This window comes from Pedobacter frigiditerrae (assembly GCF_032678705.1).
Lineage (GTDB): Bacteria > Bacteroidota > Bacteroidia > Sphingobacteriales > Sphingobacteriaceae > Pedobacter > Pedobacter frigiditerrae_A.
Genome location: NZ_JAVTSS010000001.1, coordinates 1,614,804 through 1,672,474, shown reverse-complemented (window position 1 = coordinate 1,672,474; position 57,671 = coordinate 1,614,804). Strand labels below are relative to the sequence as shown.

General features: G+C 36.7%; 45 protein-coding genes (2 of these 45 cut by a window edge). 23 read left to right on the top strand and 22 right to left on the bottom strand.

The annotated features are described in order from the left end of the window. The 3 genes from R2Q59_RS06675 to R2Q59_RS06665 all read left to right on the top strand — a co-directional run. Positions 1–513: the final stretch of a DUF1080 domain-containing protein gene (locus R2Q59_RS06675; RefSeq protein ID WP_316784613.1), read on the top strand. 924 nt of this gene lie to the left of the window's left edge; the window shows 513 of its 1,437 coding nt (coding positions 925–1,437); its start codon lies off the left edge, out of view; its stop codon occupies positions 511–513. Between the two features lie 11 nt (positions 514–524). Continuing rightward, positions 525–2,498, top strand: coding sequence for a c-type cytochrome (locus tag R2Q59_RS06670; RefSeq protein WP_316784611.1), 1,974 nt, complete (start codon positions 525–527; stop codon positions 2,496–2,498). A 77-nt stretch (positions 2,499–2,575) separates the two neighbouring features. After that, positions 2,576–4,930, top strand: coding sequence for a TonB-dependent receptor (locus tag R2Q59_RS06665; protein ID WP_316784610.1), 2,355 nt, complete (start codon positions 2,576–2,578; stop codon positions 4,928–4,930). Between the two features lie 162 nt (positions 4,931–5,092). Here R2Q59_RS06665 and R2Q59_RS06660 read toward each other — a convergent pair whose 3' ends face one another. After that, positions 5,093–9,250 carry a two-component regulator propeller domain-containing protein gene (locus R2Q59_RS06660; RefSeq protein ID WP_316784607.1) on the bottom strand — a complete coding sequence of 1,386 codons (4,158 nt, stop codon included), beginning with the start codon at positions 9,248–9,250 and terminating at the stop codon, positions 5,093–5,095. Positions 9,251–9,631: 381 nt separating this feature from the next. Here R2Q59_RS06660 and R2Q59_RS06655 point away from each other — a divergent pair, with 381 nt between their 5' ends. The 10 genes from R2Q59_RS06655 to R2Q59_RS06610 all read left to right on the top strand — a co-directional run bounded on the left by R2Q59_RS06655 (position 9,632) and on the right by R2Q59_RS06610 (position 29,303). Continuing rightward, positions 9,632–12,748 carry a glycoside hydrolase family 2 TIM barrel-domain containing protein gene (locus tag R2Q59_RS06655; RefSeq protein WP_316784605.1) on the top strand — a complete coding sequence of 1,039 codons (3,117 nt, stop codon included), beginning with the start codon at positions 9,632–9,634 and terminating at the stop codon, positions 12,746–12,748. Between the two features lie 245 nt (positions 12,749–12,993). Further along, a complete protein-coding gene (locus R2Q59_RS06650) occupies positions 12,994–16,014 on the top strand; it encodes a TonB-dependent receptor (RefSeq protein WP_316784603.1) in 3,021 nt (1,006 codons plus the stop codon). Positions 16,015–16,034: 20 nt separating this feature from the next. Then, complete coding sequence (locus R2Q59_RS06645; RefSeq protein WP_316767131.1) at positions 16,035–17,825, top strand: RagB/SusD family nutrient uptake outer membrane protein; 1,791 nt, start codon at positions 16,035–16,037, stop codon at positions 17,823–17,825. A gap of 27 nt (positions 17,826–17,852) precedes the next feature. Continuing rightward, positions 17,853–18,839, top strand: a complete 987-nt coding sequence (locus R2Q59_RS06640) for a BT_3987 domain-containing protein (RefSeq protein ID WP_316784601.1) — start codon at positions 17,853–17,855, stop codon at positions 18,837–18,839. Positions 18,840–18,932: 93 nt separating this feature from the next. Beyond that, positions 18,933–21,692, top strand: coding sequence for a glycoside hydrolase family 2 protein (locus R2Q59_RS06635; protein ID WP_316784598.1), 2,760 nt, complete (start codon positions 18,933–18,935; stop codon positions 21,690–21,692). Between the two features lie 32 nt (positions 21,693–21,724). Next, on the top strand, positions 21,725–22,993 hold the full coding sequence (locus R2Q59_RS06630) for a PQQ-dependent sugar dehydrogenase (protein ID WP_316784596.1): 1,269 nt from the start codon (positions 21,725–21,727) through the stop codon (positions 22,991–22,993). A 107-nt stretch (positions 22,994–23,100) separates the two neighbouring features. Then, a complete protein-coding gene (locus R2Q59_RS06625) occupies positions 23,101–25,104 on the top strand; it encodes a sialate O-acetylesterase (RefSeq protein ID WP_316784594.1) in 2,004 nt (667 codons plus the stop codon). Then, positions 25,101–25,781, top strand: a complete 681-nt coding sequence (locus tag R2Q59_RS06620; RefSeq protein ID WP_316784592.1) for an SGNH/GDSL hydrolase family protein — start codon at positions 25,101–25,103, stop codon at positions 25,779–25,781. The genes R2Q59_RS06625 and R2Q59_RS06620 overlap by 4 nt, the downstream gene beginning before the upstream one ends. 22 nt (positions 25,782–25,803) lie before the next feature. After that, the gene (locus R2Q59_RS06615; protein WP_316784590.1) at positions 25,804–27,957 is read left to right on the top strand and encodes a GH92 family glycosyl hydrolase; all 2,154 of its coding nucleotides are present in this window, start codon (positions 25,804–25,806) and stop codon (positions 27,955–27,957) included. Positions 27,958–28,505: 548 nt separating this feature from the next. Next, entirely contained in the window at positions 28,506–29,303 is a 798-nt protein-coding gene (locus tag R2Q59_RS06610; protein WP_316784588.1) for a class I SAM-dependent methyltransferase, read from the top strand. 699 nt (positions 29,304–30,002) lie between these two features. Here R2Q59_RS06610 and R2Q59_RS06605 read toward each other — a convergent pair. Further along, complete coding sequence (locus tag R2Q59_RS06605; RefSeq protein ID WP_316767115.1) at positions 30,003–30,161, bottom strand: hypothetical protein; 159 nt, start codon at positions 30,159–30,161, stop codon at positions 30,003–30,005. 61 nt (positions 30,162–30,222) lie between these two features. Between R2Q59_RS06605 and R2Q59_RS06600 the strand changes: the two genes are divergently transcribed. Further along, entirely contained in the window at positions 30,223–32,244 is a 2,022-nt protein-coding gene (locus tag R2Q59_RS06600) for a M1 family metallopeptidase (protein ID WP_316784586.1), read from the top strand. A gap of 62 nt (positions 32,245–32,306) precedes the next feature. Here R2Q59_RS06600 and R2Q59_RS06595 read toward each other — a convergent pair whose 3' ends face one another. Both R2Q59_RS06595 and R2Q59_RS06590 read right to left on the bottom strand, forming a co-directional pair. Continuing rightward, entirely contained in the window at positions 32,307–33,221 is a 915-nt protein-coding gene (locus R2Q59_RS06595) for a hypothetical protein (protein ID WP_316784584.1), read from the bottom strand. Positions 33,222–33,268: 47 nt separating this feature from the next. After that, positions 33,269–34,801, bottom strand: a complete 1,533-nt coding sequence (locus tag R2Q59_RS06590; RefSeq protein WP_316784582.1) for an FKBP-type peptidyl-prolyl cis-trans isomerase — start codon at positions 34,799–34,801, stop codon at positions 33,269–33,271. Between the two features lie 197 nt (positions 34,802–34,998). Between R2Q59_RS06590 and R2Q59_RS06585 the strand changes: the two genes are divergently transcribed. Together R2Q59_RS06585 and R2Q59_RS06580 are read left to right on the top strand one after the other, a co-directional pair. Then, positions 34,999–35,595 carry a GDSL-type esterase/lipase family protein gene (locus R2Q59_RS06585; RefSeq protein ID WP_316784581.1) on the top strand — a complete coding sequence of 199 codons (597 nt, stop codon included), beginning with the start codon at positions 34,999–35,001 and terminating at the stop codon, positions 35,593–35,595. An 84-nt stretch (positions 35,596–35,679) separates the two neighbouring features. Beyond that, a complete protein-coding gene (locus R2Q59_RS06580) occupies positions 35,680–36,408 on the top strand; it encodes an esterase family protein (protein ID WP_316784579.1) in 729 nt (242 codons plus the stop codon). Positions 36,409–36,511: 103 nt separating this feature from the next. Here R2Q59_RS06580 and R2Q59_RS06575 read toward each other — a convergent pair whose 3' ends face one another. From R2Q59_RS06575 to R2Q59_RS06520, 12 genes are all read right to left on the bottom strand, one after another. Next, the gene (locus tag R2Q59_RS06575) at positions 36,512–36,736 is read right to left on the bottom strand and encodes a hypothetical protein (RefSeq protein ID WP_316784576.1); all 225 of its coding nucleotides are present in this window, start codon (positions 36,734–36,736) and stop codon (positions 36,512–36,514) included. A gap of 105 nt (positions 36,737–36,841) precedes the next feature. After that, positions 36,842–37,624 (bottom strand): HAD-IIA family hydrolase, encoded by a 783-nt coding sequence (locus R2Q59_RS06570; RefSeq protein WP_316784574.1) that lies wholly within the window; start codon positions 37,622–37,624, stop codon positions 36,842–36,844. Positions 37,625–37,699: 75 nt separating this feature from the next. Continuing rightward, a complete protein-coding gene (gene moaCB / locus R2Q59_RS06565) occupies positions 37,700–38,608 on the bottom strand; it encodes a bifunctional molybdenum cofactor biosynthesis protein MoaC/MoaB (RefSeq protein WP_316784572.1) in 909 nt (302 codons plus the stop codon). Position 38,609: 1 nt separating this feature from the next. Next, complete coding sequence (locus R2Q59_RS06560) at positions 38,610–39,053, bottom strand: molybdenum cofactor biosynthesis protein MoaE (protein ID WP_316767099.1); 444 nt, start codon at positions 39,051–39,053, stop codon at positions 38,610–38,612. A gap of 1 nt (position 39,054) precedes the next feature. Next, on the bottom strand, positions 39,055–40,158 hold the full coding sequence (locus R2Q59_RS06555) for a ThiF family adenylyltransferase (RefSeq protein WP_316784570.1): 1,104 nt from the start codon (positions 40,156–40,158) through the stop codon (positions 39,055–39,057). A gap of 1 nt (position 40,159) precedes the next feature. Next, positions 40,160–40,393: a MoaD/ThiS family protein gene (locus R2Q59_RS06550; RefSeq protein WP_316784568.1), complete on the bottom strand. Its 234-nt coding sequence runs from the start codon at positions 40,391–40,393 to the stop codon at positions 40,160–40,162. A 4-nt stretch (positions 40,394–40,397) separates the two neighbouring features. Continuing rightward, positions 40,398–40,895 (bottom strand): molybdopterin-binding protein, encoded by a 498-nt coding sequence (locus R2Q59_RS06545; protein WP_316784566.1) that lies wholly within the window; start codon positions 40,893–40,895, stop codon positions 40,398–40,400. A gap of 1 nt (position 40,896) precedes the next feature. Continuing rightward, positions 40,897–41,637, bottom strand: coding sequence for a sulfite exporter TauE/SafE family protein (locus R2Q59_RS06540; protein WP_316784565.1), 741 nt, complete (start codon positions 41,635–41,637; stop codon positions 40,897–40,899). 3 nt (positions 41,638–41,640) lie between these two features. Beyond that, positions 41,641–42,819: a gephyrin-like molybdotransferase Glp gene (glp, locus tag R2Q59_RS06535; RefSeq protein WP_316784563.1), complete on the bottom strand. Its 1,179-nt coding sequence runs from the start codon at positions 42,817–42,819 to the stop codon at positions 41,641–41,643. Positions 42,820–42,826: 7 nt separating this feature from the next. Next, on the bottom strand, positions 42,827–43,807 hold the full coding sequence (gene moaA / locus R2Q59_RS06530) for a GTP 3',8-cyclase MoaA (RefSeq protein WP_316784561.1): 981 nt from the start codon (positions 43,805–43,807) through the stop codon (positions 42,827–42,829). Then, positions 43,804–44,394: a nucleotidyltransferase family protein gene (locus R2Q59_RS06525; RefSeq protein ID WP_316784559.1), complete on the bottom strand. Its 591-nt coding sequence runs from the start codon at positions 44,392–44,394 to the stop codon at positions 43,804–43,806. Before R2Q59_RS06525 ends, moaA begins: the two co-directional genes overlap by 4 nt. A gap of 3 nt (positions 44,395–44,397) precedes the next feature. Further along, a complete protein-coding gene (locus R2Q59_RS06520) occupies positions 44,398–45,507 on the bottom strand; it encodes an XdhC family protein (protein ID WP_316784556.1) in 1,110 nt (369 codons plus the stop codon). Positions 45,508–45,873: 366 nt separating this feature from the next. Between R2Q59_RS06520 and R2Q59_RS06515 the strand changes: the two genes are divergently transcribed. The 3 genes from R2Q59_RS06515 to R2Q59_RS06505 are packed head-to-tail and all read left to right on the top strand — an operon-like array spanning position 45,874 to position 49,301. After that, entirely contained in the window at positions 45,874–46,524 is a 651-nt protein-coding gene (locus tag R2Q59_RS06515; protein WP_316784554.1) for a hypothetical protein, read from the top strand. 29 nt (positions 46,525–46,553) lie between these two features. After that, complete coding sequence (locus tag R2Q59_RS06510; RefSeq protein WP_316784553.1) at positions 46,554–48,812, top strand: xanthine dehydrogenase family protein molybdopterin-binding subunit; 2,259 nt, start codon at positions 46,554–46,556, stop codon at positions 48,810–48,812. 30 nt (positions 48,813–48,842) lie between these two features. Next, the gene (locus R2Q59_RS06505) at positions 48,843–49,301 is read left to right on the top strand and encodes a (2Fe-2S)-binding protein (RefSeq protein WP_316784551.1); all 459 of its coding nucleotides are present in this window, start codon (positions 48,843–48,845) and stop codon (positions 49,299–49,301) included. 324 nt (positions 49,302–49,625) lie between these two features. Here the strand turns inward: R2Q59_RS06505 and R2Q59_RS06500 are convergent, their stop codons facing one another. From R2Q59_RS06500 to R2Q59_RS06480, 5 genes are read right to left on the bottom strand one after another with little or no spacing between them, the layout of a single operon-like run. Next, positions 49,626–50,855: a PQQ-dependent sugar dehydrogenase gene (locus R2Q59_RS06500; protein WP_316784549.1), complete on the bottom strand. Its 1,230-nt coding sequence runs from the start codon at positions 50,853–50,855 to the stop codon at positions 49,626–49,628. A gap of 21 nt (positions 50,856–50,876) precedes the next feature. Next, complete coding sequence (locus R2Q59_RS06495; protein ID WP_316784547.1) at positions 50,877–51,485, bottom strand: flavodoxin; 609 nt, start codon at positions 51,483–51,485, stop codon at positions 50,877–50,879. 7 nt (positions 51,486–51,492) lie between these two features. Next, on the bottom strand, positions 51,493–52,344 hold the full coding sequence (locus R2Q59_RS06490; protein ID WP_316784545.1) for an aldo/keto reductase: 852 nt from the start codon (positions 52,342–52,344) through the stop codon (positions 51,493–51,495). 57 nt (positions 52,345–52,401) lie between these two features. After that, positions 52,402–52,866: a nuclear transport factor 2 family protein gene (locus R2Q59_RS06485; protein ID WP_316784543.1), complete on the bottom strand. Its 465-nt coding sequence runs from the start codon at positions 52,864–52,866 to the stop codon at positions 52,402–52,404. A 23-nt stretch (positions 52,867–52,889) separates the two neighbouring features. Then, on the bottom strand, positions 52,890–53,357 hold the full coding sequence (locus tag R2Q59_RS06480) for a cupin domain-containing protein (protein ID WP_316784541.1): 468 nt from the start codon (positions 53,355–53,357) through the stop codon (positions 52,890–52,892). A 255-nt stretch (positions 53,358–53,612) separates the two neighbouring features. Between R2Q59_RS06480 and R2Q59_RS06475 the strand changes: the two genes are divergently transcribed. The 4 genes from R2Q59_RS06475 (at position 53,613) to R2Q59_RS06460 (ending at position 57,346) form a co-directional block, all read left to right on the top strand. Next, a complete protein-coding gene (locus tag R2Q59_RS06475) occupies positions 53,613–54,680 on the top strand; it encodes a sensor histidine kinase (RefSeq protein ID WP_316784538.1) in 1,068 nt (355 codons plus the stop codon). After that, on the top strand, positions 54,670–55,425 hold the full coding sequence (locus R2Q59_RS06470) for a LytTR family DNA-binding domain-containing protein (RefSeq protein ID WP_316784536.1): 756 nt from the start codon (positions 54,670–54,672) through the stop codon (positions 55,423–55,425). Before R2Q59_RS06475 ends, R2Q59_RS06470 begins: the two co-directional genes overlap by 11 nt. Before the next feature lie 659 nt (positions 55,426–56,084). Further along, positions 56,085–56,546, top strand: coding sequence for a phage tail protein (locus R2Q59_RS06465; protein WP_316784534.1), 462 nt, complete (start codon positions 56,085–56,087; stop codon positions 56,544–56,546). 53 nt (positions 56,547–56,599) lie between these two features. Further along, positions 56,600–57,346: an alpha/beta hydrolase gene (locus R2Q59_RS06460; protein WP_316784532.1), complete on the top strand. Its 747-nt coding sequence runs from the start codon at positions 56,600–56,602 to the stop codon at positions 57,344–57,346. A 145-nt stretch (positions 57,347–57,491) separates the two neighbouring features. Here the strand turns inward: R2Q59_RS06460 and R2Q59_RS06455 are convergent, their stop codons facing one another. Then, on the bottom strand, positions 57,492–57,671 hold the 3' end of the coding sequence (locus R2Q59_RS06455; RefSeq protein WP_316784529.1) for a GH92 family glycosyl hydrolase. The gene runs 2,748 nt beyond the window's last position; the window shows 180 of its 2,928 coding nt (coding positions 2,749–2,928); its start codon lies beyond the right edge, outside the window; its stop codon occupies positions 57,492–57,494.

Sequence of the window (57,671 nt, the reverse complement as noted above, 5' to 3'; positions counted from 1 at the left end):
TTACTTCATGGTTGGCACGGAGATTTTATTGATGCCACGCCAATGTGGGATGGCCGTGGAAACGGAACATCTCGTCCTCTGGGAAGCGTTACAAGATTTACAAATAAACCGTTATTAGCTATTTCAAAATTAGCAACGGCTCAAAGTGAGTGGGTAAATGATACAACAGGAACAGGTTTTCGTACTAAAGGCTATGTAATGGATAGTCAAGATCGTCCAGAATTTAAGTATATCATCTATGGAACGAAAGTAACTGATGCCATTAAAATCATGGCTGATGGCCGTGGTTTAACCCGTGAGATTACTTTAGATCAACCAGCAAAAGATCTTTATTTCCTTTTAGGTGAGGTTTCAAGTTTCGAAGAAGTTTCAAAAGACCTTTATGTAGTAAACGATAAATCGTTTTACTTACAATTTACAGAAGGTCAAAAGCCTATTGTTAGAGAGGTAAATGGTAAAAAACAACTGATTTTGCCAATCAGTGGCAAATTGAATTATTCAATTTTATTTTAAGGTCAACACAAATGAGATATACATTTAAAACAATTATACTTTTGGCTTTAAGCTTGAGTTTTTCAACGCTTATTGCACAAGAAACACCAAAGGAAGAAGATTTCTTCAAAATAAATAAAATTCGTGTGCCTGAAGGGCCAATTTTAGAGGTTGGCGGTTTGGTAACCTTGCCAAATGGCGATTTGGGGGTTTCTACACGAAGAGGAGAGGTTTATATCGTTGAAAACCCTACAAGTTTAAGACCCTATTTTCGCAAATTTGCCACGGGTTTACATGAGATTTTAGGAATTGCTTATAAAAATGGGGCTATTTATGTGGCACAACGTGGCGAGTTAACCAAGTTGGTTGATAAAAACATGGATGGTAAAGCAGATGTATATGAAACCATTTATGCATGGCCATTAAGTGGTCACTACCACGAATACTCATTTGGGCCTAAGTTAGCCGCAGACGGTACTTTTTTAGTAACGGCAAACGTTGCTTTTGGTGATGAAGAATGGTGGAGAGGCGAAAGTCGTGTGCCAATGCGTGGTTGGGCAATGAACATTACTGAAGATGGAAAGATGACTCCATTTGCCGCCGGATTTCGTTCTCCAGCTGGTATAGGAATGATTGATGATCAGTTTTATTTTACTGAAAATCAAGGTGACTGGGCAGGTTCTGGCGGATTGTGGATGGTGAAAAAAGGAGATTTTATGGGGCATCCTGCAAGTTTAAGATGGAGTAATAGATTTGATTCTCCTGTTAAGCTACAATCAGAGTTTTTCTATTCAAAAATGGATGAACGAAGAATTAAAAATGCACAAGGAAGATACATCAAGCCAGAAAATAGGGTGAATGAAACCTTTAAAACTCTTTTTGAAGCTAAAAAAGACTTTCCAGAGCTACGTTTGCCTTCTGTATGGCTTCCTTATGGTATTCTTGGTATTTCATCAGCAGAACCCGTTAAAATTCCCGAAAATACATTTGGCCCTTTTGCAGGTCAAATACTAGTTGGCGACCAAGGTATGAGTATCATTTCTAGGGTATTTTTAGAAAAAGTGAATGGAGAAGAACAAGGCGCAGCCTTTTTATTTAGAAAGGGTTTTCGTTCTGGTGTATTAAGACTAGCCTGGGGGCAGGATGGATCTTTATTTGTAGGCGAAACAAATCGCGGTTGGGGTTCTGCAGGAGATGCAAACGAAGGCTTAGAACGATTAGTTTACAACAACCAAGTGCCTTTTGAAATGAAAGCGGTAAGAGCAATGCCTGATGGTTTTGAGGTTGAGTTTACCAAGCCCGTAGATCGTAAATCAGCAGAAGATTTAGCTTCTTACAATGCAGAAAGCTTTATCTATAAATATCATCCAGTTTATGGTTCACCACCAGTGAATACAGAAAAATTGAAAATAAGTGGTGTAAAGGTTTCAGAAGATGGCTTAAAAGCTAGAATTATCGTGCAAAATCTTCGTCAATACTACATCCATACACTTACATTGGATGGGATTCGTGATCAAGCAGCTTTTCACTCTTTAATCCACCCTGTGGCTTATTATACTTTAAACCAAATTCCAACAGGTACTAAATTATCATTGAATGAAGTGAGCACAAAAAACTCTGCAACTGAAGTAGCTCCAAAATCAACTACTCCTGTTAAGAAAGCAATAACTCCTAAAGTTACGGTAACAAAATCTGGAGCAATAAAAGCCTCAACAGTTAAAGCGCCAGTAGCAGTTGTTGCAAAAGTGCCTACGTTTAAAGAAGTAGAAGGTTTATTGATGAAAAATACTTGCTTGGCTTGTCACAACCCTACAAAAAGACAAGTTGGGCCATCATTTACCGATATCTCGAAACGTAAATATAGCAACGAAAAGATTTTTCAATTGATTCGTAATCCACAACCTCAAAATTGGCCAGGTTATTCTACAGAAATGGCCCCAATGCCTCAAGTAACAAAAGCTGAGGCATTAAAGATAGCTGCATGGATTAATTCCTTAGATAAATAGATTAATAGTCGGACTAGTAAGATGAAATGGTTGGCGGAAATCGCCAGCCTTTCTTTTTTTTAAGCACAAGAAAAATAATGAAGAAAATAATGTTGTTGATATGCCTTTGCATATTTGCCTATGTTGCAAATGCTCAACAGAAAAATATACTATCGGGAACGGTAAAGGATACTGAAAACCATCCAATTCCTGTAGTAAGCATCCAGGTTTTAAATTCAAATTTAACTGCTGTAACTAACATAATTGGCGATTTTGAACTTAAGGGTTTACCTTCTGGAAATTTAACCTTGCGTTTTAGTGCTATAGGTTATGCCACCATACTTAAAACAGTAACAGGTAACGCTCAAGCCTTGTCAGTTGTTTTACAAGATGCAAATGTAAAATTGGATGAGGTAACGGTTTCAGCACAAAAAACAGATGAAAATGTACAAAATGTTCCATTCAGTATTTCGGCGCTATCTGCTACAAAGGTAAATGATTATCGTATTCAAAACACACGTGATTTAGCCGCCATTATACCTAATTTATACAGTAGTAATCCAGGTGATGGCAGAAATGTAACATCAATTAGAGGTATAGGAACTACATCTTATGATCCTGCGGTTGCTACCTACATAGATGGGGTGAACCAGTTTAGCTTAGATACTTACATTGCTTCTTTATTTGATGTAGAAAGGATTGAGGTATTGCGTGGGCCACAAGGTTCATTGTATGGAAGAAATGCAATGGGGGGTGTAATAAACATCATTACCAAACAACCTACAAACTACACCACAGGATTTGCTGGAATAGACATTGGGAATTATGGTCAGCAGCGCTATAGTTTAGGTCTTCGCACTGCTTTAATAAACGATAAGTTATTTCTTGGCGTAGCTGGACAGTTTAATAAACAAGATGGCTTTTACGTTAATGAATTCAGCAACTCAAAATTTGATAAACTAAATGGCTTTTTGGGGAATTATTACTTGAAGTTTCAGGCTAGCTCGAAGTTTGCTTTAACGCTAAATGTTAAACACAACAACAATAGAAATAACGGGACTTTCCCATTGGTCGGCTCAATTGCAGATGCGTTAGCAAATCCTTTTAAGCTCAATCAAAATGCAGAGACCAAGATGGTTGATAACTTATTTAATGCTTCCTTGTCTACAAACTACTCAGGTGAATCGGTTAATTTTAGTTCTCAAACTGCTTATCAATCTAATTATAGATTTTACAAAAAGCCTATTGATGGAGATTTTTCGCCAATAGATGGTGTGTCAATCATTAACAATTATGGTAAAGATTGGAACAAAGTTCAAGTGTATACACAAGAAATTAAGTTTAGCTCTCCAATCGCTACATCACCTAAGTTAAAATGGTTAGCAGGTGCCTATGGTTTTTATCAGCATAATCCTGTTAAGCAAGGAACCTATTTTGGTGCTGATGCAGCCATGTTAGGTGCCCCATTTCCAAACTTTACGAGTTTAAATACAAATACGAGTAAAAGTTTTGGTTTAGCTGCTTTTGGACAAGCCTCTTATTCACTTACAGCAAAATTAACAGCCACCTTAGGTTTACGTTATGATTATGAGCATAAAAAGCAACAAGCTTTAGGAGAATTTATCATGGACGGAATGGACCCAATGGTAACACAGAATGATACGAGTGCTACTGCAAATTTCAAAGCTTTTTCGCCTAAAGTAAGTTTAGCTTATGCCATTGATCATCATCACCATGTGTATGCTAATTACAGTAAAGGGTATAGATCAGGAGGCCTTACACAATTGGGTTCTGATCCATCTGTATTACCTTTAATTTCCTATAAACCCGAATACAGCAACAACTACGAAGTAGGGTCAAAAAACACATTTTTTGACAATAGATTAGTGTTGAATGTTGCTGCCTTTTATGTTCGGTTAGATCAGGCTCAAGTACCTGTGTTAATTTTGCCAGATGCAGTTACCATTACGCGAAACGCAGGAAAACTAACAAGTAAGGGTATTGAGGTAGAATTAAATGCCAGACCAGTTAAAGGTTTTAATGTAGATTATAATTTTGGCTTTAACGAAGCAAAATATACTGCTTTACAATTACCACAAAATGGAGAAATGGTTAACTTAAATGGAAATAGGCAAGTATTTGCGCCTAATTTAACTTCTATGCTAGCTTTGCAATATAATTATGTGGTAGATGAAAAATCAAAATTGAACGTAATTATAAGAGGAGAGTGGTCGTTTACCGGTGATCAGTTTTTTGACTTGAGCAATAAAATTGAGCAAAAGGGATATGACATTTTAAATGGTAAAATTGGATTTTCTCATAAAAGATTTGACTTGTTTTTCTGGGGAAGAAATATCGCAGATACCAGGTATGTGGACTATGCATATGATTTTGGAGCTTCCCATTTAGGAAATCCTAAAACTTACGGTTTATCATTAACTGGAAGATTTTAAAAGCTATCGATTGTTCTACATAGATATGATGTAGAGAACTAATAACTATAATAATTAATGCCATGTTTATGATATGTTTACAGCATACTATGAACATGGCATTTTTTTATTTATTATATTGATTTGTTCAGTTATAAATTATCAATATTGAAGTGTGATGGATTAAATTTTATGAGATGCCTGTTCTTTTAAAGCTTGGATAAATTGTAATGGAGATTTTCCATACTCCTTTTTAAAAGCTCTTGAAAAATTAGAGATACTTTGTAGACCTACACGTTCTGCAACTTCAGAAATGGACACATCTTCATGGGTCATGATATAGATAGCCTTTTTTAATCTAACTGTCCTTACAAATTCTCCAACAGATTGATTAGAAACACTTTTGATTTTTTGATATAGTTTTGTTCTGCTAATAAAGAGGTGATTACACAAGAATTCTACATCTAAATCTTGAAGTTCAATATACTTTTCAATTACCTCTAAAAGTTTATGAACAAAAGCTTTATCTTTTTCTGAGTGAACTAATTCTGTAGCCTCTGCTAAGTAGTTATCTGCGTATCTTTCTTTTAATTTTTGTCGTTGTAAAAATATATTCTGTACCGTTAACACTAAAAGTTCGGTACTTAAAGGTTTTGCAAAATAGAAATCTGCACCAGATTCCATTCCTTCAATTTTCGAATCTATAGCGTCTTTAGCGGATAGGATGATAAATGGAATATGGCTAGTTTCAAAAGTTTCCTTAACTAGTTTGCAAAATTCTATGCCATTCATTCCGGGCATCATTACATCGCTAATGATAAGGTCTGGAACTTTTTCTATGGCAATATCCATCGCCGAATTTCCATCTCCTGCTTCATAAATAACATATTGTTTTTCGAAGAGCTCTTTTAAGAAATCACGCAACTCGATGTTATCCTCAACAATGAGTATACTTTTGGTAATTTTTGGAAGCTGAGCTTCGGAAGATGATTTACTTTGAGCTAAAGGAATTAAGATGGTATTATCAACGGGCTCAAGTTTAGCCTCAATGATTTGAGTTGCAGGTAATTTTTCATCTTCAATATAGTTTTCTTCCCCCAATGGTATGCCTATGGTAATTTGAGTGCCTTTATTTTTTTCACTATAAACGTAAATATCCCCCTTATGTAATTGTGTAAGGCTTTTAACCAAGGCTAAACCTATACCCGAACCTAAATGGTCTTTGCTGATTCGATAATAACGGTCAAAAATTCGAGTAATGGTATCGCTAGAAATGCCTATACCCGTATCTGAAATGCAAAAGTAAACGTACTTTCTTGCCCTATGCTGGTCGTTTAACAATTTAAACTCTGTTGAAAATAAAGGTTGAAAATTTTCTATATCAGTAAATATTTCAAAAGATACACTTCCACCCTCATTGGTGTATTTAAATGAGTTATTTAAAAGATTGAAAAGTATTTTTTCTAAAATTTGAATGTCGAAAGTGCCAATTAAGGGAGTAGAATCATTTGCGACAGTGTGGTTTTTAACATTAAAGGCAATGTTTTTACCTTTTGCCAAACCTTCAAATTCGTTAGCAAAGTTCTTAAAAAACTGATCTAATGGGATTGGTTGAACTTGAAGATTGATGACCTGATCTGCTACCTTTTTAAAATTCATTAGCTCGCTAATTAAGTTAAGTAGGCGTTTGGCATTTCTATACATCAACTGGTAAGCATTATCTATCGTTAAGTTTTTATTTTCATTGATTAGATTTTCCAATGGGCCAAGTATCAATGTAAGAGGCGTACGAAATTCATGAGAAATGTTAGTGAAAAACATAAGTTGTTGCTGCGAAAGTTCTTCTCGTTGTTTATGCATTTCCTCTCTTTTTTTCTCATTCACTTCTCTAACTGCAATTTCTCTCTTTAAGTGATACCAGCGTGCCTGAAGAATATAAATCCCTGCTAATCCACCTATTAGAATAAAGAAATAAATAGTTTTTGCTGTATTTGATTTCCACCACGGGGGGGTGATGATGATAGCTGTTTCGGCCGTGTCATTGCTCCAGATGCCATCATTATTTGTTGCCTGAACCATGAATTTATAGCTTTTAAAATCGAGGTTGCTATAAGACGCACTAGGATTGTTGCCGTCAGTAAATTTCCAATCCTCATCAAAGCCAACTAATTTATAACGGTACTTGCATTTTGAGGGATTGGCAAAATGCATTGACGAGAAATAGATGATGAAATTATTTTGTTGATAGTTAATTTCTAATTCATCTGAGTAACCTATGGCATTGCTAAGAGATTGAATTGAAGAGTTTTCGGTTTCATAAATTGGTTTCTGATTATTAATTAATATATCAGTTAATATAGGTTTGGCAGCAATTTTATTTGGTTTTATTTCTTTGGGATTGAAATAATTTAAGCCGTTAATCCCTCCAAAATACAATCTACCATCGGTACCTTTAAATGAAGATCCAACTTTAAAGCTATTGCCTTGTAGACCATCATTTTTATCGTATCGGATTAGTTTTTCAGTTTTAGGGTTAAGAAAATCCAACCCGTTTCCGCCCATCCAAATATTTCCATCCCCATCAATTTCTAAACTTTCTACATCATTAAAAACACCATATTTACCACCATAATGTTTAATGGTATAAGCATTGTTTTTGTAGTTAAGGATTAACCTGTTTAAGCCACCACCAATAGTGCCAATCCAATAGGTGCTGTCATTTTGTTTACTAATAGGGTAGGTGTAATCAGAACTTAAGGATAGGGGTTTTGTGCCGCCTCTGTATTCAAAGCTTTTGCTAATGTTACCTTCCTTGTCAATAAGTAAACGTTTTAATCCATTGGTACTCGATACAAATATTTGAGGTTTATCATTATCGGGGAAAATAAAATAACCTTCACCGTAGGATTTTACACCATAACTGCCATCGTTTTTTTTATAAATCACCCCAAACTTATCTGTATGATTACCAAACCAAATGTTGCCAAAATAATCCTTAACTAAGGTTTCGATCACATAACGAGGGAATTTGTCTGAACCTGCTGGAACATATAGTTCTCTTCTTCCTGGCTTTAAGATATCTATACCAGCCTCACTTCCAATCCATAAGTTACGGTCATTATCAAGTGTCATTGAAGTAACGGTTTCATTCTTCAACTTTACAATAGCAGTTTGAGGATTATAAACAGTGAATTTTTTTGTATCCAAATCATAAAGATTTAACCCACTTGTTGTTGTTCCTATCCAAAGCTGATTGCCGTCTGCCAGAATTGAGCGTACATGGTTTCCTGATAAGGAATTTTTAAATTCTGGATCGTGCTGAAGGGTATAAAATAATTTCTGATTTAAATCACAATATTGAACTCCGCCTCCAAAAGTACCTACCCATAAACACCCAGAGCGATCAATCAGTGTTTTAGTTAATCTGTTTGCCTTTAAACTAAGCTGATGACTTTTGATATTTATTGTTTGTATTAGGTTTAGCTCATCATCTAATCTAAAAAGGCTTTGTCCATTATTAACCCAATATTCACCTTTATCAGATTGTACAACATCTTTTAAATCGTTTGAACTTGGAAAAGTGTATTGCTTGACAATGGTTATGGTTTGTGTGGTTTTTTTAATCGCTATAAACAATTGGTTTTTAGATGCGGTAAGTATATGATGTTTATCATCTAAATAAACAAATCTTAAATCTTCGTCATCCAATCCCTCAACATTTACTTTTTTAAGAATTTTTGAAGTGTTTAACGTCCAAATTCCATTGTTACTTGCCAAATACAATATGCCGTTTTTGGAAAGAGTTATGTCAGAAAAAGTTGTATTTGAAGGAACATTTAGTTTTTGTTCTTCTAAATATTGCCCATTAATTGAATACATCCTAATGGACGTTCCTAAAATACCATAGATGTAATTGCCTTTTGGTTTTATGATTTTCGAAAATCGTGGTGAATTATTGGTCTTTGCTACAATTAAATCATTATAACTTTCGAATTTAGGGTCAAATCGTTGCAGGCCATCTTCCGTTCCAAGCCAAATATTGCCCTCTTGATCGGGGTATAAGCAACTTATCCTGTTTTTAAAAGCGTTTTTTAAAGGAAGATTGTTATTGTAATATTTTTTGATGGTGTAGCCATCATATCTATTTAATCCAAAATAAGTAGCTATCCATACATAACCTTTATTGTCTTGTGCTACATCATTTGCATCAGTATGGGATAATCCTTCATCAACAGTAAGGTAATTAAACTTAAAAGGATATGATTGCGCAAAAACATTAAGGTTAATGAATCCTGTAAGAAACAGGCATAAAATGAAGTAAATAAAAAGTCTATTTTTCAAGGTAACATATTTGGTTTGTACGCATCATATTTTTAGAACCTAAAGTAGCGATATCAATTTCTCCTATCAAACTACAGCTCTTATTTAAATTACAAGTTCATGAAGGTAAATATCATCTTATAAGTTGAATAAACCTTGTTCACTTTTATTATATGTACGGTGTGTCAAAAAACATGTATGATATGGTAAGCAGTGTATTCTATTATATAAGGTTATTTGTACCAATCAAAAATATGTATAGCCAAACTAAAATATAGTAAGCATATACAAGTTTAATAAAACCTTTTAGTAAAAGCATTTATGAACCCAAATCTTTTAAAGAAAAAGATCCAGAAGATTATCACTGTCTTAATTTTTTCAAGCTGTTACATTGCGCCTAACATGGCTCAATCTCAAACTGCTAACTTTTTATCAATTACAGATACAGCCAGTGTTCCAAAAGAAATTGAAGATCCTGAAAATATAGGCATAAACAAAGAACGAGCACACGCTACGTTGATGCCGTACGGTTCTTTAACTGAGGCCTTGGTTGCCAAAAGACATGCTTCTACTTTTAGCCGTAGCTTAAATGGAATGTGGAAGTTTAGTTGGGTAGACTGGCCACAAAAACGTCAGGTTAATTTTTATAAAACTAGTTATGATGTTTCGAGTTGGAAAGAAATAAAGGTGCCATCAAATATGGAAGTGGAAGGTTATGGCACACCAATTTATACCAATTTCAATTATCCGTTTAAAAAGGATTTTCCGAGGATCATGACGACTCCTAATGAAAAATTTACTGCTTTTAAAGAAAGAAATCCGGTAGGTAGTTATAGAAGAGATTTTACGGTTCCTGCAAATTGGCAAGGTCGCCGAATCTTTATCACATTTGATGGGGTTGATGCAGGTTTTTTTATTTGGGTAAATGGTAAAAAGGTTGGTTATAGTGTAAACAGTAGAAATGCTGCTGAGTTTGATTTAACCAAATACGTTAAACCCGGTAAAAACGTATTAGCGGTTGAAGTATATAGATTAACATCTGGTAGCTACCTGGAAGATCAAGACATGTGGCGCATGAGTGGCATTTTTAGAAATGTAACCTTATGGAGTGCGCCACAACAACATATTCGCGATTATTTTATTAAAACTGATTTAGACAAGCAATACAAAAATGCAGCAGTTACGGTAAACACTAAAGTAAAAAACTACGGAACAACCGCCATTAAAGCTAGAAGTATCGCTGCTACATTATACAATGGTGCTACTTTGGTAACTGGCTCGGCTGCTAAAGGTATTGTACCTGCTTTAAAACCAGGAGAGGAAGTAAATGTTGAGCTAAAATTCAATGTAAATAGCCCTCAAAAATGGACGGCAGAAACACCTAAACTTTACACTGCAGTTATCACATTAAAAGAAGGCAGTACTTCTTTAGAAATTTTATCATCAAAAATAGGTTTCCGAGAAATTGAGATTAAAGGTCGTTTGTTTACAGTTAATGGAGTACCTATCAAATTAAAAGGTGTAAATCGCCACGAAAACTGGCCAGATAACGGTCATGCTATTACCGAAGCACAAATGATTAAAGATATTTTGCTGATTAAACAAGCAAACTGTAATCATGTGCGTACCAGCCACTATTCAGATGATCCAAGATGGTACGAACTGTGTGATGAGTATGGACTTTATTTGGTTGCTGAGGCAAACGTGGAATGTCATGGTGCAATGAACGATTTTAATGAAGAGCCACGAATTAAAGCTGCTATCATTGATCGAAATGTTGCCAATACCGAAAATTTTAAAAACCATGCATCTGTTGTCATTTGGTCTTTGGGTAACGAAAATGGCAGTGGCGGAACAAATTTTAGAGCTGCTTTAAAAGCAATAAAGGATATTGACCCTACCAGACCAACACATTATGAAGGTTTTGGTGTTGGCAGCAGAAACCCTGCTGATATAGATAGCCAAATGTATACCGATGTATATAGTTTAGAAAGAAGGGCTAATGAAGAAGCACTAACTAAGCCATTTTATCTATGTGAATATGCGCATGCGATGTTCAATTCTATGGGTTCTGTTGATATTTACAATGAGCTTTTTGATAAATATCCTGCGTTATTAGGTGGAGCAATATGGGAATGGCAAGACCAGGGTGTTTACAACAATCGTGATTCAAAACATCAAATTACAGCCTTTGGTGGAGGGTTTGGAGATTATCCCAACGATCAATACTTCATTCACAAAGGTGTAGTGTTTTCTGATAGATCACTTAAGCCACATTATCCAGAATTAAAACATGCTTATCAATGGATTACCATTCAAGCGTTAGATCTGGCAAATGGAAAAATTACCATCAAGAACCGTTATCAAGTAACAGATATCAATACGCTAACTGCAAAATGGGAATTAAGTGAAGATGGAAAGATAATATCTACAGGAAGCTTGTTAACGGGAACAATTAAGCCAGGAGAAAATAAGGCGCTAACAGTACCTTTTAAAGTAAGTGCAAAACCAGGTGCCGAATATTTTTTAAGAATTTCATTTCAGCTGAGCGAGGATAAAAATTGGGCAAAAAAAGGATATGAAGTAGCTGCTCAACAATTTGAACTACCGATACATACTAATGCGACAGAGGAATTGGCTACTGGCAATCTGTCTTTGGATGATTCGAAAAACTTTGCAGTTATTACAGGTAGTGATTTCAAATTAGAATTCAATAAAGAAAAAGGAACATTTACAAAGATTGAAAAAAATGGCACTAACCTTCTTCAAGAAAATGGTGGTCCGATGCTGCATTTATGGCGTGCACCACATAGAAAAGATGACATGTGGGCTTATGGCGATTGGGAAAAAAATGGCTTAAAATCAATTAAGTGGACAGTTGATGAAGTTAAAAGTACCAAGCTTGCTCAAGGTAAGGTTGAGGTTAATGTGAAACTAACAGGGAATGGCAGTGAGAACTTTATCATTCATCACAACATAGTTTATACCATTTATGGAAGTGGGGTGATAAATGTTACGAATGATGTTGATTTCAGTAACCCAAAACTGATACTGGCACGAATTGGTGTTCGCATGTTTTTAGCCAAAGACTTAGATAAAATAGACTATTTAGGTAGAGGACCAATGGAAAACTATGCTGATAGAAAGAGCGGTTCAGACATTGGACATTATTTCAGTAGTGTAGACAAACAAATGACACCTTACGAAAAGCCAATGGAAAGCGGAAATCATGAAGATGTGAGTTGGGCAAATCTAACTTCCGCAAAAGGGCCAGGTTTAACCGTGAAACATTTAAATGAGCGCTTTCAGGTGGCTGCCCTTCCATATAGCGATGAAGAATTAGAGAAAGTAGAATACCAAATAGATTTACCAAAAAGCAAAGGTACAGTGCTTTGCATTAGCCATAAAACCTTGGGTGTTGGTTCATGGGGCTGTGGACCAAAGCCTTTAGAACAGTACATGGTATATGCAAAACCAACCTCCTTTAGCTACCAATTAAGATTAACTAATCATAAATAATTATCCCATTATAATAAGATATGATTAATAACATTCATGAGAAAGGAGGGTATTCATGATAGTATAAACTCCTAAAATAAGTCTGAGCTTATTATTAAAAACCTACGATAATAAGCTCAGAACAACAATACCTAACCAAATATTAAATAAACCTAACTAAAATGTGTAAAAAATTTACTCTCTTTCGATGTGGAAAACATTTTCCCATCAAGCCGAAATTCTTTTTGGCTTTAAAACTAGTTCTGTTGCTAGGACTTTTAATTCCGGCAACAGAAATTTTCGCCCAAACATTTCAAATAACTGGCAAGGTAACTGATGAAACAGGAGCTGGAGTACCAGGAGTTTCTGTTAAATCAAAAACAGGAACAGCTTCATCTACTACAAATACAGATGGTACTTATGTTATTGGAATTGCAAATGGCAATGGTACCTTAACTTTTTCTTATGTTGGCTTTGTTGCGCAAGAGGTTGCTGTAAACGGACGTAAAACAATCAATGTAACACTTAAAGAAGCCTCTACTACACTTGATGAAACAGTTATTGTGGCTTACGGACAACAGAAAAAGATAACCTTATCTGGTGCAATAAGTACAGTAAAAGCCGAAGATTTAAAACAGCCTGTAGCCAACCTTACTAACGTTTTGGCTGGTCGTGTTGCAGGTGTTATTGGTGTACAACGTAGTGGGCAACCAGGTTATGATAACTCCGAAATTTATATCAGGGGTATATCTACTTTTACCAGTAGTAGCCCATTGATACTTGTAGATGGTGTACAAAGGGAGTTTGCTAATATAGACCCAGAGGATATCGCAAGTTTTAGTATTCTTAAAGATGCATCTGCTACTGCAGTTTATGGTGTGCGTGGCGCAAACGGTGTAATCCTTATTGAAACTAAAAAAGGTAAAACAGGAAAGCCACTTATAAATGTACAGTATGATCAAGGTGTAACGGAATTTACTAATATTCCAGAATTTGCTGATGGGGTTACGTATTTGCAAATTGCAAACGAAGCCTATAAAAGCAGCAATCCAGCCGATCCAAACCCAAAATATTCTGCTGATAGAATTAGCAAAACTGCTTCAGGGGTAGATCCAGATCTATACCCTAATGTAAACTGGTTTGATGAATTATTTAACAAAACCGGACAAAACCGTAGGGCAAGAGTAAATGCAAATGGTGGCTCAGAAAATGCTCAATATTATCTTTCATTAGGATATTATGATGAAGAAGGTCTATTTAAAACCGATGAATTGGCAAGCTATAATTCTGCTATTAAATTTACCAGGTACAATTTCACTTCTAATCTTACACTTAATGTTACTAAAACAACTAAGGTAGATTTTGGAGCATCAGGCTGGATCAGCAACGGGAATTATCCTGGAAGTTCAAATGAATCAATATGGGGTTCTGCTTATATTATGCCTCCAATTTTGATCCCTAAAGTTTATTCAAATGGTTTAAATTCTGCAATAAGAACAGGTGACATTGCCAACCCATATACTTTATTAACTCAAACTGGTTATGTTACAGAATTTAGAAGTCAATTATGGAGTAACATTAGGGTAACACAAGATTTAGCAATGATACTAAAAGGGCTGTCTGCAACTGCGATGTTCTCTTTTGATAATTATAATTCACACAATATTCAAAGAACTAAAAGTGTTGATGGTTATTTAGCTTCGGGTCGTAATGCGACTACTGGTGCTCTTGTATTAGATAAGGTTTCAAATGGTACGAGTTTCCTTGGCTATGGCAGAACCAATGGTGGTACTAGACAATTTTCTACAGAAGCCCAGATCAATTATTCTCGTAATTTCGGCAAACATACTGTTGGTGCAATGACTATTTTTAATGCACAAGATAGAGTGGATGCCTTTGCAGGAGATTTTATTGCGTCTATTCCATATCGTTACTTAGGTGCTGCAGGTCGTGCTACTTATGCTTATGATAACAAATATCTTGCTGATATTAACTTTGGTTATAATGGTTCAGAAACATTTGCACCTGGAGATCGTTTTGGTTTTTTCCCTGCTTTTAGTGTGGGATGGGTATTATCTCAGGAAAAATTCTTTGAACCAATAAAAAATATCATACAGTTTGCTAAAATCAGGTATTCTTGGGGACAAGTGGGTAACAGTAGCATTGGTGGTCGTCGTTTTGCTTACATCGGTACAGTTGATGGTGGTAATGGTAACTATTCATTTGGTAATGGCCTAGACCAAAACATTACTGGTTATGATATTGGCGATTATGCTGTAGGTGTAGCTTGGGAAAAAGCAACTAAACAAAACCTTGGTCTTGAGATTAAAACGCTTAATAATGACTTATCAATTACAGCAGATGTATTTCAAGAGTATAGAACCGGTATTTTCCGCGAACGTGGAGATGTACCTGAGTCTGTAGGTATTAGAAAACTACCTTTCGCAAACTTAGGAGAAATTCACAATCGTGGTGTTGAAGGAACTATTGATTATAACAAACGTATTGGTAACGATTGGCAATTGGGTTTTAGGGGATCGTTAACCTGGACAAGAGCCATGGTAATTAATGATGCAAATGCACCTTGGCCTTTTCCTTGGCAACAACGTATTGGTCGTAAATATGGGCAACGTTTTGGCTATACTTCTTTAGGTCTATTTACAAGTGCTGACGATGTGGCTAATAGTCCTTACCAAACTGGAACCAATAAAGCTGGTGATATTAAATATAAAGATTTAAATGGCGATGGCAGAATTGATGGTTTTGATCAAGGGCCAATTGGGTATGGAAGCATACCGGAAATCGTTTATGGTTTTGGTCCAACAATTAACTATAAGGGTTTCGCAATATCAGCATGGTTTAAAGGAATTAGTAATGTAGATATCAGTCTTAATGGTGATGGTTTACAGCCATTTAGTCAAGGTGGTGAAAGAGGTAATTTACTTAAACAAATTACTGATAGATGGACACCAGAAAACCCTAGACAAGATGCGATGTATCCAAGACTTACTTACGGTAACGATAACATGAACTATGCAAATAGTGATTGGTGGGTTAGAAATGGAGCTTTTTTACGCTTACAAACAGCTCAATTAAGCTATGATTTTGCAAAATCAAACTGGCTTAAAAAAACAGGTATGTCTAACTTAAGTATATACTTTATTGGTTATAACCTTTGGACTTCTAGTGACTTTAAGTTATGGGATGTTGAGTTAGGTGATGGTAAAGGGGCTAACTATCCTTTATTAAAAACGTATAATCTTGGTATTAAAGCCACATTTAAATAACCTAGGATAAATTTAAAGAGATGAAAAATAAAATTATTAAAATCAGCACGGTAATGTTTGCTATAACATTACTATTTAACTCTGGCTGTAAAAAATATCTTGATCAAGTACCCAATGACAGGATTACCATTAATCAGGTGTTTCAAAAGAAAGGTCCATCTGAACAATTTTTGGCAAATGTATACAGCTATGTAGACGATATCTCAAACATCTGGGAAAACACTCCTTGGGAAGGGAATTCTGATGAAGTTGATGTTACTTGGTCTAAATACGCTAATTACAGTTTAAATATTGGCAACATCGGCGCTAGTAATGCCTTGTTCGACAGATGGGGATATTATTACAAGGGTATCCGTTCAGCAACCTATTTCTTAAATCATATAGATGGAAATGCCGAGATACTTGCATTGAATGGGCAAAAATTAATAGATCAATACAAAGCTGAAGCACGCTTTTTAAGGGCATATTACTATTTCTTATTAATGCGTCAATACGGACCAGTGGTACTAATGGGCGAAACGGAGATTCCAGTTGACATAGAATCGGCTGAAATGCAGTTCCCACGTAGCAGTTATGATGAATGTGTTAATTACGTGGTTAGCGAATTAGAAAAAGCTGCCGCTGTATTACCAAATGTTCCATCAAGCAATGGTCAGCCAAGTAATAACGAATTTGGTCGTGCTACAGTTGGTATGGCGCTGGCCGTAAAAGCAAGGCTATTATTATATGCTGCAAGTCCTGAATTTAATGGTAATACCGATTTTGCAAATTTCAAGAACAAAGATGGAAAGGTACTTATCAATCAAACATACGATGCACAAAAATGGAAAAGAGCTGCCGATGCTGCTAAAGCCGTAATTGATCTTGGTCTTTATAACCTATATAAAGATGCAAGTAACGACCCTATAAAATCTTATCAAGGCATATTTTCTCAGCAATGGAATTCAGAACAGATATTCTCTAGAAAAACAAATCAGTTAGCAGATTACGATACACACAGTATGCCTCGCCAAGCTGGGGGGTGGAATGGACTTGGTGTAACACAAGAGCAGGTTGACGCATATTTCATGAACGATGGTAAAACAATTTCCGAATCTGCATTATATTCAGAAATAGGGTTTACAACTGTAAATAACGTTAAGGTTTATAACATGTATTTAAATCGTGAACCTCGTTTCTATGCTTCTGTAACTTATAACAATAGCATTTTTCAAGGAGGTAACATGAGTGCAGCAGCTCCAATTTCATTCTTTTTCTTAGGCGGAAGCGGTAAAAACGGACACGCAACCGATTTTACGAAAACAGGTTACTTGGTAAGGAAGAATGTTAATCCAACAACAAATAATGGTTCTGGAGGTAATGGAACTAGAGCAACCCGTACTTTATGTTTATTTAGGTTAGCAGAGGTTTATTTAAATTATGTTGAAGCACTTAATGAGTTTTCTCCAGGCAACGCAGATATTTTAATATACCTTAATAAAATTCGCGAACGTGCTGGTGTACCTCAATATGGCAGTGTAAACTTACCTGCTCCTTCAGATCAGGCAACCATGCGTTCTCGTATTTGGCAAGAACGTAGAATTGAATTGGCCTTTGAATCACATCGTTGGTTTGATGTTAGACGTTGGAAAATTGCTGCCCAAGTAATGGGTGATATGCATGGTATGGATGTTAATAAAAATGATGATACTTTCTATAAAAGAGTAGTGGCAAGTACACATTTATTCCGTAGCCCAGCATCATATTTCTTTCCAATTAGACAATACGAGATGGATAGAGCAAAGCTTGTGGTTCAAAATCCGGGCTGGTAAAATTTCCTTATAATTAAATTTTTAGTCATGACAACTCAAAAAAAATATAAAATACTATTTATCCTTTTAGGGTTAATAAGTTCGGCCTCTTGGTATGGCTGTAAGGATGAAGTAGATCTTCCCGACCAGCCCCTAGCAAACTATGTTAATGTTTACATGCCTCAAGGAGTTAATGGTGCGGTAACCACAAATCTAAAAGTAAAAGACAACCTTGTGCAAACTGCGGTTTTTGGTGCTGATTATGGCGGGTATGGTTATCCTGAATCAGATATTCCAGTATCTTTTGAAGTTGATAATTCGTTAGTAGCAACATATAATACAGCTAACAAAACTACTTATCAGATATTGCCATCAAGTTCTTATACACTATCGGCTACAAGTGCTGTTATTCCAAAGGGTGGATTAAGCACTACGCCTTTAAAGATTAACTTTAAGGCAACTGGAGTAGGAGCAATGGATGCTTTTACTACGTATTTGTTGCCAATTACCATGTCTTGCCAAAGTGTTAAGGTTAAGGGATCACTTAAAACGGTATATTATGTGGTAAGGGCTTTACCAGATTTAGCTGATTATCCTAATTTCGACAGGTCAAAATTCTCTATAGTGGGTTTCTCATCACAGGAAGCCAATGGCGAAGGGCCTAATAATGGTAGAGCAATTTTTGTTTTAGATGGTGTTAATAGTACCTTTTGGCATTCTCAATGGCAAAATGGTACAGCTAGTCCTCCTCATTCTTTAACAATAGATTTAGGTGAGGTAAAAACATTTCATGGTTTATCTTTCTTAGCAAGACAGAGTGGGGATAATGGGAAACCAAATGAAGTGAATCTTCAGTTAAGTACTGATAATGTAACCTGGACTGATGCAGGAACACTAAACTTGCAAAATACGCAAAGTCTTCAACCAGTGTTTTACCCAGCTGGTTTTAACAAGCAAGCCCGTTACTTTAAGGTTACTATAAATTCATCTTACGGGTCAAACGTTACTCATTTAGCCGAGTTGTACGCTTTTTAAGCGAGCAAATTTAGCCAGCAATAAAAATTGCTGGCTAATTGCTTTTATTGCTAAAAATATATGAAATTGCAGCTCATCCAAATATTGTTAAAAATGAAAAAATTACTTCTGCTTTGCTTGCTTTCTGTTTTTTGCTTTAATGCATTTTCACAACAAACTATTGTAAGGTATCTATCAGGAATAGATAAGGATCACACCGTTCTATGGGATTTTTACTGCACAGCAGGTAGAAAAAGCGGCATATGGACAAAAATTCCTGTTCCTTCAAATTGGGAACAGCAAGGTTTTGGTACTTATAATTATGGACATGATAAGGATAAAGCGAGTGAACAAGGTCTTTATAAACGAGAATTCTTTTTCGAAAATTTAACAGAAAAAAAAGTTTTCTTGGTTTTTGAAGGGGCGATGACAGATACTAAAGTAATGATAAATGGTAAACAAGCTGGTGATATTCATCAAGGTGGTTTTTACCGCTTTAAATATGATATCACTTCACTAATTAAACCTAATAGCAAAAACTTATTAGAAGTCACGGTTAATAAAATGTCTTCAAATGAATCTATCAATAAAGCTGAACGTACAAGCGATTTTTGGGTATTTGGAGGGGTTTTTAGGCCTGTTTATCTCGAAATTACACCAGAAATTTTTGTCGATAGAGTAGCAGTTAATGCTAAAGCAGACGGCAGTTTTGAGCTGGATTTATATCCGCAAAACTTAAGGGGAGATGAAGTTATTGAAGCGCAAGTACGAACTATAAAAGGAGCAAATTTTGGAAAACCATTTTCTATAAAATCAGATATTGGTAAGGAAAAATTACAATTGAAAAGTAACTTCGATAAACCACTTTTATGGAGTGCCGAATTTCCTAATTTATACGATGTTTTAATAACGATTAAAAGAAACCAACAAATCATTCATCAAACAAAACAGAAATTCGGATTTAGAACTGTTGAAGTAAGAAATAATGATGGGTTTTATGTAAATGGCGTTAAAATCTTATTAAAAGGTAGTAATCGCCATAGCTTTTGGCCAGAATCTGGACGTACATTAAGTCATAATCTGCATGTAATGGACGCCAGCTTAATGAAGCAAATGAACATGAATGCGGTTAGGATGTCTCATTATCCACCAGATCAGGATTTTTTAGATGTTTGTGATTCTTTAGGTTTATATGTTATTGATGAGTTAACTGGTTGGCAAGCAAAATATGATACTACTGTAGGTCGCAAATTGGTTAAGGAATTGGTAGTTCGTGATGTAAACCATCCATCGGTTATTCTTTGGGCAAATGGTAACGAAGGAGGTTGGAATAGGGATTTGGATGGCGATTATTCATTATATGACCCTCAAAATAGAACAGTTATTCACCCGTGGGAGAAATTTAATGGTACTGATACTAAACATTATCCTGATTATAATTACATGGTTAAAGCTGCTACTACTGGCCAAGAAGTTTACTTCCCAACGGAATTTATGCATGGGCTTTATGATGGTGGAGCAGGGGCGGCCTTAGATGATTTTTGGAATCAGATGCTTAAACATCCACACGGTGCTGGTGGTTTTGTTTGGGCTTTTGTAGACGAAAACATTATCCGTACTGATAAGAATGGCATATATGACGGTGATGGTAATCATGCACCCGATGGAATTGTTGGACCTCACAGAGAAAAAGAAGCAAGTTTCTTCACCATAAAGGAAATTTGGTCGCCAATCTATATCAATGTTCAACCAATAGATAAAAACTTTAATGGTAAAATTGAGATTGAGAACAGATACAACTTTACCAATATTAATCAATGTACGTTTAAATGGAAACTTGTTAAGTTACCAAATGCAAAAGCAAAAACTACATTAGCCACTACAGTATTAGCAGGATCAGCAACAGCCATTAACCTTAAGCCAGGTGGAAAAGGTATAATTAGTTTAGGCTTACCACAAGATTGGTTAAAAAGCGATGCACTTTACCTTACCGCTTATGGCGCAGACAAAAAGGAAATTTTCACTTGGAGTTGGACTATCAACGCTCAAAACAGTGCACTAAAACAATTGGCTGCAGTAGCACCTAAATCTACCTTAAAAGCAGTAGATGCAACTTCTATACTTCAAATTACTTGTGATGGAATTAACTATTATTTTGATAAAACTACAGGTTATATACAAAAAGTATCAAAATCTAATGGAGTTAATATTTCCTTATCAGGCGGTCCGGTTTTAGCTGGAGTAGCCACCACTTTAAAAGCATTTTCTTATCAGGCAGTGAAGAACCAATATGTAATTGAAGCAAGTTATGAAGGTGCTGGTACTTTACATGTTAAATGGACGTTTGAACCTGGTCGTAAGGCTAAGCTTGACTACGAATACAGTCAACAAGGTGAGGCTGATTTTATGGGGATAACATTTAATTACCCAGAAGAAAAAATTACAGGTATGAAATATCTTGGTCAAGGTCCTTACAGGGTTTGGAAGAATAGACTTAAGGGGCAACAATTTGGAGTTTGGCATAAAAACTATAACAATACCATCACTGGTGAAACTTGGGGTTTCCCTGAATTTAAAGGTTATCATGCACAAGTGAATTGGGTAGTAATAGAGAATAAAGAAGCGCCATTTACGGTTTATACCAGCAATAAAAACATGTATCTGCAAATGTTTCAACCCGCAAGAGAAATGGCTGCTCTAAAGAATAATAATGTCGAACCAGCATTTCCATCAGGAAATATTGGCTTCTTAAATGGCATTAGCGCAATAGGAACCAAGTTTCAAACGGCTACTGTACTTGGTCCACAAAGTCAAAAATATAAACTAAATGGAGAAACGATACGCGAAACCATATGGTTTGATTTTGGCAATTAATAGATGTTAAATTAATTAACTGATTAAACGTAATGATGAATAAATTTTTTAAACTGTCGCCCATATGGGGATTTATAATACTTGCAGTGGCATTAGCCTTTGCCTTTTTTTTCTTTTCATCTAACACGCTAAAAAGAGCAAGAACAACTAAAAAACAAAATAGCACTGCAACAATCAATCTAAAAGTTGCAACAATCAAACTAAAAGTTGCAACAATAGCTACAAATTTGCAAGCACCAACTGCTATTGCTTTTCCTAGTAATGGAGAGGTTTGGATTACCGAACAAGGTGGTAAAATCAAGGTGATAAAAAATGGTAAAGTTAGCGATGTACCTATTCTCGATTTAAAAAGTAAACTTAAAAAGTTTTTTGAAGGATATGATGAACGTGGTTTATTAGGAATTACATTACATCCACAGTTTAAAACTAATAAAAAATTCTATGTGTTTTACAGCGTTAATTCTACCCAAAAATCAGATCATACAAGTGTAATTGCCGAATATCAATATACAGATGGTCTAGCTCCTCTAGATCCAAATAGTGGGAGGGTTATATTCACGATTGAAAATCCTCAATCAAATCATAATGGGGGTTGCTTACAATTTGGCCCAGATGGTTATTTATATATTTCTGTTGGTGATGGCGGTGGACAAGGAGATAAACATGGAACAATAGGTAACGGACAAGACATGGATACTTGGCATGGCAAAATTTTGCGAGTTGATGTGAACACTGAGTCTACCTATTTAGTGCCTAAAGACAATCCTTTTATAGGTAAAGAAGGATATAAACCTGAAATTTGGGCTTATGGTTTCCGTAATCCGTGGCGATTCTCTTTTGATAAAACCACTGGGCAATTATTTGTTGGTGATGTTGGTCAGGATAAATGGGAAGAAGTAGATATTGTTAAAAAAGGAGCCAATTATGGCTGGCGCATAGCTGAAGGAACACATTGTTATAATCCAGCTACTGCCTGTGACCTTAAAGGGATTACCATGCCTATTTCAGAATACCCCCATACCGAAGGCCTTTCTGTTACAGGAGGATATGTATATAATGGAAAACAATTACCAGGCTTAAAAAACAAATACGTATTTGCCGATTGGACAGGTCCTGTATTTTATCTGCAAAAAGTGGGAACGAAATGGAGTAAAGGAAAAATAACATTACAAAACTTTCCCAAAACAGCCAGAATTACAAGTTTTGGCGAAGATCAAGATGGTGAACTTTATGTGTTAACCAATCCCGAAACTGGTCCTGAAAATAAAGAGGGAATTGTCTATAAAATTGTAAAAAATTAAATCTTTATCATAAAACATTAAAGTTGTTTTTTAATTTGGTAAAACGTTTTATATTAAAAACAGCAATGCTTATTAAGTTAACGCTTAAATTATTAGTAATAACAAAAATGAAAAAAATATATAATCTAGGTTTGATCGCATTCGTATGTTTAATATTAATTAACCTAACAGTTAATGCTCAAATTCCTGAAAAAAGAACACTGAAGACTTCAACATTGTTTTCAGACCACATGGTTTTGCAACAAGAAGCCAATGTTGATATCTGGGGATGTTCAGGAACAAATCAAAAAATAACAATTAGCCCGAGTTGGGGCAAACCCGTATATGCTATTACAGATGCAAATGGCAAGTGGAAAACTAAAATAGCCACACCAAAAGCAGGCGGGCCTTATACCATTACCATTAAAAATGAAGTAGAGCGTATTATTATTAAAGATGTGTTAATTGGTGAAGTTTGGTTGGCTTCAGGGCAATCGAATATGGATATCAATTTAAGAGGTTGGCTACCTGGAGATACCATCTCAAATAGTGCGCAAGCGATTAGTAAAGCAAATTTTCCAAAAATTAGATTTATGAAAGTGCCTTTTGGGATTTCTGCTGTTCCTTTAGATTCTGTTAAAGTAAATTGGGTTGCAACATCACCAGAAACAGCTGGCGATTTTAGTGCAGCTGCTTATTTTTATGCACTAAGATTATATCAAGAATTAAATGTTCCAATAGGAATTATTCAATCATCGATTGGCGGTACACCTGCCGAAGCATGGACTAGTAAACAATCTTTAAACAAGCTAAAAGACTTTGATAAAGCCATTGATGGCTTAAAAGACCTTCAAGCCAAAGGCGAACAATGGACAAATAAATGGCCAACGCAAGAAATTCCGAAAACAAATGAGCAATGGAAAAACATTAACTTTTCTGATTTAGGTGCTGCTGCAACAAATTTTGACGATTCGCAATGGACCACATTAAAAATCCCTGGTAGAATAGATTTATTAAGCTCTGGCGAATTTGACGGGGCTATTTGGTTGAGGAAAGAAATAGAAATCCAAGATGTAAGTACTGATTATTTCTTAAAAATTGGAGCTATAGATGATATGGAGGCCATTTACATCAACGGACAATACGTTGGTGGGCTCAATGGTGGTGGCTTCGCAGGCACACCAAGAAGCATTCAAGTTTCTAAAAATATTTTGGTAAATGGTAAAAATGTAATTGCAATTAGGGTAATTGATACTGGCGGTCCAGGCTCTATAAATGGAGATGTTTCACTTGTTAATAATAAGGGCAATGTTATTCCATTAGCAGGTGTTTGGAAAGCTAGATTAGTGGCAGAGATAAAAGACGGTAAATTTTATACTTATGGTCTTAAAGCTAATATTGCAGAACGCCCAAACATTTCTAGGCTTAACAGTAATTCGCCTACGGCACTTTTTAATGCAATGATTAACCCTTTAATTCCCTATAAAATAAAAGGGGCAATTTGGTATCAAGGAGAGTCTAACGTAGGCAGGGCCGAACAGTATAAATATCTTTTTCCAACTATGATAGCAGATTGGAGAAGTAAATGGACTTATGACTTTCCATTTTATTATGTTCAAATCGCACCTTATCCATTTGGAGATCCAAACCAGAAAGAACAATCTCAGAAATTAAGAGATGCTCAAAGTTATGCTTTGAAGTTACCAAAAACAGGAATGGTTTCTACCTTGGACATAGGTTCTTTAAAAACCATACATCCACCAAACAAGCATGATGTAGGGGAAAGATTAGCTCGTTTTGCTTTGGTAAATGAGTATGGGAGAAAAATAACCGCTTCTGGCCCAATCTATAAAGGTCTAATTGTTTCTGGGAGCGATTTGATAATTGAATTTACAGGTGTAGGCAGTGGATTAATGGCAATTGAAAGTGGGTTGACCAATTTTGAGGTTGCTGGAGCTGATAAAAATTACGTTCCTGCACAAGCGAAAATTGCAAATAACAAAGTGGTAGTTAGTGCCAGTTCAGTTGATAACCCAATTTATGTTAGGTATGCTTGGAGCGATACCAGTACTGCAACTTTATTTAATAAAGAAAGATTACCTGCTGCAACTTTTAGTTCTGATCGTAAATGAGAAATTTTAAAAGCATCATCGGTTTATCGTTACTCTTATTGATGTTTAATCTTTCGCATGCGCAAGATTGGGCAAATTTAAATCGATACAAGAGCGATAATGAGACAATTGGACTGCCTAAAAAAGGTGAAAAAAGAGTAGTGTTTTTAGGTAGCTCAATCATAGAATTTTGGAAGAAGGAAATTCCAGATTTTTTTAAGGAAAGTTATATTAATCGAGGTATTGGTGGTCAAACAAGTCCACAATTACTTTTAAGGTTTAAGGCCGATGTTATAAATCTTAAACCGGCAGTTGTAATTATTTTAGCCGGTAGCAATGATATTGCAGGCAACACGGGACCAACCACCATTGAGCAGATTACCGATAATATATTCGCTATGGCAGAACTAGCTAAAGTACATCGCATTAAAGTTGTGTTATGCGCAAATTTACCAGTTTATGATTATCCTTGGAAACAAGGTGTTTTCCCAGCCGCAAAAATCATAGAACTTAACGAATTGATAAGAAAATATGCCGAACGTAATGGATTAGTCTATCTCGATTTTCATTCTGCCTTAAAAGATGAAAGAAATGGAACAATGGCAATTTATACTAAAGATGGAGTGCACCCCAATGAAGCTGGGTATAGCATCATGATTCCGCTATGCGAACAGGCAATAAAAAAAGCAAGAAAATAAGATGATATCAAATTTTAAACACATGGAAACCAATTATAAAAGATTTTTAAGCCTTTTGCTGGTGATGACGTTGGCAACAGCCCTTACAAAAGGCCAGACAAAAACCACTTACACCAAGTTCGTAAACACGTTTATTGGTACTGCGCCACTTACAGATCCAAATATTTTGGGCTATGAATTGCCAAGGGGATGGAGGTCATGGGCGGGGTTAACCTTTCCAGGAAGCTCGTTGCCTAATGCAATGGTACAGCTAAGCCCGATGACAGAATACGGTTCTGGTGCAGGCTATGAATATGAAGATGACATGATCTATGGTTTTACACATACCAATAAGGGGCATTGGAACCTCTGCAACATTCCCATCCTGCCGCTCTCAAATCCGGGTAGTAAATTTGGTTCGAGATTCTCACACAAAAACGAGAGTGCTGCTCCAGGATATTATCAAGTGTATCTTGAGGATTATGCTGTTAATGTTAGCCTGACCTCGACACTAAGGGCAGGTTACCATAAGTATGACTATAAGAACAATGCAAACAGACAAATACTGTTTGACATGGGCAAAGCGAATAGTAGAGTATCCTCATGGAAGATTGAGAAGGTTAGAAATAACGTTATCCAAGGTTTTCAGGGAGGAGAGAATGTATATTTTTATGCAGTATTGAACACCACGATCGAAAGGTTGGATATTACAGATGTTGGTCAACGCACAGGTTACGCCATTGCCCACCTCACAAATGGTACAAATGCACCAGTTGAACTAAAGATAGGTTTGTCATTTGTGAGCATTGAAAACGCAAAGGAGAACCTTGAAAAGGAAATTGGTAACAAGTCCTTTACCACGATAAGGAACGAGGCTACCCAGAAATGGGAAGATCTTTTATCGACAGTACAGGTAAAGGGAGGTACCGATAAACAAATGCAGATGCTTTATTCTTGCCTTTATCGTTCCTTTCTATGGCCAGCCTTAAGAAGTGATATAAACGGGGAGTTTACCGATGCAAAAAGGAACGTGGCAAGGGCTGATTTTGCCTATTACACAGAACCATCCTTATGGGATACTTATAGGAACAAAGATGTGCTTTTAGGTCTTATATCCCCGAAGGTTGCGCTTGACGTGATCAAGTCAATGAAGGATGTTGGCGATAAAAAAGGTTTTATGCCTACCTTTTTCCATGGGGACCATGGCGCTTCTTCCATAGCAGGAGCCTATCTAAGAGGGATTGATGATTTTGATATCAAGGGTACTTATCAGATCTTATTGAGAAATGCGAACGTTGAGGGAGGGGCAAGGCCGTATATTGCCGAGTATATCAAAAAGGGTTATATCTCTGATCCAGATATTGCCAATCCACAGGTAGAGACCAAGGCAAAAGCAGGTGTATCAAAAACACTTGAATATGCTTATGATGACTATTCGGTGGCGCAGATTGCAAAGAAATTGGGCGATACAGCCAATTATAGGATATTGATGGCAAGATCTAATAACTATAAGAACATGTTTGATCCCGCTACGAGATTTATGCGAGGTAGATTGGAAAACGGGAGTTGGATCACGCCTTTTAACCCTCAGTTTCCTTATTATGAGTATATGTACAGAGAGGCCAATGCATGGCAGGTTTCATTCTATGCCCCTCATGACATGAAGGGATTAATTGCCTTGTACGGAGGTGCCAATGGTTTTGAGTCCAAGCTAGACTCATTATTTACAGTACCATGGAATCCCAAGCATATTGCAAGGAACGTAGAAACAATGATAGGCCAGTATTGCCAGGGTAACCAACCTGATCATGAGGCGCCTTTTGCTTATCATTTTATCGGTAAGCCAGAAAAATCACAGAAAATACTGGATAACATCATGAACAACCTTTATGGAATTGGCAGTGATGGATTGGCACTTTCAGGAATGGATGATGCTGGAGAAATGTCTGCTTGGTACGTTTTCAGTGCGCTGGGCTTTTATCCATTCTCAGCCACAGATCCTGAATACCTGGTTACTGTTCCACTTTTTGATGAGGTAAGATGGAAAACATCTAATGGAAAAACCATCGTCATCAAGAAGCCAAATGCTGGAAGGGCATTAAAGGAGATAAGGGTTAACGGAAAGGTGAACAGAGGTTATTTTATCCCACATGATGTGTTTAAAAATGGGGCGGTAATAGACATCATTTCGAAATGATGATTATATATTAATAATATATTAAACACTATAAAAGCCTTGCAGTATATCATGTAAGGCTTTTTGATTCTATTGAATTACGAATGGATAGCATCATCCATTTTATAAACTAAATTAAATAGCCTTAATTATAAAATATCTGTTAGTTCTTGCAATCCTCATTTTCAAATTCCTTTAATCCTAATGCTAAAACGAAAATAAGCTAAGTAAAAACAAGAAAAAAGCTTTTGTAGGGTAGTGACCGGATTTGATTGGATTTGACGGCAATTGACTGGTTTGAAAGGGTGTTTGTTCGAGACTTCTCCCAGCGTTGTTCGAGAAACGTTGCTTTAAAGGCCGATTCTCCGAACGAATCTGGGAGGAATGTGGGAGAAAACACGATTAAATCTTTGCATTTTTTGATTTATTGAGGCTGATTGAATTAGATAAACAATTTAATTTGATATAAATTATACATAACGCATTTAATTTTTCAGTGGAGGTAGGGGTAAAGTCAACTTTGGTTGTATTAGTTCTAATTAACAAAATTATAATATTAATATTCGGTAATGACGAAAGTAACAATGAACCCAAACAAAGTGTTATGGGAAAAAGGTGATTTTACAAAAGTAGCAGCAACAATGCGTGCAAGCGGGGTGGCTTTAGTGGCTAAGTTAGGAATAACAAAAGATTTGGATATTCTTGATCTTGGTTGTGGAGATGGTACTACAGCAATCCCTGCAGCAAAACTGGCAAAAAGTGTTCTAGGAGTTGACATAGCCATTAACCTCGTAAAAGCGGGTAATGAACGAGTAATTGAAGAGGAATTAGCTAACTGCAATTTCGAGGAAGGAGATGCTGCCGACCTTTATAGCATTGCCGATAATAGCTTTGATTTGATCATTACTGTGTTTGGTGCAATGTTCTCATCAAATCCATTTAAGGTGGCAAAAGAAATGGTAAGGGTAACCAAACAAGGTGGCAAAATTGTAATGGGTAATTGGATTCCTGAAGATCCTACACTTGTTGCTCAGATTTTAAAAATTTGTTCTCGTTATACACCAGCTCCACCAGAAGGTTTCGTTAGTCCGATGTTATGGGGTGTAGAAAAAAACATAACAGAGCGTTTTGAAAGTGCAGGTATTGCAAAAGAGCATATTTCTTTTGTTAAAGATACATTTACTTTTAATGCCGACTATTCTCCGGCAGACTTTTTAGGTGTTTTCAGAAATTATTACGGTCCAACAATGAATGCATTTGAGGCTGCAGAAAAAAATGGAAAAGAAGATGAGCTTTATGCAGAACTAGAATTTCTTTTTAAGTCTCAGAATAAAAGCATTAGCGAAAACACTACTTCAATACCTTGAGAGTTACGGTTTATTGCTCCTAGCTAATTTGACTTCTTTTTTTGAAGTTTTATTAACACAAATGCCTTAGTGAAAACTAAGGCATTTGAATTTAATAGCTTTTACATCATTACTAGTTGTGTGATGTGCGTTGTAAATGTGTGTTAAGAGAGTTGAATATTTGAAATTTTTTTAATAAATGTTCTCTAAAATTGTGATTTTTTAAAAATTATGTCGAAAAATAAAGTTAAAATTCTATTAAGTTGATGAAATTATGAATTTGAATAGTTTTTGGAGCTTAAAGTTGGTGTATGTGTTTTTATTATTAACTTAAAATTAACAAATTAATCTATTTTCTTTGACTAAAGAACTAGTTTGTTCTATTTTTTTTGACCAAAAACGAAATTTAAAGCTAAAAATCAGAAATAAATTCACATTTTATTCTATTTTTCTTTAAAGTTTAACATTATTTTAAAATAAAAATAGTTTCTTTGTATTATAATTGTAATATATTCAGCCCCTAAACGTTCTAGACATGACTCAAGCTCCAACTCCACCTAGCAAGCCACGTGAGAAAATCGTTTGTCCTGATTGTAAGCAACCAACAATCGAGAGAATTAGTCGACCAACCTTATTTAAGCTTTTTCTAGGGTGGACCGAAAAAAGACGATTTAAATGTTATAATTGCTATAAAGTCTTTTACTCGTAGTTTTAACATTTTTATTGGTATCCTGATAAGAATTGCATCCCAACATTAAATTGGATTGGGCCTTGAATAAATTTCTCTTTTTTATGCATTCTTCTAGCGCTAAAACAATTTCCATTGCTTTTATCAAATTGTAATATGTAGGTTAGAATTAACAAAGCCTTAGCTTTCATTTATAAGTTTTTAGTAAGTTAGCTATCTCTATTTTTAGCACAAATTTTAACCATTCATTTTATGAATATGCGAATTACCCTTCTCGCTTTACTGACAACCGCTGGCGTTGCTTCAGCTCAACAAACTACAGTTCCAATCCGTAAAAACATTGAAACTTCAAAACGTTCCATCCGATTAGATGTACCCATGACGAATTCTATTCGCAAAGCATTTACTGCAGGGACACGTGATTTTTCGGGCAAACCCGGACCAAATTATTGGCAATTAGAAGCAGATTATACTATTAAAGCTAGTCTTGATCCAGCAACCCAAACCATTACAGGGACCGAAAAAATTAGTGTGCATAACAATAGTAAAGATGAGCTAAGGAACATCGTACTGCGTTTAGATCATAATATTTTTCGTGCTGAAGCCCAACGAGGTGCATCTGTACCTGCTGAAGCAACAGATGGAATGGTTTTAACTGGTATAAAAGTAGCTGGACAGCCTGTGGATCTTACTGCTACACCTTCATTTGGTGGTCGTGGTGGTAATGCTGCTCCGCCATCAAAATTAACAGTGTCTGGATTAACGCAAACTGTTGCTAGTATTAATTTAATTGATCCTATCAAAGCAGGCGCAACAGTAGAAGTAGAAATTGCATGGCATACTAAACTTCCAGGCGGTAATATTGGTAGAGGCCATAGAATGACACAACGATTTGATGATAAACTTTTTCAGCCTACGCAATGGTATCCTCGTTTGGCGAAATATGATGATTTACGTGGATGGGAAACAAGTCCTTATTTAGGCCCGTCTGAGTTTTATAACAACTTTGGTAAATTTGATGTCTACCTTACTGTACCAGGAGGATGGATTGTAAGCGGAACAGGCGTACTTCAAAATCCCAAAGAAGTATTAACGGCAACTGCACAGCAACGTTTAGCTACGGTACTTAACTCAGATGATGAAGTAACTATTGTAGGCGAATCTGAAAAAGGACCAGGTAAATCAACTGCACCTGGTGATAAGTTAACTTGGCATTTTTTAGCCGATAAGGTAAATGATTTTGCTTGGGCAACTGCCGAGAACTTTATCTGGAAAGCCACAAGAGCAACAATTCCTGGTAAAGGTGCTATTCCCATTCACATGGTTTTTGCGCCAGAAAGGGCAAAATCGTTTGAACGAGCTGGTCAAATTTCTCGTCATGCGTTAGAATTTTATTCGAAACTATGGGCGCCTTATCCTTTCCCTCAATTTACTTTGCAAGATGGACCAAGTGCTGGTATGGAATATCCAATGGTAATTAACTCTAACCAAGGTGCAGCAGATCATGAAACAGCTCACCAATGGTGGCCAATGGTAGTGGGTAATAACGAAACTCGTTACGGATGGATGGATGAAGGTTTTAACCAATACATGAACATTCTATCTGGTGCCGATAGCAGACAAAGAGCTTATAGTTTAGATGGACTTGGACAAAGTTATGGTAGAAACAGCGGTAGTGAAAACGAAGCACCAATGATGTGGAGTGCAAACGACGCCGGTAGCGGATATAGCTTTCAAACTTATGGCAAAACACCATTAATGCTTTCTATGTTAGGTGGCATTGTTGGTGATGAAGCCGTAATTAATGCGATGAAAAAATACACGGCAACTTGGTCTTTCAAACACCCATCACCTTGGGATTACATGTTTTTCATGAATAATGAATTGAACCAAGATTTAGAGTGGTTCTGGTATTATTGGTTGTTTACGACTGAGACTGTAGAAGGATCTATACAAGATGTTAAAACAGTTAAAGGTAAAACTACGGTAACGGTTCATGAAGCCGGACAAATGCCATCGCCTGTGGTACTAAAAGTAGAGTTTGAAGCAACAGGCCCAGCGCTTAAAAAAGTGGCAAATGCCAAGATGATTGATGCAACTACAGCAGTAGTAACTTGGCCTGCTTCAGTTTGGTTTAATGGTAATCGTACCTTTAATGCAGTGATGGATTTTGGTGAGCGTAAAATCAAAAAGATAACATTTGATCCTAATGGACGTTTTCCTGATGCGAATGTAGCAGATAACATTTGGCCAAGAGAACAAAGCGTTAAATAGCTTAAAAAGTATAATGTAAAAGAGGCCTTAGTGAAAACTAGGGCTTTTTTATGTTTAAACAATTACTCCCTTACATTTAGCGTATAACTGTGTAGTTTGTTGCCTGGGTAAAGCCTAAAATGTTGATCTAATACAAATAGGACATTATCATCACCCACCAATAGATTGTAGGTTTCTTTTGTATTGGTAGATTTGAGTTGATAAACAAGTGCTTTAGGCTGTGCGGTAATCCCCTTTAAAACTTGCCAATTTCCAATCAGCGTATCTGGACCTATATTGATCCGTCTCATGGTAAAAGTGCTAGGTTTTAATGTTTGAGGATCTCTATTTAAAACAATACTCCATTTTATCTTAAAACAGCCTTCACTCACCGTTAATTTATTGTCAGTTGCTATTTCCTCACAAGGTGTTCTTCCTGCAAATGATAGTTGAATTGCCTTATTATTGTCAGCAAGTTTTGCCATGATGAGTGATGGACTAGTTGAGTCTGTTTTATTTAAGTTGTTGTTATTTAGTGTGTAACTGTAGCCAGAATTACCAACCATTAGCGTTCGTTTAGCAGATAATAGGTGAAAAATGTGTTCGTCAATTTGAAGGAAGGAGAATCTGTTGCCAGTTTTAGTGTCTTTTAACTCATATATTTTACCACTTAAATTTCCAATCTGCCCGGTGTTTGCGGTATAAGTTCCACTTATTTGAGCTTTTTTGCCGCCATTGATAAAACCAGTTGTATTGGGCATACTCTCACCATAATTTAAATCCAATATAAATTGCTGATTGTTTTGGTTTAGATTAAGCTCCCACTTCATGAAATCATATTCGTTAGCAGAACTAACACCAAATGTGGTTTGCAATTCTTTCCCAATAGGAGTACTGGCAACTAGGCTTATTGTTTTGTCTGCTTGTGCCGAACAGGAATTTAAAACAATAAATCCTATGAAAATCTGTGTTATAATACGGATGCGGAATCTTTTCATATTAAATTATTTTTGCTAGATAAATAATAATGGTAAAAAGTAATATTTTAATTCTCTATCCCTAATACATCCACTTCAAGAATGATAGGGTCTTCTGGTGTTAGCATTTCGGACAAAATGTTTCTTCCGAAAGTAAGCTTAGAGGGAACGAAAAATTTGTATTTACTGCCTACTCTCATTAAAGATATACCTTCAGCCCAACCTGGATTACTATTTTTAGGTATGATATGAACATCAGCACTTTTAAATTTAATGCCATTTGTGAAAGTGCCAAGAAAATGTACTTTTACCCTATCTGTAGATAATGGTTTTGCTCCAGTTCCCTCTTTAAGTACTTGGTATTGAAAGCCACTTGCAGTGGTGATCACACCTGGTTTCTTTTTATTTTCTGCTAAAAATTGATCTGCCCTTTCTTTTGCACTTGGAGGTGAAGCAACATATGGTTGCGTTTTTTCGATAACTTTCGCCTGTTGTATAACTTGTTTTTTCTCTGCCATAGGTTTAGTTGTTGTTACTTTTGTTGAATTGCTTGCTGCTCTTTCTACAACGATAACTTGATTAATTCTATAGGCATTTGGAAGTTCTACACGCTGTCCATTTTTCCACAGTTTACCTGTTTCATACCTGTCATACGCTGTTACATATACATCATTGCCGCTTGCAACCATTGAAGTTGGTTGATAAAAACGATTTGTTCCGCCAAGTTCTACTTCAACTCCATTTTTCCAGTAGATACCACCATCTCCATCAGTAACTAATGCATTTCCATCCTTATCCTTATCATAAACTCCTGCCACATATATATCATTGCCTGCTACGGCTACATATTTTGCAAAGCTTATCTGACTAGTAAGTATTGTTGTTTTTCCGTTTTTCCAATAAGCTGCGTGATTGTCGTAATCTCCTACTGCATACGTATGACCACCCTGTTGAGTTATTGTTGTTATTCTTCTAAAACCATCGGTAAGTGTTTTTACATTTTGTCCATTTTTCCAGTAAACAGATACCCAGCCAGCACTTTCTCCAATTACATACACATCATTATCTATTAAACTAATGAATTTGGTATATGCATCAGGAAAGTCTTTACTTAAAAGTAGTAATACCGGCTGTCCATTTTTCCAATACTTAGCTTCATATCTATTTGGACTATTATCTGCTCCAGTAATATATACATCGTTTCCAACAACAGTGATATAAGTGCCAGATGCACCTGCTTTAGAAATAGGTGTTGGAAGTTCTATCGGTTGTCTATTCTTCCAATAAATAGCACGAGGATGAATTGTACCTGTTACATGTACATCATTTCCAGATACAAATATGGATTTAGCTTCCGAAACATCTACCTGTCCATCAGTAAGTCGTATTTCTTCTCCATTTTTCCAATACGTAGCAAAATATTTGCCTGTAATTTTATCTCTTGAAATGCCGGCGGCATATACATCTACTTGCTTTTGAGGAACAATTGCCTTACGTGTGTTATTGGTGGTTTTTGTGTTTTGAGCTTGGGTTGTAAGTGGAAAAAAGCCAATTAAGCTTAGCCAAAATACAAGGTGAGGTAATTGTCTATTCTTCATCATATTTCAATTTTAGACTAATTTTAAATATTTGGTCTTATTTTCAGAACTTCCTATATGCAATATAATGATTTATTGTCTTTAAGGAAAAGAGCTTTTTGTTCAAATCTTCTGGCTAGTTGTATGTCTGTATCAGATGCAACTTAAATTTAACAAAGCCTTAAGATTGGATAAAGAAATCTTTTTTACTTTTACCACCTATGTATTGGTACGAAGAAGAAATAAAAAGAATAGAAAGGATTGACAAGGGATCAAGTCATGAATCTACTGTGCTTTTTTATGGCTCTTCTTCCATCAGGTTATGGGAAGGTTTAAATGCCGATTTTCCTGAATATAACATGGTCAATCTTGGTTTTGGTGGTTCTACACTTGCTGCCTGCACATGGTTCTTTGAGAGGGTAATGCAAGGTTATCATCCTAAAGCTCTTGTTGTTTATGCTGGCGATAACGATTTGGGTGATGGAAGACATCCAGAAGAAATTTTCATCTTTTTTCAGCAATTAATGACTAAAGCCTCAGTTATTTTAGGTGATATACCTTGTTTTTTTGTTTCGCTTAAACCAAGTCCGGCAAGATGGCAAATGGAAGATCAATTTAAGTATACCAATAACTTAATTGAGAATGAAATCATTAAGCATAATGCAAATTGGAAGTTCATCAATGTGTTCAAAAGAATGTTAGATAAATCTGGGAAGCCAATGAGCAAATTGTATGCACCAGATGGACTTCATTTAGGGCCATTTGGTTATGAACTTTGGAGAGAGGCAATAGCCGAGGCATTGGCTAGAGTGCTTTAATGTTTTCTTTTGCTTGTAAGCAAACATGACTTTCTCTTAATCTCAACTTAACAGTAACTCAAGACATTTGGGTAAAATCTGTAAATGGAAAGGGCATACCATAAGTGGTTCAGTGAACACTTACAAAGAGATATGGAACTTTTGGTCTTTGGCCAAAGGGGAAAAGCTGTATTATTTTTTCCAACAAGAATGGCTAGGTTTTATGACTATGAAAATTGGGGAGTAATTAATGCGCTTACAACTCAAATCAATAATGGCGAATTGCAACTTTTCTGTGTAGATAGCATTGATCGGGAGAGTTTTTACAACAAAGATGAACATCCCGAAGTAAGAATAGCTAGACATAAACAATACGAAGATTACTTGGTTAACGAGGTTGTGCAGTTAATCTATAAAATTAACGGAGGTGATTATATTCAAACTGCTGGTTGTAGCATGGGTGCTTACCATGCGGTTAACCTTGCGATGAAATATCCTTGGCTATTTAAAAGAACAATTGGCTTAAGTGGTAGATACGATCTTACCAAACACTACGGCAATTTCAGGGATTTACTAGATGGTCACCATAATGAGGCAGTCTATTTTAGTATGCCGATTCAATATGTGCCAAATCTTGCAGATGGTTATTTACTTTCTGAGCTCAGGGATTTAGAAGTTGTACTAGCTGTTGGGAAGGAAGATCCATTTTTACCAGGGAACTTAGAGTTCGGCAGGTTATTGAATGAAAAGGAAATGCCAAATCAACTACACATTTGGGAAGGTAATGCACATAAGGCAGCCGACTGGATAAAAATGGTGCCTATATATTTTTAACAAATTACTTCCAGCTTAAACTGGAAGTAATTGTTGATTTATCTTTAATACTAAGCTGGAACTTCTTCTTTCTTAGCAGTACTTTTTTTGCTAACAGTTTTTTTTACTGTGCAACTGGAACGGTATCTACGGGTTTTACCGAAGTCTTAATATAGCTAGAGAATTTTTTAGCGAGTTGTTTTGCATTTTTAACAATAACTTTCTCTAGTTTTTTCTGATTTCCTGATGCGTTAACTGTTACGGTGCTCAATGCCGCAACAATTTGTGCAGTTAATTCCTTTTTGGCTAATTTCCTTGATTCTTTAACGATAGCTTTCTTCTTTTTCATAAAACTTGAATTTTTCCAAAGCTATGTTATTTCAAAGTTAATTTCATATTATCTTTATGTTAAGCAACTTAGCATTTCTTAACATATCATTTAAAAAGATATAACTTATTTGGTTTCCCACCAATTCAAAGGGAACTTAATTTCATCAACAGAACTAGCAATCATATCTGGTTTAAAGGCATAATGACCTAAAATATCTTTACTAGATATGCCAGAGAGCACTAATATGGTTTTATAACCCATTTGTACACCTCCCTGTATATCAGTTTCCATGGTATCGCCAATTACTGTTGTTTCTGATGTTTCTAGTCCAAGAAATTTTCTGGCAGAACGCATCATGACAGGGCTAGGTTTTCCAGTCACAAATGCCTTTCTTCCTGTAGCTTCTTCAATCATAGCTGTTGTGGCAGCTATGCCTAGGTTATTCCATCCAGGTTTTTTAGGTGATGGATCCCTATTGGTAGTGATGAATTTTGCTCCTGCTAAAATCATGTCTACCGCTCTTTGTACCATTTCTAAGGTAAAATTTCTCCCTTCTCCAAGTACCACAAATTCTGGATCGGTGTTTACCAACGTAATTCCATGTTCATGTAAACTGCTCAATAAACCTCCTTCGCCTAATACATAAGCTGTACTTTTTGGACTTTGGTCTGATAGAAATTTAGCAGTTGCCATTGCACTGGTATAAACATGACTTTGATTTACAGTAATGCCTAATAGTTTTAGCTTTCGAACCACTTCTAAAGGTGTCCGTTGACTATTATTGGTCATGAATGCAAACGGAATTTTTTTATCGAGTAAATTGGCAATAAATTTATCAGCACCGAATATCAGTTCTTCGCCGCTGTAAATAACGCCATCCATATCTATTAATAAGCCTTGTTTCATAATTGTATGAGTGTTAATTCAAAACTCAAAGATAAGCTTTGCTTGTTTAATTGATGTTAAGTAGAATGATAAGCCTTAATGTTTCTGCCCTTTATTCACATTAAACACATGTAAAACTTGTGGAAATAAGGCAGCCATGTATTCTTCAGCAGCTTTTTTAGCACCAGGGAAAGTAAGCACCAGTGTTTCGCCTACAAAACCAGCTACACCTCTTGATAACATGGCATAAGGCATGCGCTCTTGTCCGTAGTTTCTGGCTGTTTCCATGATGCCATCAATTTTCCTATCTATTAATGGCTCAATTGCCTCTGGTGTCACATCTTTTGGAGAAAGGCCGGTTCCGCCAGTGAATATGACTAAATCACGACCAGCCGCAGAAAGACTTTTCACCTTTTCTTGAATGGTATTAAAATCATCTGCTATGACCATGTAATCTAATGTTTCAATACCCATAGCTTCCAATTTAGCAACTATGATTTTACCAGAAGCATCTTCTCCTAAGCCAGCGGCGATAGAATCTGAACAAACTACTACTGCCGCTTTAAGGTTGGGAAATTGTTTATTCTTAAAGTCAGATTTCCCACCAGATTTTTTCAATAACTTAATGCTACTGATTTCAACTCCCTTATCTATCGGTTTAAGCATGTCATATATCGTAAGGGCAGTAATTGATGCGCCATGCATGGCCTCTACTTCTACGCCTGTTTTGTAAATGGTATGTACCTCTACAGTGATGATTACGCTTAATCCCTCAATTGCATAAGTAATAGCTGTATATTCTATAGGGAGTGGGTGGCAATCTGGAATCAAGTCGCTCGTCTTTTTTACACCCAACAATCCTGCGGCACGTGCAAACTCGAATATATCTCCTTTAGGTACTTTTCGTTGCTCAATGGCTTCAATGGTTTCCATTTTAGATACACTTATCGTTGCTGTAGCAATTGCGATTCTTAACGAGCTTGATTTTTCTGTAATGTTAACCATGTTATTTGTTTTCCTTCCACTGATGTGTTTCGTCTTCAAATACTTCTTTCCCCCAGATGGGTAATTCTGCTTTTAATCTTTCTACTATTTCTGTACAGGCATCTATAGCGGGTTTGCGATGTGCTGATGAAGTAAATACAAATAAACAGATTTCTCCGGCTTTAATGTGTCCTAAGCTATGATGAACGTGCATACAGTTGAGCGGATATTTTTTAAAAATAGCCTCCCTTATCTCATGCATTTTCGTAAGCGCCATTTCTTCGAAAGTGGTGTACTCAATTGCCGAGACCAATTTACCATCAATTTCATCCCTTCTCACTTGCCCCATGAAAATACTATGCCCACCAATATTAGTCTTAGCACTATGTTTGGCTATGCTATCAGCGATAAAAGCTGGTGTGATGGGCCCACTAACAAATATGTTTTTTATCTTTTTCTCGTTCATGTTAATTGCTAAAATAATTGCGCCATTTCACAATTCCACCTTTAAGGCTGTAGATGTTTTTGGTGTTGCCATACTTTTCGGCTAATGCTTCTGCAGCGGCTACACTTCTAATTCCGTGTTGGCAAATTAACACCAAGTTTTGTTCTTCAACATCGGTTGATAAAAAATCAGCAAAACTAGACATCGGTATTTGGCGATAAACAGCTTTGTCGAGCGCTGGAACTTCATGTAGTTCCCTTACATCAATTAACAGCGTTGATGTTTTTTGTTGTAAGTTATTCAACGCTGTTGCATCTATTTCTATCACCATTGGTTCGGTTAAACCAGTTTGATTGTAATTAAATGTCATTAAATCTGCTTCGTTTTGCGGTAGTTGATAATCATTCCCTGCAATAATAGCTAACTCATGTTGCTCATTGTTGAGGAGGTTATAATGTAATAACTTATTAACTAATGGTTTGCCTAAACCTGTAATCAGTTTGATGGTTTCACTAGCGGCCATGGTACCGATTATCCCTGGCAATACACCAATTACGCCATTATCTGCGCAATTAGCAATTTCTCCTGGTTTAGGTGCAATAGGGAAAAGGTCTCGGTAATTAGTGGTTTCTCCTTTTTCATCTGTTACGTTAAATATGGCTAGCTGACCTTCATAATCAGCTACTGCAGCAAAAATCAATGGTTTTTTTAACAAAGCACAGGCATCATTAATCAAATATCTACTTTCAAAATTATCAGAACCATCCAACACAACATCATAATCCTTTAAAATTTCAAGAATATTAATTGATTCAATTCGAAGGGTATGCACCACAAATTGAATCTCGGGATTCATTGTATGCAATCGCTGTGCAGCTACTTTTGCTTTTGATTTGCCGATATCGTTAGTGGTATATAAAATCTGACGATGTAAATTAGATAAGGCCACTTTATCATCATCGGCAATGCCTATTAGCCCGATGCCAGCCGCTGTTAAATATTGTAAAGCAGGGCAGCCCAAACCTCCAGCACCAATTACCAAAACTTTTGCTGCAGTTAATTTTGATTGTGCATTTGCACCAAAACCTTCCAAGATTAATTGTCTATGATATCTTTCCGATGCCATGTTAACCTCCTGAAAATGGTGGCATTAACGCAACTGTATCACCACTTTTTAAAGCTGTGGTTTTTTGAATGATGGTTTTGTTTAATGCCAATTTGTATTTGATGTTAGCCAACTTGGGGAACTCTTTTTCTAGGAAATCTTTCAAATGCGCAGTAGTTTCAACGCCTTTTACTGTTAGGCGTTGATTGGCTATGAATTCTGCAATCTTCCCAAAACTAATGATTTCGATTTCCATTTGGCTAATTTACGCGTAAGATGGTAATTTTGCTCAATCCTTTTACAAATCGTCTACCAGAGGCTTCATCACCAGGTGCAATCATGGCAATGTTTCCCTTTTCAGCTTTTGCTGGATTGGCTTCAAAACTGGTTAATATCAAAAAGTTGTTCATGGTTTTTGAGTTAAAAACCTCATTCCATGAAAGTACAACTTTGTAGTTATCACTTGCTGTACAAACAAGGTAATATTCACTCAATACGGTTGGTGAGGGCGCATCGATTTCTACTTTTGCTAATAAATCTTTCAATAAAACACCCTTTACGTTTTTAAGGACACTCTTACGTACCATTAAATGATTGTAAATGGTCATACTATCAATTGAAACACTTTTGTAGTTTTTTAGCATATTCAGGTTTACCGTCATTTGTTGTTTAACTTTTCCCTCAACAACAAATTGTTTGCTTTCTTGTGCTTTAACTGTTAAACCGAATAATAAGAAAATTGGAATAAGGTACTTCATTTTATGCGTGTGTAAATAATAATTTATAAGCTGCAAGGGCAAGAACGCAAGCCAATACATTTTTTAATATGGTTTGTGGGAACTTTAATGCGCCAAAATAAGCACCGCATATACCTCCTGCAAAAGCAACGGCAACATAAGCAAACATGTGATTGTTAAACTCAAAACCTTTGATGAGTTGTCCGCCCAAACCAGCAACAGAGTTTACAAAGATAAAAGCAGCGCTGATGGCAGCGGTTTGTTTTTGGTCGGCCCATTTTAGCAATAATATAACAGGAGAGAGAATAATGCCTCCACCAATACCAATCATTCCTGATAAGAGCCCAATAATACCACCAACTAACAGTGAAAGCGGAATGTTAGCAGCTTTAAAATCTTTAGGGTCAGTGTTTTTGAAAAAGAAAAACCTGATGACTGGAATGAGTAATAAAACACCCAATATTTTTTTATAAATGGAACTTTCAATAGCCATCATACCACCAATAAAAGAGAGTGGGATGGATGCTAAAGCAAAAGGCCAAAACAACTTCCATTTAAAATGCCCGCCTCTATAAAATTGTATAAAAGAGGTTGATGAAACAAAAAGGTTAAGCAATAGGGCAGTAGGTTTCATTATGGCAGGAGAAATAGCGAAAATTGCCATTAAGGCCAAATATCCACTAGCGCCTCCGTGACCAACAGATGCATATAAAAAAGCAACAACGAAAAGCAGGATATAAAAAAGGATAAAAGATTCTTGCATGGTTTAGTTGGGCAATAATAATATCGTTACCGATTGGTTTTTCTCAAAGCTTTCTTCTTCTTCGGGCAAACAAATTAAACAGTTGGCTTGGGCAAAAGAACTTAACCGATAAGAGTCTTGTGCATTTAATGGAGTTGCCTGTCCGTTTTTATAAAAACCTTTTAAAAAATGTGTTAATCCTTTTGGTTTTTGATAACTAACCGTAAGCGCCGCCTTTAATTCTCCAACAGTATTTTCTTTATGAGATAAATGTTTCAGGCTGGGCAATACATAATTATAATAACAGCTCAATACAGAAGATGGATTGCCGGGAAGTCCGAAGACCAATTGTTGTTCTTTTTTACCGAAATAAAGTGGTTTGCCTGGTTTTTGTTTCACCTTATGAAACAACTGTGCTATGCCACATCTTTGGGAAGCCTCAATTACAAAATCATAATCGCCCACACTTACACCTCCGGTCAACAAAACTACATCGGCCTTTGCCAATGCTGTTGCAAGTACATCAGTTAAAATATCAAGTTCATCATCTGCTTCAAAAACTGAAATCTCGGTAATCCCTTCATTTTTTAAGGCTGCGGTGAGCGAATAAGAATTAGATTCGTACACCTGACCAAAGTTAAGTGGCTGTCCGGGTTTTTGTAGTTCTTTGCCCGTAACAATAATGGCAACTTTAGGCATAGGAAAAACAGAAACCTTGATTATGCCAATACCGGCCAGAAAACCAATAGCAGCAGGCGTTAAAAGATTGCCCTTATTCATCGCTAAATCTCCAGCACTAATCTCAGAACCTTTTTCCCTTGCATTTAATCCCTTTTTAAGATTAATGTCTTGTAATATGATTTTACCATTTTCTACGCTCACTTTCTCTTGCATGATCACCGTATCGGCTCCTTCAGGTAATGGTGCACCAGTAAAAATTCGGTGTGTCTCTCCAGCTTTTAGCGTTGATTTTACAGGAGCTCCTGCAGCCATTTCGCCAGTAATGGTCAATTCTTTTAAGTCCTCCTCGAATTTTAATGCATATCCATCCATTGATGATTGCCTAAATGCAGGGATGTCACAGTTAGCATAAATATCTTCAGCGAGTATATGTCCTGAAGCATTAGCAAGGTTTAAATTGATGGCTGCTAAAGGGGTAATGTTGTTACGGATGATTGTTTTTGCTTCGGCTACGGTAATCATGTTTGGCTTATCCTCCAATGGTAATCATGCTTCTGTTGTGTAGGGTTGTGGTATCAATTTGCTCAAAGTGTTTGTCGAGCTGACCACCTAATTCTTTTTTCTTGCTTAAAATAGAAGCGTGGATAAGCGGTAACACATCTTCATTATTGCGTAATGCAGTTAATAAATCTGTTTCTCCATCGCTAAACAAGCAGTTTTTCAATTTCCCATCGGCAGTTAAACGCATTCTGTTGCAAGTGTCGCAAAATGGAGCAGTCATGGTACTTATAATGGCAAATGACCCTTCGTGACCTGGTATCATGAAACTTTTAGCAGTATCGTGTGGCTCGGCCTTAACAGGAAGAATAGTAAAATCTTTTTCTATCACTTGCAATATCTCAGCTAAAGAGAACATTTTATTACTTGTCCATCTATTTCCGCTGAAAGGCATAAATTCGATAAACCTGATCTGCAAAGGATGATGTTTGGTCCAGTCTATAAAATCCTTGATTTCGTCATCATTTAGTCCCTTCATCACCACCATATTGATTTTTACCTTTAACTTATGTTGTAGTAAAAGTTCGATATTGCTGCGTACCTGATGGAAAAGATCGCGACGGGTAATGAGCATGAATTTCTCAGGCTGTAAGGTATCTAAACTAATATTGATGGATTTAATGCCTGCAGCTAAAAGGGTAGGTAACAGTTCAGCAATTCTTGTCCCGTTAGTGGTAATGACCAATTCGACAGGCAATTTCCCTAGGTTGGAAATGATTTCTGCTGCATCTTTACGAACCAGCGGCTCTCCACCCGTTAACCTTATTTTTTTAACGCCTTGTGCTACAAATAACTTAGCCAAACTTAGAATTTCATCAGGTTGCATTAACCTTGAGGCAGGCGTAAAATCATAATCCTCTTCAGGCATGCAATAAAAGCAGCGGAAGTTACAGTTATCAGTCAATGATATCCGTAAGTAGTCATGCACACGTCCAAAAGAATCTGCTATCATTGTTGTTTGGTTAAATTATCGTAATCTGCCTCAGTATCTATGTCAATAAATCCCTTTTCAAAAGAGATGCTTTTTACCTCATTTGGATGGTGTTTGATGAGGTGTTTCGCTCCAGTATCTCCAGTCAAATTCATTAAATCTGTAAAGTATTTCTTGTTAAACAAAACAGGCGTGCCTATTGTGTTTCTATATTTGCTAGCAATAATATGATAAGCAGTATGCTCTTTCTCTGCTATCAACTGCATTAAGGTTTCTGCGGTTAAAAATGCTTGGTCAGAAACTGTAATGATTACATTCTCCATAGCTGGATTAAGTTTTAGTAATTCAGCTAAACCAGCTTGAATACTTGTCGACATTCCCTTTTCCCAACTTTCATTAATAAAGTAATTGATATTAGAACGTTGATGTGCAGCCGAAATTTCATCAGCATAAGCGCCCAACACCGTTACAATAGCGCTAACTCCTGTTCCTATAGCAGCTTCCGTTGCTATTTCCAATAAGGATTTTCCTTTGTAACTCAACAGTTGTTTGGGTTTTCCCAATCTGCTAGAGTTTCCTGCTGCTAATATAATGATGCCGTTGTCCATTCCTTAATTTATTTCGTGAGTATGAATGGAATTTTTCTTGTTTTTTAATGATGTTGCGCCTGCACCTGCAAAAAATGCTTTGATTTCTGCAATGATGGAGATAGCAATTTCTTCTGCCGTTTCTGCGCCAATGTCTAATCCAATAGGGCCGTGAACTCTATGCTGGTTTTCTTCTGTGTTGAGGTTCAACTCATCTAGCATCCTTACCAATTTTTTCTTTGGCCCGAGTGTCCCGATATAAGGTGCGTTGGTATGTAAAAGCAGGTTTAACAATTCAGTATCATAGTTGTAATTGTGAGTCATTAATGCAAATGCAGTTTGTCCATCAATTTCAACTTTGTTCATTAAATCATTAGGTTTTGCAATTAAAACCCTGTTTGCATTCGGAAAACGTTGTGTTGTTGCATGTGTTGGTCTACCATCCACAACGGTCACTTCCCAACCTAATAAATAAGCCATTTGCACTAAGGGCTGCACATCATTCCCCGCACCTGCAATAATCAAAGAAATAGGAGGGCTGGTATATTCAAAAAAAGCTTCATAAGAAAGTCCATTAATTTCTAAAGCCCCAAAATGGGAGGTCTGACCAAGCAATATTTGTTGAGCTTTTTCAGATATTTCTTTTGAAATTTGATCTGGCACAATTGAACTTATTTTCGCTTTGCGATACAACATAATGCTTCCCAGTTGCTGTTGATGTTCGGTAGCAAATAGCGTAACCAACACAGCACTTTCGCGTTCTGCTACTAAAGCTTTTAATAGGTCGATTGGATTATTGGCTTCCTTACTATTTATAGGTTCAAATAGTATATGTACAATCCCATTACAGCCTAATTGTACACCAAATTTAGCATCGTCTTCATCAGTTGTATCATAGGTAACCAGTTTTTTTTGTTGCTGATGAATAGCCGAAAGTGCTTTTTTCAAGGCATCGCCCTCTAAACAACCACCACTAATGGCACCGGTTAATAAGCCATCATCAGTAACCAACATTCTGGCTCCTGGTCTGCGATAAGAAGATCCTTCTACCTTAACCACAGTAGCTAAGGCCGATCTCTTGTTGTCTTGTTCCGCTTTGCTATAGGCTTTTAATATTTCTGCAATCTCTTTCATCGCTTTTTGCTGCTGGGAATTTAGCTATTTTTTTTACGAATGGCTAGAAAACCTTTCATTTTTACATGATTTGGTCAAAAGCAAATTAAAAGATTTATAATGGCAATTACGTTTTTAATAGACCACTAGAGAGATTTACTAGATAGCTTAAGGTTTTTACGCTATAAACAATATAATGAGTAATTGGTCTATTGAACATAAGCATTCATCTATAAGTTTCCCCGAACCGTCTATCAGTGAAGAAGGAATAAAGAAAAATTTGCTTATTTGTATACTATAAAGTTAACGAATTTTGGTAATTTTAAAGAAGAACAATAAAGGCTAAATAAGCAAATATCTCTAGAGGAGCTCACAAAAATAGATAAAATGGACAACCAAGAAAAAAACAAACATCGCTTTTCAGGCCCTTTAAGAACATTTGCAGTGGTAGGTATCTTGTTATCTGCGGCCGCCCTAATGGCCCTTGGCGCTGGCTCAACTTTGAAGAAAGCCGAAGCAGCAATGCCTGTGCAACAAGTAAAAAAGGACAGCGTGACTTCTGTTAAGGCATTTCAACAAGTTTATCGCGTATTGATGAGCCCACGCTGTATGAATTGCCACCCTGCTGGAGATGTTCCTTTGCAAGGAGAAGATAGCCATTTACACGCCATGTTACCTAAAAGAGGTTTAGATGGAAAAGGTGTTACCGCAATGAAGTGCATGAACTGTCACCAACCGACAAACACTCCTGGGAAAAACACGCCTCCAGGCGACCCAAACTGGCATTTGCCACCTGCAAATATGAAAATGGTTTTCCAAGGACGTTCTGCTTACGAGTTAGCTAAACAATTGCTTGATCCAAAACAGAATGGAAACAAAGATCTTAAAAAATTGATTGCTCATGCTGACGATGGTCTGGTTAAAGCAGGCTGGAATCCAGGTGAGGGTAGAGCATTACCTCCTTTAACCCATGCAGAATTCAAAAAAGCTTGGGTTACTTGGTTAAATACTGGAGCTTATGCTCCAAAAGATAAATAGATTTCAACGAAAGACAAACGAATCCAATTATGGAAAAGACCAATACTGATTACGGCAGACGTTCCTTTCTCAAAGCCTCTGCTCTTGTGGGTGGTGGAATGATGATTCATTTCAGCGGCCTTGCCAAACTTGCACTACCAAAGAATGGTGAGACAGCTGTTCTGGAGCAATGGAGCGAGCTAAATGGTTACATTAAGATTACCCCTGATAATATTATCAAACTCATCTGTCCCAATCCAGAGTTTGGTCAAAACGTAATGACCTCACTTCCAATGATGGTAGCTGAGGAACTTGGTGTAGATTGGAAGCAAGTAATAGTTGAAATGGGACCACATGATAGCGTAAAGTTAGGTGCTCAGTTTACTGGTGGAAGTAATTCCATGCGAATGTACTGGAGGCCATTACGTGAAGCAGGTGCAACAGCTCGTCAGATGTTAATGCAGGCAGCTGCGAATACTTGGGCAGTACCTTTAGAAGAAATCACAACCAAAGCAGGTATCATTTATCATGAAAAAAGTGGCAAAAAAGCGAAGTATGGAGAATTTGCCTCAAAAGCTGCAGTCATAACAGTTCCAAAAGGAGTTAAGTTGAAGTCTGTTAAAGACTTCAATGTGGTTAGAAGCTCTCAGAAAAATGTAGAGGGAACAAAGATCATTACTGGTAAACCGCTATTTGGACTCGACTACAAACACGAGGGTATGTTAATTGCAATGATCCAGCATCCACCTGCTTTTGGAATGAAACTTAAATCTTTTGATGCTGCACAAGCTTTAAAAATGCCTGGCATACGTGATGTATTTAGCATGAAACTTTTTGAAGATGGATTTGAACAAGGTGGTTTTGATGTTCGTACATTCAATGATCTGCTGGTTGTAGTTGGTAAAACGACTTGGGAAGTCATGAATGCAAGAAAGAAGCTCATTGTAGAATGGATGCCAGCAGGCGATACCAAAAACACGATGGGAGGAAGGAATGGTAAGCGAGAAGTTATCGTTCCAGGAGAATTGGAAGATACCAGGGTTCAGCACGAAAAGATGAAGCAATATGCTGCCAAACCAGCCCAACAATTACGCAAGGATGGTGATCCAGAAACTGCTTTCAAAAATGCTGCACAGATTATAGAACGTACTTATACAGCACCTTTTTTGGCTCACAATTGTATGGAACCAATGAATTTCTTTGCCCATGTAACAGATGAAAAGGCATTATTAGTTGGTCCTTTACAAGCTCCAGGTTGGACAGAGCCTACATTGATGAAGGTGTTGAAGCTTCCTGCTGATAAAATTGAAATCCAGATGACCCGTATGGGTGGTGGTTTTGGTCGCAGAGCTTATGGACATTACCTTGTAGAAGCAGCCCTTATTTCTAAAAAAACTAAATCGCCAATAAAACTCATTTATACTCGTGAGGATGATACTACCTATGGAATCTATCGTCCCATGTACACAGCAACTTATAGGGCTGCACTTGACGCAAATAAAAATCTAACGGCCTTTCATCTTAAAGGTGGTGGTATACCAGAACATGCAGTACACGCTAATAGGTTTCCTGCTGGTGCAGTAGATAATTACCTTGCCGAAGGCTGGCAAATTGCATCTAACATCACAGTGGGTGCTTTTAGGGCACCTGGTTCTAACTTCGCGGCAGCAGCAGAACAGTCTTTTTTAGATGAACTAGCTGAAGCAATGGGAAAAGATCCAATAGATTTTCGTTTAGAGTTGCTTAAACGAGCAAAGGAAAATCCGGTAGGAAGAAACAATGATTATAATGTAGATCGTTATGCAGGTGTACTACAATTGGTAAAGGAAAAATCAGGGTGGAATGGACCAGAACAAGGTAAATATAGCCGTGGTGTTGCCGCTTATTTTTGCCATGCTTCTTATGCTGCCCATGTTGTAGACATGACTGTTAAAAACGGACAACCTTATGTGGAGAGAGTATTTAGTGCTGTAGATTGTGGTATTGTTATTAACCCAGATGCGGCTGCTAACATGGTACAAGGCGCAGTTGTAGATGGAATTGGAAACAGTTTATATGGTGGTCTCACGCATAAAGAGGGCTTGGTAGAAGAAAGCAATTTCCATAAGTATAGGATCATTCGCATGCAAGAAGCACCTAAAAAGATAGAGGTTTCATTTGTACAAAACGATATCGATCCAACTGGCTTGGGTGAACCACCTTTTCCACCTGTATTCGGAGCTGTGGCAAATGCGCTATACAAAGCAACTGGCAAACGCCACTACCAACAACCTTTTTCACTAGTACAACCTGAAGTGCCTAATGTTTAATCCTTTTCTATCATCATTAATATTCATTATATGATTACGTTAACCATAAATAAAAAGATACATAAAATAGATGCAGACCCTAATACACCTTTGTTATGGGTGCTGCGGGATATTGTTGGTCTTGTAGGAACCAAATATGGATGTGGAGTTGCCCAATGTGGTGCCTGCGTTGTGCATCTCGATGGTGAGGCTGTTCGCTCATGCGTAACCAAAGTAAGTAGAGCACAAGGCAAAAAAGTAGTTACAATTGAAGGCTTATCAGAAACAGGTACTCATCCATTACAAAAAGCTTGGTTAGATTTAGATGTTTCTCAGTGTGGTTATTGTCAGGCTGGTCAGATCATGTCTGCAGCTGTTTTATTAAAGGAAAATAAAAATCCTACCGAGCAAGATATAGACGATGCGATGTCTGGTAATATTTGTCGTTGCGGCACTTATCTCCGTATTCGTGAGGCTATCCAACTGGCAGCAAAACAGCAAGAAGGTTAGGCATTGAAACGTTTTTGAGAATAATATTTTAAGGCATCCAAAATGGATGCCTTTTTTGTATCTAAATATTTCTAACTGGGAGTTTAACCACCAGCCTTTCCAATAGCATTAGGATTGCCAGACACATATAATAAGTTATGTATATATCTTGCCTACAATAGCATTATGATTGCCAGTCAAGCTGGCAATGACGTAGTTTGTTAGAGAGCTTCGTAAGCCTTCAAAATCCCAAACTTGGAGATGTAGCGTCGGCTTTTAATTTACTTCATTCCAGTAAAAAAGATAATCTTGAAAGATTATGAATACCTATGATACTTAAGTAAACTAATTCTTGTCTATTCGATACAATCTTCCCTGATCTGTAATGGCATAAAGAGCCCCGTCTATTCCTTGGGTAATGTCCCTAAAACGCTGACTTACATTTGCTAGTAGTCTCTCTTCTCCAGTTACTACATTATTGGTGATCACTAACCTTACGATGTGCATCCCACTCAATGAGCCAATGAAAAGATTATTTTGCCACTCAGGTACGCGATTACCACTGTAAAAGGTCATGCCACTTGGCGATACTACCGGATCCCAATAATAAACTGGCTGTGTCATTCCACTCTGTGCCTGTATTCCAGTTAGCACTGGTTGTCCACTATATTCCAATCCATAAGTGATGGTTGGCCAGCCAAAGTTTGCTCCAGGCTGCACACGATTAATTTCATCTCCACCTCGAGGACCATGTTCACTTTGCCAAATATCTCCGCTTACTGGGTGTATGGCTAGTCCTTGCGGGTTTCTATGACCTATTGAATAAAGTTCTGGAAGCGCACCAGCTTGGCCGATAAAGGGGTTGCCTGCTACAGGTTGTCCATCCTTAGTAATTCTAACTACTTTTCCGATAGAAGCATTAGTCAACTGCGCTTGGGCACGAGTAGCATTATCAGCACGCTCCCCAAGGCTTGCAAAAAGATTACCGTTTCTGTCAAATATCACTCTTCCCCCATAATGGTTTACTCCTGAATAGCGGGGACTTCCACGAAAAATAACAGTAGCGCCCTCGATAGAAAGTTCGTTTGTAGCCAATCTTCCCTTAGCTATGGCAGTAACATTTCCACCAGTTCCTGGTTCCGAAAACGACCAATAGACCATGCGGTTGGTAGAAAAATCTGGATCAAGACATATTCCAAGTAAGCCACCTTGTCCACCAGCATTAACAGTAGGAATACCCGTGTTGATTTCACTTACGACCCCAGCGCTAGTTACGATACGCATTCTTCCTGCCTTTTCTGTAATTAGAAAGCGGCCATCAGGCATTGCTGCAATTCCCCAAGGTGCTGTAAGCGAAGAGGTAACTACATTTGTACTATAACTTGTGGTAGTTTTTACAGCCGCTATTCGTGTCTGACCTGTAAAGGCAGGTTTATAATTCGAATTTGGTGGCAAGGTTTCTACAGATGGATTAGTAGGTACAGGTTCTTCAACAGGTGCCGTTTTATCTTTCTTTTTGCAAGATGTGGCCAACATTAAACTGCTCGCCATAAGGATAATAAGATAATTTTTCATATCAATTTATTTTAACTTCCATTACTTAACCAATTTTATTTTCTGCAACCAAGCCTTCACTTCATCTGCTGTCTTTCTTTCTTTATCGCCCTGCATTACAAATTTAACCCCATCTCGTTCAATACCTCCTGTAGTAGAGTAACCTTCTAGTACGGTGCTGTTAGGACTGAGCTGTTTTACCGTTTCAAAACCGCTGCCTACACCATAACCTGCATTTGTATTAAAAGGGATAATTGTTTTACCACTAAAATTATATTGTTTTAAAAAGGTCTTCATAGGAGGTGGTATTTTCATACCCCAGGTTGGAAAACCTATGAAAATTAGATCATAGCTCTCGACGCTGTCGATTTTGGTCTTTAAAGCAGGCAGATAATTACTGTTATTTTCTTTAACAACCTGAGCTACGTGTTGCCCATAGTTTTCTGGGTATGGTGTAACTAACTCTAGGCCTATTAATTTTCCGCCAACTTCCTTTTGTATCCGCTGAGCTACGGCTTCAGTATTCTTGGTTCTAGTCAGGTAAACGATCAATACCTTTTTATCTTTGATAGATGAGGATTGCGCATTAGCTACACTTATCATTCCTGAAATCAGTATTAAAATCAAAAGGTATTTTTGCGCAACTTTCATTTCTTCCTTAATTGCTCAATTTTCTTTCTCCAAGCCATTTTACCATTTTTGGATCGCGATGGTCGAAGAAGCTGCTAGTGCCTGAATCCAAGGTTTTGATTAATTCCATGTCTTGTTCGCTTAGCTCAAAATCGAAAATATCAAAGTTTTCAGCCATACGTTCTTTACGTACAGATTTAGGAATAGCAACTACGCCCCGTTGTGTAAGCCAACGCAATACTACCTGAGCAATAGATTTGTTATACTTTTCGCCAATTCCTTTTAATAATTCGTTGGTAAAAAGATCGTTCTTACCTTCAGCAAATGGACCCCATGATTCAATTTGTACATTGTTTTCTGTTAAGAAATCTTGTGTTTCATGTTGTTGATGAAAAGGATGTGTTTCAATCTGATTTACAGCAGGTAAAATTTCATTATGGATGATCAGGTCAGTTAACCTATCGGGATGAAAATTGCTAACCCCAATTGCCTTTATTTTGCCTTCTTTATATAGTTCTTCCATCGCTCGCCATTCCCCATAAACATCACCATAAGGCTGATGGATAAGATAAAGATCTAAGTAATCCAATTGAAGATTTTTCAAAGAGGTTTCAAATGCTTTTTTTGCTCCCTCATATCCGTTAGACTGTATCCATAACTTAGTAGTAATGAAAAGTTCTTCTCGTGCTACTCCACTGGCTTTAAGTGCCCTACCAACAGCTTCTTCATTGCCATAAGACTGCGCAGTGTCAATCAAACGATACCCAGTTTCAATAGCTTCTAATACACTTTTTTCGCACTCTGCAGGATCAGTTACCTGAAAAACACCAAAACCTAATATTGGCATTTCTATTCCGTTGTTCAATTTTATTTTTTGCATAAATTTTACGAGCGCTTGTATTAATATAACAACATTGGTGTTGTTGATGTTTTGCTTTTAAGGTTTAGTAAGTTTAACAGGCCTTCTTTGAGTTGAGAACGTGAGTTGTGCTAATCTCCATTTACCATTTTCTTTTAAATAAACTTCAGTTACCATAAAGGGATTGATTACTTCATTTCCACCTACTACAGCTAAGAGGTCAAGGTCATTAAGTACAATGGCTGTATTGCCCAAAATGTTTACTGAGGCAGAATAAACTTCTGCTTTTTTATACCAAATAGAACCACTTTTAATTACTTCTAATTCACGAGCTTTATCCCATTTACCACTCATGTGTACAAACATCGCTTTGTCTACAAAAAACGCATTCAAAGTATCTACTTTTTTGTCGGCCATCCAAAGCCATTTCGCTTTAGAAAGATCAAGTATTTCTTGTTCTGCCTTAGAAGGTGTAGTTGTTTGGGCAGCACAAAATTGTGCAGCCATAAATAATACCAATAGGGAAAGAATTGTCTTTTTCATTTTTAATTGTTTTTTATAGGTTATTAGTTTTTACTGTTATATTCTTCATCAGTAACCGCTTGTCCAGCTGTTGCGCCACCTTTATCTAAATTTGGAGTAGCTACCGTGTGCGACATCACTCCATCTGGGGATGCGCCATGCCAATGCATCACATTTGGAGGGCAGATTACTGCTCCACCCTGTGGGATAATTTGTTTTGCTTTACCTTTTTCTTGATACCAGGCCGTTCCTTGTGTTACCACGATAAATTGTCCGCCAGCATGTGAGTGCCAAACAGTACGTGTTTTTGGTTGAAATGTTACTTTCGCTGCACCGCAGTTAAAATCTGGGGGAGTTGGCATCCGTTCTACGGTAGCAGAACCTCCAGTAAAAAATGATGGATTTTGGGATTGATTAGGTCTGGTTGAGGCAGTTGAGTCGGTTCGTATTTGCGCATTGCTATACTGTATAGCGGTAATGGTTAGTAAAATTCCGATGATTGATGTTTTCATATTTTAGTAGTTATTTTTCTTGCTTTCTTCAAAGCAAAACAATCTTTTTGGTAAATAATTTTCTAATAGACCATTCGGGATTTAGCCTAGACCGTTAGCTGTTTTCAACCGATGGGTAATTTTACCATATTTCAAAGGGACGTAAAGCTTTATTCGTCTATGAATTAGTCCAAACTATCTATTACTTGCCAACAATTCAGATAAAATCAGTCTTTTTGTATCTTCAACTAAATTGGGAGTTGATTACATTTGGATATGAATAGAGATAGTCGGATTTTGAAGGCAGTATTTTCGATAGACTTTGTGGTGATGGCCTCATTGTTTTGTTGGCTGGTTGTTCAATTAAATAGCTATTCGACCATGCCTTGGGAATTCTGGCTTAAGCAGGTGGTAGAAAATGCATCAATAGCGGCACTTTATTTTTGTAACATCTATCTGTTTTTCCCGAAGCTATCTAATAAATATTGGGGAATACCCTATCTATTGATACTCATTTTAACCATTTGGTTCATGGTACAGGCTAATATTTGGTTTGCCGATACGATAGGCATTAATGAGATTTTTGCCAAACTATATGATAAACCAGGAAAGCCTTATGTGCCAAACTACCATTGGACAAAAACTTGGATTACTGGTCTATCTATACTTGCGCTTGCTCTTAGTTGGGTTTCTGTAATTGCAAAAAGATTGCAAAAGAAACAACTTGCCTATGAGGTTTCTGAGAAGGAAAGGGTAGGTGCCGAGCTAGCTTATTTAAAAGCACAAATCAATCCGCATTTTTTATTCAATACACTACATACCATTTATGCATTGATGGATACCAATGTTAAATCAGCAAAAACTTCCATTTATTCCCTTTCACACATGATGAGGTATGTGCTCTACGATACCAAAAATGAGCAGACTTCCCTGTTTAAGGAAATGGATTTTATTGAAGACTATATTGCCTTGATGAAAGTTCGCATAGCTGAAGATGTACAAGTGATTTTTGATAGAAAACCAGGTTTGAGAGATTTACCTGTAGCTCCAATGCTTTTCCTTCCGTTTATAGAAAATGCTTTTAAACATGGTATCAGTGCTGTTAATCCAAGTTATGTTTATATTGAACTAGCAGAGAAGGATGGAAAGCTGATGCTTGAAGTTCGTAATTCACTTTTCGTAGGACTTGCAAAACAACTAGAAGACGACAAAGGCATCGGCGTTGCCAATACCAGAAGGCGTTTAGATTTGATTTATCCAAACAGATATGAATTGACAGCAGAACCTGATGATTTTGCAAAAGAATTTGTGGTGACTTTAACTTTAACAATAGATGAGCATTAATTGTATAGCAGTAGATGATGAACCAGCAGCGCTGGAGTTAATCGCATCATATATTCAACAAACGCCATATTTGCATTTAGCAGGTAGCTACAATAATGCCATATCTGCATTAAAAGAAATACACGAGAATCCTAGTTTAAGCCTTATTTTCCTCGACATCAGGATGGCAGATTTAAGTGGTATAGAATTGGCACGTATCATTGGTCAATCAGATAAAAAGAAAAACGTAAGGATTATATTCACCACAGCCTATGATCAGTATGCACTTGAAGGTTTTAAGGTAGATGCATTAGATTATCTGGTGAAACCCTTCAGCTACGTAGATTTCTCTAAGGCTGCCGAAAAGGCGAAGGATTATTTTTATATGTATGAAAATAGTTTACAAAGTGCCACCTTTGAAACCAGATTAGCACAAGACCAAAGACCTTATATCTATTTAAAAGTAGAACATCAGTTGGTAAAGACTGACGTAGACGACATTCTTTACATTGAAGGTTTAAAAGACTATGTTAAGGTGTACCTACGCTCTACAGAAAAGCCTTTACTAACACTTACTAGCCTTAAACGACTTCAAGAGAAATTACCTGCCGAAATGTTTTTACGCCTGCACCGCTCTTTCATTGTGGCAACAGCCGCTATCAAATCGGCTAATAAAACTTCTGTCCAAATAAACGATATCACCATACCTGTAAGCGAGCAGTTCAAAGAAGATTTTAATAATTTTCTGAATAAGTGGGTTTTGTAGAGAGGATAAACGTTTTTCGTCTGTCGAGCAACGATAAACTAACAACGCTTTAAACAGGGTCTAAAATGTCGCTTGGCATTACTTCTCCCTTTATCAAATCGTCTCTTTGACAGAACTTATACCGATTTTGCAGCCTAGATTTATTAATGAGTTGTTATTGTTTTTAATGGAATTAATGAGCTCACTGAAGGGCTCGGTTTTGCTTCTTTTCATCAATGGAATATTGCGAAGCATTTTTGAACGCCCCTAAAATATACTAGCGTGAAAAACAGAAAGCCATTCGGCGGCTAACCGAGGCAAGGCTGAGCATTGGAATAAATAAAATAGAACTGGCAAGTGCAAGTGGAGGACTAGCAACTGCCAAGCTAGGCGTAACGCTTTAAGATTAGCTGTGCAATAGCATTACGATGCCCTCCCGATAGCTATCGGGACAAGCTGAGCATGACGCACATAGTAGTATAGGCAACTTCGCAACCCCTCAAAACCCCACAATCCTTTCCCAAGTACGAATACGGCCTTAAATGCACCTGAAGCCTGCCCGCCGGCAGGCAGGGAGATTAGTTAATTGTTTAAAGAAATAATCTTCTCTCTAAATTAATGCTAAAACCTTATATTGGATTTCAAATCAGTAATAAATATAAACTCAATTCAACACAATCATGGTAGAAGATGGAAGCAAACAAGACTCAATATGGCCAATGCCTAAGTTTAGATTCGAGGTAGACTTAGGAACTGAGCTAAAAGGCGTAGCCTTTCAAGAAGTTAGCGGAATGGATGTGGAAACTCAGATAATAGAATACCGCAAGAGCAATAGCAAATTGTTTTCTACAGAGAAAATGCCAGGAATTACCAAATATGGAAACGTAACAATGAAAAGAGGAATTTTTGTTAACGATAATACTTTCTGGAATTGGCATGCTGAAATCAAGATGAATACCATCAAGAGAAGAACCATTGTAATTAAGCTGTTGGATGAGGCAGGTAAAATAACAATGCAGTGGACGCTTAGTAATGCTTGGCCTACAAAAATTACGAGTACTGATTTAAAATCTGATGGAAACGAAGTAGCTATTGACACTATTGAAATAGCACATGAGCAATTAACCATTACGAATGGCTAGTGTAGCATACGTATTTTGTAATTAAACAATTATCCTAATTCAAAAAATATAAAATGAAATTTAAAAATTGGTTATCCATTCTGTTAATAGGTGTATCGTTACAAGTATTTGCCCAAGAATCAAAAAAAACAACTTATGTAATTGTTCATGGTGCTTGGGGTGGTAGTTATGCCTTTAAAAAAGTAGATTCCATTTTAACTGCCAAAGGCTGTAAGGTTTATAGACCATCCTTAACAGGGCAGGGAGAAAGGGCCCATTTGGCATCAGCGGATGTTAACCTTAGCACACATGTTAAAGATGTGGTGAACCAAATTCTTTATGAAAATTTGTACGATGTGGTATTAGTTGGTCATAGTTATGGGGGAATGGTGATTACAGGAGTTGCAGATAGCATTCCTAATCGCATTAAAAAAATGATATATCTAGATGCCTTTTTACCCAATGACGGCGAAAGTGTAGCTACGTTATTTAGTGGAAAAATGGATGGTTTAATTAAAAGTCAAGTAAATGGTTTTTTAGTTCCAGCTTGGGTTAAGGCAAGTCAGCCAATACCAAAAGATGTACCTCAATCGCTTAAAACATTTACAGAAATTCTTCATTTAAAAAGAGGAGTTTCTACAATTCCTGCACAATATGTTTTAACTGTAGCTAAAGGCACGCTTCCTGAAAATGATGACTTCGCTTCACAGGCAGGGCGTGCAAGAAAAAGAAAAATACCCGTTGAGGTGTTAGAAGCAGACCATAACCCACAAGTAACCGCTATTGTTCCCCTTGGTGAGCTATTGTATAAAATTAAATAAATGCATAATTTATGGAAGAAGTAGGGATAAGCGACTTTGCTATCGATATAAAACCGTGAAGTGATTACGCATAGCAAAGCAATCTTTCCTGCCAAATAGATTGCTTCGGACGATAAAAAACCGAACCTAGAAATGACTTGTATAGTTATTTAACAGTTATCTCATCAAAAAACGTGTGTGCTTTTCCACCGGCGCCTTCGTGCCAAGTAGGTAGTTCTCCATAATTTTTAGCGATGATTTTAATGTATCGGCAAACTGCATTAACTTTTATACCCAACTCTTTAATTTGAATATTATAATCTTTTGCATCAACTGGAGCTTTTAC

Coding starts and splice junctions, on each gene's coding strand:
- R2Q59_RS06670 (WP_316784611.1), top strand. CDS start 525: ATGAGATATACATTTAAAACAATTATACTTTTGGCTTTAAGCTTGAGT.
- R2Q59_RS06665 (WP_316784610.1), top strand. CDS start 2,576: ATGAAGAAAATAATGTTGTTGATATGCCTTTGCATATTTGCCTATGTT.
- R2Q59_RS06655 (WP_316784605.1), top strand. CDS start 9,632: ATGGCTCAATCTCAAACTGCTAACTTTTTATCAATTACAGATACAGCC.
- R2Q59_RS06645 (WP_316767131.1), top strand. CDS start 16,035: ATGAAAAATAAAATTATTAAAATCAGCACGGTAATGTTTGCTATAACA.
- R2Q59_RS06640 (WP_316784601.1), top strand. CDS start 17,853: ATGACAACTCAAAAAAAATATAAAATACTATTTATCCTTTTAGGGTTA.
- R2Q59_RS06635 (WP_316784598.1), top strand. CDS start 18,933: ATGAAAAAATTACTTCTGCTTTGCTTGCTTTCTGTTTTTTGCTTTAAT.
- R2Q59_RS06630 (WP_316784596.1), top strand. CDS start 21,725: ATGATGAATAAATTTTTTAAACTGTCGCCCATATGGGGATTTATAATA.
- R2Q59_RS06625 (WP_316784594.1), top strand. CDS start 23,101: ATGAAAAAAATATATAATCTAGGTTTGATCGCATTCGTATGTTTAATA.
- R2Q59_RS06620 (WP_316784592.1), top strand. CDS start 25,101: ATGAGAAATTTTAAAAGCATCATCGGTTTATCGTTACTCTTATTGATG.
- R2Q59_RS06615 (WP_316784590.1), top strand. CDS start 25,804: ATGGAAACCAATTATAAAAGATTTTTAAGCCTTTTGCTGGTGATGACG.
- R2Q59_RS06610 (WP_316784588.1), top strand. CDS start 28,506: ATGACGAAAGTAACAATGAACCCAAACAAAGTGTTATGGGAAAAAGGT.
- R2Q59_RS06605 (WP_316767115.1), bottom strand. CDS start 30,161: ATGAAAGCTAAGGCTTTGTTAATTCTAACCTACATATTACAATTTGAT.
- R2Q59_RS06600 (WP_316784586.1), top strand. CDS start 30,223: ATGAATATGCGAATTACCCTTCTCGCTTTACTGACAACCGCTGGCGTT.
- R2Q59_RS06595 (WP_316784584.1), bottom strand. CDS start 33,221: ATGAAAAGATTCCGCATCCGTATTATAACACAGATTTTCATAGGATTT.
- R2Q59_RS06590 (WP_316784582.1), bottom strand. CDS start 34,801: ATGATGAAGAATAGACAATTACCTCACCTTGTATTTTGGCTAAGCTTA.
- R2Q59_RS06585 (WP_316784581.1), top strand. CDS start 34,999: ATGTATTGGTACGAAGAAGAAATAAAAAGAATAGAAAGGATTGACAAG.
- R2Q59_RS06580 (WP_316784579.1), top strand. CDS start 35,680: ATGGAAAGGGCATACCATAAGTGGTTCAGTGAACACTTACAAAGAGAT.
- R2Q59_RS06575 (WP_316784576.1), bottom strand. CDS start 36,736: ATGAAAAAGAAGAAAGCTATCGTTAAAGAATCAAGGAAATTAGCCAAA.
- R2Q59_RS06570 (WP_316784574.1), bottom strand. CDS start 37,624: ATGAAACAAGGCTTATTAATAGATATGGATGGCGTTATTTACAGCGGC.
- moaCB (WP_316784572.1), bottom strand. CDS start 38,608: ATGGTTAACATTACAGAAAAATCAAGCTCGTTAAGAATCGCAATTGCT.
- R2Q59_RS06560 (WP_316767099.1), bottom strand. CDS start 39,053: ATGAACGAGAAAAAGATAAAAAACATATTTGTTAGTGGGCCCATCACA.
- R2Q59_RS06555 (WP_316784570.1), bottom strand. CDS start 40,158: ATGGCATCGGAAAGATATCATAGACAATTAATCTTGGAAGGTTTTGGT.
- R2Q59_RS06550 (WP_316784568.1), bottom strand. CDS start 40,393: ATGGAAATCGAAATCATTAGTTTTGGGAAGATTGCAGAATTCATAGCC.
- R2Q59_RS06545 (WP_316784566.1), bottom strand. CDS start 40,895: ATGAAGTACCTTATTCCAATTTTCTTATTATTCGGTTTAACAGTTAAA.
- R2Q59_RS06540 (WP_316784565.1), bottom strand. CDS start 41,637: ATGCAAGAATCTTTTATCCTTTTTTATATCCTGCTTTTCGTTGTTGCT.
- glp (WP_316784563.1), bottom strand. CDS start 42,819: ATGATTACCGTAGCCGAAGCAAAAACAATCATCCGTAACAACATTACC.
- moaA (WP_316784561.1), bottom strand. CDS start 43,807: ATGATAGCAGATTCTTTTGGACGTGTGCATGACTACTTACGGATATCA.
- R2Q59_RS06525 (WP_316784559.1), bottom strand. CDS start 44,394: ATGGACAACGGCATCATTATATTAGCAGCAGGAAACTCTAGCAGATTG.
- R2Q59_RS06520 (WP_316784556.1), bottom strand. CDS start 45,507: ATGAAAGAGATTGCAGAAATATTAAAAGCCTATAGCAAAGCGGAACAA.
- R2Q59_RS06515 (WP_316784554.1), top strand. CDS start 45,874: ATGGACAACCAAGAAAAAAACAAACATCGCTTTTCAGGCCCTTTAAGA.
- R2Q59_RS06510 (WP_316784553.1), top strand. CDS start 46,554: ATGGAAAAGACCAATACTGATTACGGCAGACGTTCCTTTCTCAAAGCC.
- R2Q59_RS06505 (WP_316784551.1), top strand. CDS start 48,843: ATGATTACGTTAACCATAAATAAAAAGATACATAAAATAGATGCAGAC.
- R2Q59_RS06500 (WP_316784549.1), bottom strand. CDS start 50,855: ATGAAAAATTATCTTATTATCCTTATGGCGAGCAGTTTAATGTTGGCC.
- R2Q59_RS06495 (WP_316784547.1), bottom strand. CDS start 51,485: ATGAAAGTTGCGCAAAAATACCTTTTGATTTTAATACTGATTTCAGGA.
- R2Q59_RS06490 (WP_316784545.1), bottom strand. CDS start 52,344: ATGCAAAAAATAAAATTGAACAACGGAATAGAAATGCCAATATTAGGT.
- R2Q59_RS06485 (WP_316784543.1), bottom strand. CDS start 52,866: ATGAAAAAGACAATTCTTTCCCTATTGGTATTATTTATGGCTGCACAA.
- R2Q59_RS06480 (WP_316784541.1), bottom strand. CDS start 53,357: ATGAAAACATCAATCATCGGAATTTTACTAACCATTACCGCTATACAG.
- R2Q59_RS06475 (WP_316784538.1), top strand. CDS start 53,613: ATGAATAGAGATAGTCGGATTTTGAAGGCAGTATTTTCGATAGACTTT.
- R2Q59_RS06470 (WP_316784536.1), top strand. CDS start 54,670: ATGAGCATTAATTGTATAGCAGTAGATGATGAACCAGCAGCGCTGGAG.
- R2Q59_RS06465 (WP_316784534.1), top strand. CDS start 56,085: ATGGTAGAAGATGGAAGCAAACAAGACTCAATATGGCCAATGCCTAAG.
- R2Q59_RS06460 (WP_316784532.1), top strand. CDS start 56,600: ATGAAATTTAAAAATTGGTTATCCATTCTGTTAATAGGTGTATCGTTA.